Source organism: Collinsella sp. AF02-46-1 (assembly GCF_003465825.1).
Classification (GTDB): Bacteria; Actinomycetota; Coriobacteriia; order Coriobacteriales; family Coriobacteriaceae; genus Collinsella.
The window spans coordinates 115,343-165,420 of record NZ_QSBV01000002.1 but is presented as its reverse complement, the minus strand read 5'-3'; the positions used below and the strand labels follow the sequence as shown (position 1 = coordinate 165,420).

Sequence of the window (50,078 nt, the reverse complement as noted above, 5' to 3'; positions counted from 1 at the left end):
GATGAATGTGGGAGGTGTTCGGATAAAGTCGATAATCAAGGATATTTGGCCTTTTTTGACCACGGGTCCTCTTGTTGGTGCCACACAGCTGCTTCGTGCGGGTATCCTAGTCCCAACGTGTGCCTATCAGAGGAGAAACCATGCTGTTGTCCGGTATCATCGCTGCCCTTACGAGCCTTCTACTTCCCATCATCATCCTGTTGCTGCTGCTTCCCAACGCCTGCTATGTCGTTGAACAGCAGCATGCCGTGATCATCGAGCGCCTGGGCAAGTTCAATCGCATCGTCAATGCGGGCTTCCACATGAAGGTACCCGTGATCGACCGCAAGGCCGCCACGGTGAGTCTGCGCACCATGAAAAACGGTTTTGGCATCGACGTTAAGACCCAGGACAACGTGACTATCGGCCTTGAGGTCTCTGCTCAGTACCACGTGAGCTATGACATGGGCGCCGGCCCGGCAGATTCGGGTATCTACAAGAGCTACTACATGCTGCAGGAGCCCGTCGACCAGATGCGTGACTTCATCACCGACGCCCTGCGCTCTTCGATTCCCGTCTACACACTCGATGAGGTCTTTGCCAAGAAGGATGACATCGCCAAGGACGTTAATGCCACCGTGTCCGAGCAGATGGCCGCCTACGGCTTCACCCTCGTGTCGACGCTCATCACTAAAATCGCACTGCCGACCGAGGTCGAGAACTCCATGAACGACATCAACGCCGCCCAGCGCAAGCGCGCTGCGGCACAGGAGCTCGCTGAGGCAGACCGCATCAAGCGCGTCACCGAGGCGACCGCCGAGGCTGAGGCTATGGAAAAGGCGGGCGAGGGCATTGCCAACCAGCGCAAGGCCATCGCGCTGGGTATCAAAGATTCGCTCGAGATTATCCAGGAGACGGGTGTCGGCAACGACGAGGCCAACCAGCTGTTCATGTTTACGCAGTGGTCCGAGATGATGACGGAGTTTGCTCGCACGGGTAAAACCTCGACGGTCGTGCTGCCGAGCGATTTCTCGCAGTCGGCCTCGATGTTCGAGCAGATGCTGACCGCCGGCAAGGTTCAGAACGAGTCGAAGGAGTAGACGCGCGTGAAATACACCGTCGTTTGTGTTGGCAAGCTCAAAGAGCGCTTTTGGAAGGATGCCTGCGCTGAGTACACCAAGCGCCTAGGTGCCTATGCCAAGGTTGATATCCGCGAGGTGGCCGATATCGACCCGGCTAAGGCGGGCGGCGTGGATGCCGCGCGCGACAAGGAGGGGGCGGCGATTCTTGCTGCCTTGCCGTCTCGAGCGCATGTGATCCTGCTGGCCATTGAGGGCAAAGAGCGCTCGAGCGAGGAGTTTTCGGCGCGGATCGATGATCTTATGCTGCGTGGTAACAGCGACATCGCCTTTGTGATTGGCGGATCGGACGGCGTGAGCGATGACGTGCGCGCACGAGCCGACGAGATGCTCAGCTTTGGACGCATTACCTTGCCGCATAACTTGGCGCGCGTGGTGCTGCTAGAGCAGATTTACCGTGCCTGCAAGATCAGTCGTGGCGAGCCGTATCACAAATAGGTCGGCAATACGAAACAATGGCGTGGGACAATACCTTTCGTTTTGAAGAGCGTGTCTGAGAGGACTATGAGATATGAAGATTGGGTTTGTCGGTTTTGGCAATATGGCGAGCGCTATGGCTGATGGCTGGATCGCTGCCGGTGTAGCTGCGAGCGACATGTGCGCCTGTGCGGGTCGCTACGACGCACTGGTTGAGCGCTGTGAGGCGCGCGGGATGGCCGCTCGCCACGATGCCGCCGAGGTTGTCGCCGCATCCGATATCGTGGTCGCTGCGGTCAAACCGTACATGATCGAGAAGGTATTCGCCCCGCTCAAGGATGCTCTTGCCAAAAAGGTCGTTCTGTCGGTTGCCTGGACCTGGGACAGTGCCAAGTGGGAGCAGGTCCTGCCGGGCGTCGCGCATATCTCGACGGTGCCCAACACACCGGTTTCGGTGGGCGAGGGCGTCATCGCTTGCGAGAAGTCCTCTACGCTCAACGGCGAGCAGCGTGCTGTTGTGCTCGACCTGCTCGGTAAGCTTGGCGCTGTCGTCGAGCTCGATACGAGCCTGCTGTTTGTGGGCGGTACGGTGGGTGGTTGCGCTCCGGCATTTGTCGCTATGGCAATCGAGGCCCTGGGCGATGCGGCGGTCAAGCACGGTATCCCGCGTGCCGATGCCTATCGCATTGTGAGCCAGATGGTGCTGGGTACGGCAAAGCTGCAGCTTGCAACTGGCCAGCATCCTGCGGCGATGAAGGATGCCGTATGCTCGCCCGGTGGTGCCACCATCAAGGGCGTCGTTGCGCTCGAGGACGCCGGCATGCGCAGTGCCCTGGTCAAGGCAATCGACGCAACCCTCCAGTAAAACCTGCCATTTAGGGACAGGTTTATTTTGGCAGGTTTTTCCTGCTGTTTTGTCCTTTTAGCGAAAAGCGCCCCGCAACTGGCTCGATTCCAGTTGCGGGGCGCTTGCGTTTGCCCAGATAAAACCGACCGAAAAAACCTGTCCCTTTTTGGCAGATTAGTCCCAGAAGCTGTCTTCCTCATCCTCGGACTTGGGTCCGCGGTCGACGTACATCTTATGGGTGCGCTTCTCCATTACAAAGGCAAGAATCGCAAATAACAGGATGCCGCCGGCGAAAAGGATGGCAAAACCGGTGCGGGTGCCAAACAAAAAGGAAAAAACTGCGTCCATTGGGTGCCTTCTTGCGTAGTTGAGTTGGGTCGTAAACGCTCATAAGTATATACTTGCCCATACATGTACAAGGTTGCAACCTAAATGGAATGTATATCGCCGGAGGATCTAATGCTTGATATCAAGTTTGTTCGCGAGAACCCCGATGCCATCGATGTCGCCATGGCTAACCGTCAGACGTCTTGGGACCGCGAGAAGTTCTTTGAGCTCGACGACGAGCGCCGTGCCGTCATCACCGAGGTCGAGGAGCTCCAGGCCACACGCAACGCCGAGTCCAAGAAGATCGGCGCCCTGATGAAGGAGGGCAAGAAGGACGAGGCCGAGGCCGCCAAGGAGGCCGTGCGCGCCGTCAACGAGAAGATTGACGGTCTGGCCGAGCGCCGCACTGCTCTCGAGCAGGAGCAGTACGACTTCATGGCTCACCTGCCCAACATTCCTTGCGAGGCCACGCCGTACGGCAAGGACGAGGACGAGAACATCGAGCGCCGTCGTTGGGGTACCCCGCGCGAGTTCGACTTCGACTTTAAGCCGCACTGGGACCTGGGTACCGACCTCGACATTCTCGACTTTGAGCGCGGCAACAAGCTCTCCGGCAGCCGTTTCACCGTTCTCGGTGGCGCCGGCGCCCGCCTGGAGCGCGCCCTTATCAACTTCTTCCTCGATACTCACACCAGCCGTGGCTTTAAGGAGTGGTGGCCGCCTATCGTCGTCAAGCGTCAGACCATGTTCGGCACGGGCCAGCTGCCCAAGTTCGAGGACGACGCCTATCACGTCTCGGGCGACAACTTCCTGATTCCCACCGCCGAGGTCGTGCTCACCAACCTGCACGCCGGCGAAGTCCTCGATGCCGACACTCTGCCGCGCCGCTACACCGCCTTCACCCCCTGCTTCCGCGAGGAGGCCGGTTCCGCCGGTCGCGACACCCGCGGCATCATCCGTCAGCACGAGTTCGACAAGGTCGAGATGGTCAAGTTCGCTAAGCCGGAGGAGTCCGACGAGGAGCTCGAGAGCATGACCGCCGAGGCCGAGTACCTTCTGCAGCAGCTGGGCCTTCCGTATCGCGTGATTAGCCTATGCACCGGCGACTTGGGCTTCTCTGCCCGTCAGACCTACGACGTCGAGGTCTGGCTGCCGAGCTACAACGCCTACAAGGAGATCAGCTCCTGCTCCAACTGCGGTGACTTCCAGGCACGCCGCGCCAACATCAAGTATCGCGACCCCGAGATCTTCAAGGGTTCGCGCTACTTGCACACTCTCAACGGTTCCGGCCTGCCGGCCGGCCGCACCATGGCCGCCATTCTGGAGAACTACCAGAACGCCGACGGCACCATCACGATCCCCGAGGTCCTGCGTCCTTACATGGGCGGTCTCGAGAAGATCGAGCCGGTCGCGTAACTTGGCTGCATAGGGGATATACAAGGGCGCTCCCTCGGGGGCGCCCTATTTCGTGCGCAGGTCCATACCATGCCGTGCGGACAGCTCAATGGAAAATACACGAACAACTGTTCTGTATACAGCCATCTACCTGCTATGCTTTTGCTAAATAAGAGCGAGAGAAAGGGGACGCAATGGAGCTGTTTGATGATCGGGTGGTGTTGTTTGAGAGTGACGAGGGCGGGGAGTACCTGCTTGTAACGTGTGAGCCGTCTGACATGGGTGGCCTGGTGGTTCGGCAGACGAGTGAGGGTCCGTTGACCCAATGGTGCTTTGAGGAGTCGCCGCATGTGGTCGAGACCTTTGTGACGCACGAGGGGCTTGTGGCCCTGGAGCATTTCTATGGGGTCCGGACATCTAACCAGGTTGCTCGCATGTTGAGTATCTCGTTTGCCGATTATGATTGTGCCCAGCGGGTGAGATCGCTCCTGAGGGAACTTGATGCTAAGTTTGACGTGATCGAAAAACCAATCGATCGTACGGGGAACGGCGGTATATGCGGAGTAGCATGACAAAACTGCGTTCCACAAAAAAGTTTGAGATTGTGCTTGACTCCAATAAGCTAAAGTGGTTTTATATGTTATGCGCTGCGGCGTTACCTCAGCTGGATAGAGGGTCTGACTACGAATCAGAACGTCATAGGTTCGAATCCTATACGCCGCACCCATTGAACTTGAAGCCTCCGGCAACGGGGGCTTTTCTTTTATGCCGCCACCGCATAGATTCGAACCTCGGTCGAGGCGCGAGCGTCTTAATCATCACTTCGTAAAATTTTTCCAAATTGTCGCTTGACCCATCGAGGGGTCACGTGCATAATAATCCGTGCGTTGCGGCGTTACCTCAGCTGGATAGAGGGTCTGACTACGAATCAGAACGTCATAGGTTCGAATCCTATACGCCGCACCAATTGAACTTGAAGCCTCCGGCAACGGGGGCTTTTCTTTTATGGCAACACCGCATGGATTCGAACCTCGGTCGAGGCGCGGGCGTAAAGAAAACGCGGAGCGTTTTAGCCCGCGGGCGAGCGCGCCGGCAGGCGGGCGAAGCCGGTGCGGATCCGCGAAGCGGATGCGCGGAATCCTATACGCCGCACCAATTGAACTTGAAGCCTCCGGCAACGGGGGCTTTTCTTTTATGCCGCCACCGCATAGATTCGAACCTCGGTCGAGGCGCGAGCGTCTTAATCATCACTTCGTAAAATTTTTCCAAATTGTCGCTTGACCCATCGAGGGGTCACGTGCATAATAATCCGTGCGTTGCGGCGTTACCTCAGCTGGATAGAGGGTCTGACTACGAATCAGAACGTCATAGGTTCGAATCCTATACGCCGCACCAATTGACTTTAAAGCTCCCGGCAACGGAGGCTTTTCCTTTACGGGGACATTGCGGAGATTCGAACCTCGTTCGAGGCGCGAGCGTCAAGAAAACGCGGAGCGTTTTTAGCGAGCGGGCGAGTCCGCCGGCAGGCGGGCGAAGCCGGTGCGGATCCGCGCAGCGGATGCGCGGAATCCTATACGCCGCACCAATTGAGTTTTAAGCCTCCGGAAACGGGGGCTTTTCTTATATCGCGATGCGTCGAAGATCGCATCAAGGGGTCAAAATGAGTAAAAATCAAATTCAATAACTTTTTTTGAAAAAACGCTTGACCATTATTCAGTCGATGTGCATAATAATCAACAAGTCGCGGCGTTACCTCAGCTGGATAGAGGGTCTGACTACGAATCAGAACGTCATAGGTTCGAATCCTATACGCCGCACCATTTGAGATTAAAGCTCCCGGCAACGGGGGCTTTTCTTTTACGTAAACACCGCATGGATTCGAACCTCGGTCGAGGCGCGGGCGTAAAGAAAACGCGGAGCGTTTTTAGCCCGCGGGCGAGCACGCCGGCAGGCGGGCGAAGCCGGTGCGGATCCGCGCAGCGGATGCGCGGAATCCTATACGCCGCACCATTTGAGATTAAAGCTCCCGGCAACGGGGGCTTTTCTTTTACGTAAGCACTGCATGGATTCGAACCTCGGTCGAGGCGCGGGCGTAAAGCGGACTATTTCTTATCGACTCGTGTAAGATTCCGAGTAGGTGTCGCGGCCCATCCGCGACCGCTCCTTCTCTAGACGACCGATCAGGGTGATATTTCGTGGCAGAGCGTCCGACATACAAGCTCAGGTTTCTCGATCCCAAGAAGCGCTTTCCGGCGATGCCCGAGCAGCCTGCGGGACGCTCATATGGCGTGGTCTGGAAACTCTTTGGCGAGGATCAGCATGAATCTTGTTATGTCGTCGAGTTCGTTGGCAAAAGTCATGTGTCGCTTTTGGGCTACGTAAGCGTTTCGGGTGAGGTGTACAAGGTGGACCGCCCCGTCAGCGAGGCTCCGCTGCCCAACGATCCCGACATGGAACTGGTCCTTGACGAGTCGGATTCCAGTATTGGTGAGATTATGGTAAGGGAAGCCAACGGTGCAATGCGCGCGTGTGCGCAAACTGTCGGCTCTCCCGAAGGCCCCATGCGCGAGCAGTCCGACCACGAGACATGGAATTCAGCCCGCTCCCTTCCTTACGGCGAGTTCATGGCATCGATGTTCCTGCGCTACGTGATATTCGCTGACTCCGAAAATGCCATTGCGAGCACGGCGGACGCCGGCGGACTCGACGAGGATATGCAAAATGTTATCGACAAGATCAAGCTCGTAAAGTTGCCCGAGCCGGTCGAGGTGTTTTTGGGCTTTAACACGGCACCGCTCCCTGATGCTATCGAGACGCTGCTTTACCGCGTTGACCATGCCGAGAATCCGAGCGGTATCGAGCGCTATGCCGCTGCCCTTATGAGTGAAATTGACTTGCCCCGCCTGCGCACCATCGCTGCCAAGTCCGAGATGAGCCTGGCTCGCATTGATCGTTCAAAGCTTTTCTATCTCAATTTTGATCGTAGCCTGCTGGACCAGGACGAGATTGACATGCTGCTTGCCATCGAGTGCCGTCTTAACCGTCTCTCCGGCATCCTTGAGCGCATCGGGGCCGGATTGGTCCCTGCGGCATCCTCGCCGAGCCTTGAGGGCTGCGCGCTCTTTGATGCGTGGCATATCGCCAAGACGACCAACGATGTTCCCCGACTGCTCGATACGGCCTCAAGCGATAACCCGTGGGCCAAACCGGGAACGGTTTCGTGCCAGCCGGGCGGTGAGTGGGATGTGCGTACCCGCTTCGCGCGTATTGTAGAAGCGCTCAACGTGGTCACAAGGCTCGACTATACCTATCGAGTAAACGTTGTCGAGGGGATTATGCTCGTTCGGTTTGGGCAGTCTGTCGTTGATGCCATGCCGCAACGTGAATACGACGCTCAAGATGACGCCTGGCGCGAGCTGGACGAGGACACGCGCGCGATCTGGGCCGCGGAGCACGATGCGCGCGTGGCGCTCACACTTGCGGCGGCGTGTTTTGCCGCGGGCACCTGCATCACGCGCTGCTATGTGCAGATTGCTGCTCCCGACAGTGAGCAGGGCGAGCGCGTTGCCGCAACGTATTTCTTTGGGCGCGCGGCCTATCTGGCCGATTGCGTGCCTGTCGCCAAGGATCTTGAGAGCATGGACATGGACGATATGCCGTGCAAGCGTGTGCTTGAGGCGTATGAGTCAACTGCTCCGGAGACGATTGAACCTGCGGAGGTTCATGCCCGTCCGCGTGATGACCATCGCACGCTGCCGCCGGCGCTGCGCGATCTGCTGCTTGCCGATAAGGCTGACGAGTTGGAGGTCATGGAAGAGGACGATGACCCATACGTGGCCCGTGTTGTTGAATTGCGCGAGCAGGCAAAAGTCGACCGTACAGGTGCTTTTGAAGGTTTTTCCCGTCTTGTCGAGGAGTTGGAGGCTAAGTGCGCCGTCGCCGAGCTTTTGGCGACAGGTCCGGTTCAAACGCAGTTTTGCGATAACCAGCTGGTGCGCATGGTGCTTCCGGTGTTGGAAGAAGACCGCTCTGTGCGTATCCTTCGCGCTCCTGATGCGCTGTATTTTGCCCAGCACGAGATCTGCAGCTTTTACGCCGAACAAGAGGACTTTGAGCGTGCGCTGCCCGAGGTGCGCCATCTTTACGATTTGGCGCGCTCGTCCATGCAGTCTCACTTTGCCCTGATCAACGTGCTAGCACGCCTGGAGCGCTTTGACGAGATTATCGAGGTGGCGCGCCACGGCCTACGTATTGCCAGCGATCGTTCTGCAATCGGCTACCTGTTCTATCGCTTGGCGTTTGCCTATTGGAATTGCGATCAGCTCGACCTGGCGCTGGCTTGTTACCGTCTGGTGCCGCGCGGCGAGGAGTCGGGCAGCAGCGCGCTGGAAGAAATGCAGGGCCTTATGAACGAGATGGGCGTCAGCGAGCCTCCGACATTCGAGGAAGCGGTCGAGACCATCCGCAAGGCAGGTCTTGAGCTGCCGCCGGTGCCCGCCGTGACCAATCAACTCGCGGATGCCGCTGTGCAACTGGTCGACAACGGTTTCTTTTTCCTGGCACGCGGTTGCATCTTCCAAATGTGGCGCACCATGGGCAACGACGAGCTCGGCTCCCTCAACCGCTCGCTGGGGTAGGCGAAGCTTTCAAGGAGGAAAGGCTGCTAGGCAATTAGAAAATTTCCTCTTGCCCAACTTCGGCTGTTTGGTTACTATAGAACGGCTGTTACGGAGAGCTGACCGAGAGGCCGAAGGTGCTCGCCTGCTAAGCGAGTATGCCCCAAAAGGGCATCTGGGGTTCGAATCCCCAGCTCTCCGCCAGTACGAATTTGAAGAAGGGTCCCATTTGGGACCCTTTTTTGTGTGGAGAAAGGAGACTGGGGATTCGAACCCTCAAAAAAAGGAGGCATCCTTTCGGACACCTCCTTTCAGCGAGTGTATTGTTCTTCGACCTTACACCTCGGGCGCCTTGGCGACGGTCTCGCTTTCTGCCGTGAGTGGGCGGTTGTCGATGCGGCGGCCCAGGCGGTCGAGCTTCACGAGTAGCCACTCAATGGGATTCGGCCCCGAGCCTTCTTCGTCGGCAACCAAATCCATGACGGCGATCTTGGTGCCGTCCTGCTTGAGCGTAATGCTGCCCACCTTGTCGCCCACATGCACCGTGCCCGAAAGATCGTCGTAGCTAACCTTTTCGGTCACCTCGCCGGCAAGGGAAAACACGGTCGCTTGCGCCGTAGGATCGGCGAGTGTGGCGTCGATCGTCTTATCAGTCCAGTCGGTTTGACCAATGCGCGCCATAAGCGGGTTGCCGTTGGCGGTCTTTTCCTGCGTGTTGGCGATCGCGACCGTCACCTTGTGACCGTAGTACCAATTGGCAAGGGTTGCGGTATCGGTAAAGCGCTGGTCGGTGGTGGTGGAGTTCAAAACGACGGTGTAGATCTCGTTGCCATCGCGGTTGTAGGCACCCGTAAAGCAATAGCCTGCATCGTCGGTAGTGCCGGTCTTGCCACCGATGTTGCCATCTTGGCCCAGCAAATAGTTATGCGTGTCCATGGAATGCGAATGGTCGGTGCCGTCGGCGCCCGTGACCTCGATCCAGGAATCCTCGCTCGCTACGACCTCGCGGATCGTGTCGTTTTTCATGGCCTCCTGCATCATCAGCGCTACGTCGTGTGCGGTTGAGTGCATATCGCCAGCCCACTCATCAAAGTCCAGACCATGCGGGTTTTCAAAAAGCGTACCGGTGCAGCCGAGCTTCTTAGCGCGCTCGTTCATGGCCTTCACAAATGTGGCCTCGGCGTCTTTGGTCTTAGGGTCGATCTTCTTGCCCACATATTCGGCGAGCACGATGGCGGCGTCGTTGCCCGAGGGAATCATCAGGCCGCGCAGCGCCTGCTCCACGGTAAGCTCGTCGCCTTCGAGCAAGCCGGCGGTCGAATTACCCACGGTGGCTGCGGCGTTGCTCACCGTGACCTTCTCGTCCATCTTGCAATTCTCGACGGTTAGGATTGCGGTCATGACCTTGGTGATCGAGGCGATTTTGACCTGCTCATCGGCGTCGCGCCCATAGTAGACGGTGCCGTCTTTGCCCATGACGAGGGCATTGGTCGCATCGATATCGGGCAGGTTTTCGGCCGTGATGCCGCGCTCATCGGCGGTTTTGCCGCAGACATTGTCGGTCGTGAGCACTTGGGCGCCGGCGACGGTGGGCACGCCAGCGGTAAGGGCGATAGCGCAGACAAAGCCGGCGGCAAGCTGGGCTGAGCGCTTTGCAAAAGAGGTGAGGGACTTCACAGGTTTCGCTTTCGACGGGATGGTCTCTTCTGGAACTAGAGTATATCGTTTGCCGGCATCGGCGATCATCGCGTGCGTGCGTGGCCCACATCCGCGCCCGAACGGACACATTGGTCCTTAAGGTCGACTTAATCGCCCGCGCTTGTTGTGTGTGGCACGCGCCGCCTCGGGCATAATGGAGCGCGAGAGGAGCACGCATGAACGAGCGCATTTTGGTAGTTGATGACGAGAAAGCCATCGCCGACCTGGTTGGTATCTACCTTACAAAAGAGGGCTTTGATGTCCAGATTGCCTATAGCGGGGCCGATGCTGCCAAGGCAATCTTGGAGCAGGAGTTCGATCTGGCGCTGCTGGATGTCATGCTGCCCGATATCGATGGATTTGAGCTGCTGCGTACGATCCGTTCCAGCCATACCTATCCCGTGATCATGCTGACGGCACGCGATGCCCAGCAGGATAAGATCGAGGGGCTCTCGCTTGGCGCAGACGATTATGTGGTCAAGCCGTTCCGTCCGCTGGAGCTCATCGCGCGCGTGCACGCTCAGCTTCGCCGCTACACCAGCTACGGTAGCCGCTCGCAGGTGGCCGAGTCTCCGACCATCCAGCTCGACGGACTGGAGATCAACCGCGATGCTCGTTCCGTGACGGTGGACGGTGCGCCGGTGCGCCTTACGCCCATCGAGTATTCCATCTTGCTGTATCTGGTCGAGCATCGTGGTAGCGTGGTGCCCGTGGAGGACCTGTTCCGCGCGGTGTGGAACGAGGACTTTATGCCCGGCTCCAACAATACGGTTATGGTGCACATTCGCCATCTGCGCGAAAAGATCGGCGACGATGCCCAGAAGCCGCGCTTTATCAAAAACGTCTGGGGCGTCGGCTACATAATCGAATAACGCCTTTGATGGTGGGGGAGTAGATATGACAAAAGACGATAGGCGGGCATTCGAGGTACCCGATCGACTCTTTGAATACGTAAGGGCGGTCGTTGACAACCGTGCGTTAGCGACGGTGCTGCTCTTTTTGCTGAGTCTGCTGCTCATCGGCATTGACAATATCGTTGGCATCCTGGCAGTTCTACTCATTGGCTTTTTGCTGATTGATCGATTCGAAATCGTTCGCCGCTGTGTGGTGATCGGCGGCGCCGCGTGGACAATTACGTTGGCGATCGGGTCCATGGCGCTTGGCGGTATTGGCGAGCCCGTATTCTTTGACGCCGGCTTTGTGTTCAACATGCTTGGATTTGTGCTGGCGCTTGCCGTGTGCGTCCTGTTCTTCTGCGGACGCGCCCTGTACTACCAGGGTTACGAGCAGGGCGAGCTGCACGCCGACCGCGTGATTGCCGCCCGCATTCAGGACCGTCTGATCGATAACCCCGACACATGGGACAACATTGACGGCGACTTCCTCGAGGTCGAGGGCGCGCTCAACCGGGCGCGCGATTGCGAGCGTAGGGTTCAACAAGCCCTGCGTGACGAATCCCACCGCAAAGATGACCTGGTGACGTACCTGGCGCACGACCTGCGCACGCCGCTCGCCAGCGTGGTGGGCTACCTTTCGCTCTTGCAGGAGGCCCCCGATTTGCCGCTTGAGCAGCGCACACGTTTTACGGGCGTGGCACTCGACAAGGCCCACCGGCTCGATGCACTCATCGAGGAGTTCTTCGACATCACGCGCTTTGATTTCCACGATATCGTGCTCACCCGCAGCTACGTCGATTTGGGGCTCTTACTGGCACAGGTGGCCGACGAGTTCTATCCCATTCTCAACGAACAGCATAAAGAAGCCCAGGTTGATATCTGCGAGGATCTGACGGTGCTCGTGGACGGCGACAAGATGGCTCGCGTATTCAACAACATCATGAAAAACGCCGTTGCCTATAGCTATGAAGGCTCGATGATCACGATTGAGGCCAGACGTTTGGGTAACGGCGGCGTGCGCGTACGATTTATAAACCAGGGCGATCCGATCCCTGAGCCAAAGCTCAAGGTGATCTTTGAGAAGTTCTATCGCCTGGATGCGGCGCGTGCGACCAATCGCGGCGGCGCTGGGCTGGGTCTCGCCATCGCCAAGGAGATTGTATGCGCGCATGGCGGCACCATCGCGTGCGAATCGACGCCCGAGCATACCGTTTTTACCATCGAGCTGCCCGCCGCGTAGCGTAGGCGCCCTTACAAACACCTGACAATGCGCTCACGTGCGTATGAGCCGCGGTTTCTACTATCGATACTGCTGAATTGATATCGACGTGGAGGTATGCGGTATGACGGCTGGTGTGGCTATGGAGCCCACGGAGCTCGAGGAGCTAATGGAGGCGCGAGCCGAGGCTGCGCACGAGCGCGAAGTCGGAGACGCGACGCGCCCCACGGCGCAGGATCTTGCCGCCTCGCCGACGCGCATCGATGTCGAGGGCCTCGACCTGTTCTATGGCGACCATCATGCGCTCAAGGACGTGAATATCAAGATCCGCGACAAGCAGATCACCTCGTTCATCGGGCCTTCTGGCTGCGGAAAGTCCACGTTGCTGCGCTGCTTTAACCGCATGAACGACGGCATCAAGGACTGCCGCATCGAGGGCAAGATTGCGATCGATGGTCAAGATATCCTGGGCGATTACGACATCTGCCGCCTTCGCCAGCGCGTGGGCATGGTGTTCCAGCGCCCCAACCCGTTTCCCATGAGCATCTACGACAACGTCGCGTATGGTCCGCGCGGCATGGGCGTGCGCGATCGCGCCGTGCTGGATGAGCTGGTCGAGGATTCCCTTCGTCGAGCCGCTCTGTGGGATGAGGTCAAGGACAAGCTCAAGGAGTCGGGGCTGGGCCTTTCGGGCGGGCAGCAGCAGCGCCTGTGCATCGCCCGTGCACTTGCCGTGCAGCCCGACATTCTGCTGATGGACGAGCCCACGAGCGCCCTCGATCCCGTGTCGACGCTGGTGGTGGAGCAGCTTGCCTGCGAGCTCAAGGAGACCTGCACGTTGGTGGTCGTTACGCACAATATGCAGCAGGCGGCGCGCATCTCCGACTCGGTCGCGTTTTTCTTGCTGGGCGAGCTGGTGGAGCACGCGCCCACCGCTCAGCTCTTCAAAAAACCGACCGATTCGCGCACAGCGGATTATTTGACGGGACGTTTTGGCTGATACCATCTCGTAAAGGTACCTTTAGGGTTAAGATGCGGTCATGCCGGCCGCAAAGGGGTTCAACATGATCTACTACGTCGAGGACGATGACAACATCAGGGATTTGACGGTCTATGCGCTGCGCAAGCAGGGAATCGAGGCCGAGGGCTTTTCGTGCGACGGCGAGTTTAAGGCCGCCGTGGCGCGACGGGTACCCGATGCCGTCCTGCTCGACATCATGCTGCCCGACACCGATGGCTTGGCGATTATGCGCCGCCTGCGTGCCGATCGCCTGACGGCGACGGTGCCCATCATGATGCTTACCGCCAAGGACACCGAACTCGACAAGGTGATGGCGCTCGATGGCGGTGCCGACGATTACCTGACTAAGCCGTTTTCGCTCATGGAGCTTGCGAGCCGCTGCCGCGCACTGCTGCGTCGCGGCGGCATGGTCAAGCAGGCGAGCGATGTGCTCAGCGTGGGCGACATCGTGCTTTCGCCCAGCCATCGCGAGGTGACCGTTGCCGGCGAGCCGCTTAAGCTCACCCTGCGCGAGTTCGACCTGCTCGAGTACCTCATGCGCAAGCCCGGCGTGGTCTTTACCCGAGAGTCGTTGCTGCAGAGCGTGTGGGGCTGGGACTTCGACGGCGGTTCGCGCACCGTTGACGTGCACGTGCAGACGCTTCGCCAAAAACTGGGCGAGCATGCCAGCGCCATCGAGACCGTGCGCGGCGTGGGTTATCGCCTGGCCGAGCCTTCTGCCGGTGATGGTGCCGAAGGCGACGACACCGCGGCCACCGCATCGGAGGAGTAACCCGTGGTCTTCGCCCCCCAGGGAAAACATACGCTGTCGCACCGCGTTTTTGTGACGATCTTTGTCTGCGCCATGGCGGTTATCGTGGCGTTTACGGTGCTGGGTGCGTTCTTTGTGCAAAACACTTTGGCGGATGCCACGAGTGCCAATCTGGCGCAGGAAACTGAGCTCATTGCTGTCGCCCTCGACGAGCAGCAGGAGCCCATTCCGTTCTTGCGAAGCCTCGATCGCGAGGATCTTCGTATCACGCTGATCAATAAGGACGGATCTGTTGCCTACGACAACGAGGCGTCGCCTTCCACACTGCCCAACCATGGCGATCGCCCCGAGGTCATCGAGGCCTTTGAGAGTGGTTCGGGTTCCGCGGAGCGCGCAAGCTCTACACTCGACGAGATTATGCTGTATCGCGCCGTCACCCTTGATAACGGCCAGGTCGTTCGCTTGGCGCAGGCCCAGCCTGGCGTTGCGGCGATTTTGCTGTCGATGCTGGCGCCGATGCTGCTTATCGCAGCAGCGGGTGCAGTACTCTCGTTTTTTATGGCGCGCCGTGAGTCCCGTGCCATCATCGCGCCGTTGCAAGAGGTGGATTTGGATCACCCACGCCGTAGCTATGAGCACGCCTATGCCGAGATGGTTCCCATGCTTGAGCGCATCGAGTCGCAGCGCCAGGAACTCAAGCGCCAAATGGCGGTGCTAGCGGACAACGACCGTATGCGCCGCGAGTTCACGGCGAATATCACCCATGAGCTCAAGACGCCGCTTACGGCGATTTCGGGCTATGCCGAGCTCATCGCAAATGGCATGGTCGAGGGCGAGGACGACCTGCGCAACTTTGGCGGTCGCATCTATCGTGAGGCGGGCCGCTTGGCAGCGCTTGTCAACGACATCCTTACGCTGTCTAACTTGGACGAGGCCGAACGTGCAACTGAGGGCGAGGCGGTGCCCATTGGGTCCACGGAGCCTATTGAGCTCTCGCGTGCGATCTACGCGGTTGAACAGCGTCTTGAACAGGTCGCCCGTCAAGCGAATGTGACGATAAGTCATGAGACCAAGCCTGTGGTCATCGAAGGCGTGTCGCGCTTGGTCGACGAGCTCATCTATAATCTGGCAAGCAACGCCATCCGCTACAATCGGCCCGGCGGTACGGTTACGCTGCAGTGCGGCACCAACGACGAAGGCCATCCGTTCCTCGCTGTCGCCGACACGGGAATCGGTATCGCGCCTGAAGAACAGGGCAAGGTATTTGAGCGGTTCTATCGCGTGGACAAGAGTAGGTCCAAGGCACGCGGCGGAACCGGCCTGGGGCTTGCCATTGTCAAGCATGCGGCCCTGTATCATCACGCCACGCTCGATCTGTCGAGCGAGTTGGGCGTGGGAACCACCATTACGGTGACGTTTCCCATACAGCAGGACGAGCCATTCGCATAGCGATACAACATAGATATTGATGTAGACGCCGCATTTGACTTTCGGGTGCGGCGTTGTTGTGCAATTTTACGATTGCTTCCGACATTTTTACAGGAGAGCCTGTTTCTTATGTATAGAGTTTGGTCTCGGTAAAAAGATGCGATAACATACGGACAGTTTTGTCAATCCGAACTGGGGAAATGAAAGGCAAGCTGCATGACCCTTCTCGAACTGTTCCAGCTGCTGAAGAAGCACCTCAAGCTGGTCATCACCCTTCCGGTGGTCTGCGCGATCGCTATGGGCATCGTGTCCTTCGTTGCGATGGACAACACCTATACCGCGACGACGAGCATGTACATTCTCGCCAAGACCGACGATAGCGGTCAGATGAGCTACAACGATCTCTCGGCGAGCCAGATGCTTTCCAACGATATCGCCACGCTGCTGGATAGCGATAGCGTTAAGAGCGGCGCCGCCAAAGAACTGGGCCTTACCGATCTGGATGACTACAAGGTGTCTGTTTCCTCCGAGACCACCACGCGTGTCATTACGCTTTCGGTTACCGGCACCGATGCCAAGGAGACGGCTGAGGTCGCAAAGGCCATTGCCAGCTCGGTGAGTACGGTCGCTCAGAACGTCGGCGCTGCCCAGAGCATCAACGTTATCGACGAGGCTAAGACCCCCGAAGCCCCCAGCGGCCCCAAGCGCACGCTGTATATTGCCGTCGCGTTCCTCGCCGGTATCTTTATCGCAGTTGCCTATGTCGTTTTGGCAGACATGCTCAATACCCGCATCCGCGGTGCCGAAGAGGCAGAAGAGCTCCTGGGTATTCCCGTTGTTGGCCGAATTCCGGCTATGAAAGGTGGTAAATAGGCATGGCTAAGGCAAAGAACACCGATAAGCTCGTTGTGCAGAATGCCGCCAAGACCCTTCTGGCCAACATCCGCTTTGCGAGCGTGGACGACCCCATTCGCACCATCACCGTTACCTCCTCGATTCCCAACGAGGGCAAGTCTACGGTTTCCATTAATCTTGCTCAGGCAATCGCCACGAGCGGCAAGAGTGTCCTGCTGGTCGAGGCTGATATGCGTCGCAGGTCCCTTGCCGATATGCTCGGCGTCCGCTCCCGCGGCGGACTCTATGCAGTCCTGTCCGAGCAGGTTTCTATCGACCAGGCGATTGTCGAGACAGGTCAGAAGAATTTCTACTTCCTCGATGCCGAGCCGCATATTCCCAATCCTGCCGACATCATCGTCTCCCATCGCTTTGCCAAGCTGGTCAAGGCACTGTCTGCTAAGTTCCAGTACGTCATCTTCGATGCTCCTCCGGTCGGCACCTTCATCGATGCTGCCGAGATTGCCAGCCTGACCGACGGCGCGCTGTTCGTGGTGCGCGAGGACTTTACCAAGCGCGAAGAGGCGCTCAACGCTATCGCCCAGCTTAAGAAGTCCGAGAAGGTCAAGCTCATCGGTACCGTCATGAATTACTGTGAGACCGAGACCAGCGAGTACTACTATTCTTACTACACCAAGGACGGTAAGAAGGTTAAGAAGGGCTCCGACGATCAGGGCACTTCCAAAAAGGGCATCTTCACCAACCGAGCAAACGTTTAGTTGATTAAGGCTGACCTATGCGTGACATTCATTGCCATATCTTGCCGGGTGTAGACGACGGCGCCGCCGATCTCGAAGAGAGCTTGGCGATGCTCGAGGCTGCCAAGCGGGCCGGTGTAACCAGAATCGTTTGCACTCCTCACTGCCGTGATCCCTATTTTGATTACGACAAGATGTGGGATGCCTTTGAGCTGCTGCGCGATAACGCTGACGGTTTTCCGCTCCAGATGGGCTTCGAGGTCAACCATCGAAAGCTCGTTGAGCTTGGTATCGATGCCGCGGATCACTTGCATTTCGATGGGACCAACGAGTTTCTGCTCGAGCTTTCGACGCATGCCGATGCGTATGCGTTTAGAGAGTACGAGAACACGATTTACGATTTGCAGTGCCGTGGCTACCAGGTGATCATCGCTCATCCTGAGCGCTATCGTGCGGTTCAAAAGGATGTAAGCGTGGCGGAGCGCCTGGTCGATATGGGCTGCAAGCTGCAGGCTTCGGCGGACTTTATTGCCGGCGGTCGCTTTGGTCGCGAGAAAAAGCCGGCACAGCGCCTGTTCGATCAGAACCTGTACAGCTTCATCGCGAGCGATGCCCATAACGTGGGTCATTACGACTGCCTGGCGAAGGCTCGCGCGAAGTTTAGCGTGCGCGGAGCTCATTTTCGCTAAAATCTGTCCCTAACGTTCGCATTGAATGAAAGGGCAGCCATGGATATCCAACTTAAGACGGGATGCTTTGATGACGCGGCGTTGGTGCGCCGCGTCGTTTTTATGGACGAGCAGGGCTACGAGAACGAGTTTGACGCTATCGACGAGGATCCGAACTGCATTCATGTGACGCTCTATGTAGACGGCGAGCTTGCCGGTTGCTCGCGCGTGTTTCCCGAAGAGCTTGAGCGTGCGGCTGACGCGGAGGCTCCGGTGTCGCCGGCGTGCGACTTGGACGAAGGCGTCGCGGCGGGGGAGACCTACATTATGGGGCGCGTGGCTGTGCTGCCGAGCATGCGCCGTCGCGGTCTGGCGAGCAAGATTGTCGAGGCCAGTGATACGTGCGCGCGTGATGCCGGCGCCAAGCTCATTAAGCTGCATGCGCAGGAATACGTGCTGCCGCTCTATGCCAAGGCGGGCTACACGCAGATTGCCCCGGTGGACTACGAAGACGAGGGCCAGCCCCATGCTTGGATGGCCAAGCGCGTAGATGGCAGATAGGGACGTTCATTTCCTGCCGGCAGTCGGGGACACTCCTTGGCAATTGGCGTATCAGAGCGTTTGGACATACAGTTTTTCGATTCCGTATGTATATATGCGCGCTAATGGGTTATAAAATCTAAGTCTGGACATAGCAGGTCTGCGATGCGGCTCGGGCAACCGGGCCGTTTTTGCGGACGGGGGTAGCGCGAAAGGACTGCACATGCGTCAATTTAAGACCGAGAGCAAAAAACTGCTCGACCTCATGATCAACTCCATCTACACCAATAAGGAAATCTTCCTGCGCGAGCTTATCTCTAATGCGAGTGACGCCGTCGACAAGCTCAACTTTAAGAGCCTGCAGGACCCGAGTGTCAAGCTCGACCAGGGCGACCTGGCTATTCGCGTCTCTTTTGATAAAGACGCCCGCACCATTACCATCTCGGATAACGGCATTGGCATGACCGCCGAGGAGCTCGAGCGCAATCTGGGCACCATCGCCCATTCCGGCTCCGAGGAGTTTAAGACCGAGAACGCCGAGCAACAGGGCTCCGATGTCGACATCATCGGCCAGTTTGGCGTGGGCTTCTACTCCGCCTTTATGGTCGCCAGCCACGTGAAGGTCGTCAGCCGCGCTTATGGCGAGGACACCGCCCACGTTTGGGAGTCCGACGGTCTTGAGGGCTACACCATCGAGGATGGCGAGCGTGCTGAGCACGGTACCGATGTCATCCTGACGCTGCGCGAGAACGAGAAGCTCGACGCCGACGGCGAGGCCGAGACCTACGATCGCTTCCTGACCGAGTGGGGCCTCAAGAGCCTGATTCAGCAGTACAGCAACTATGTGCGCTACCCGATTCAGATGATGGTGAGCAAGAGCCGCCAGAAACCCAAGCCCGAGGACGCCGGCGACGACTACAAGCCCGAGTACGAGGACTACCAGGAGCTCGAGACCATCAACTCCATGACGCCGATTTGGAAAAAGCGCAGCTCCGACGTTGAGCAGAAGGATTACAACGAGTTCTACAAGTCCACGTTCCACGACTTTGACGATCCCGCGCGCACTATCAGCTTCCATGCCGAGGGTACGCTTGAGTACGATGCGCTGCTGTTTGTGCCGGGCCGCGCCCCGTTCGATCTGTACAGCAAGGACTACGAGAAGGGCCTGGCGCTCTACAGCTCCAACGTGCTGATTATGGAGAAGTGCGACGACCTGCTGCCCGACTACTACAACTTTGTCCGCGGCGTCGTGGATTCTGCCGACGTGTCGCTCAACATCTCGCGTGAGACGCTGCAGCAGAACCGTCAGCTCAAGGCCATCGCCAAGCGCGTGGAGAAGAAGATTACCGCCGATCTTGAGGATATGCGCGACAACGACCGCGAGGCCTACGAGAAGTTCTTTGAGAACTTTGGCCGCGGTCTTAAGTACGGCATCTACTCGAGCTATGGCATGAAGGCCGATGAGCTCGCCGACCTGCTACTGTTCTGGTCTGCCAAGGAGCAGAAGATGATTACCCTGGCCGAGTATGCCAAGGGCATGCCCGGGGATCAGAAGGCCATCTACTACGCCGCCGGCGACTCGCGTGAGCGCTTGGCCAAGATGCCCGTGGTAAAGGGTGTGCTCGACCGCGGCTATGACGTGCTGTTGCTGACGCAGGATGTGGATGAGTTCACGTTCCAGGCTATGCGTGAGTACGTTGCCGCCGATATGCCTAAGATCTACGAGGACGACGCCGCCCGCGAGGCTGCCGAGAAGGCCGTTGCCGACGGTGCCGAGCCCGAGGTCGAGGATCGTCACCTGGAGCTCAAGAACGTCGCGACTGGCGATCTTGATCTGGCGACCGAGGACGAGAAGAAGGAGGCCGAGGACGCCACCAAGGAAAACGAGGACCTCTTTAGCGCTATGAAGGAGGCGCTCGGTGACAAGGTCGAGAAAGTTGCCGTCTCCGCGCGCCTGACCGATGCCCCCGCTTGCATCACCACCGAGGGTCCGCTTTCGCTCGAGATGGAGAAGGTGCTCCAGAAGGGACCCGAGGGCGCGCCCGACGGCATGCCCAAGAGCCAGCGCGTGCTCGAGCTCAACGCCAAGCACCCGGTCTTTGACAAGCTTGTCGCTGCCCAGAAGGCAGGTGACGCCGACAAGATCAAGCAGTACTCCGGCCTGCTCTACGATCAGGCCCTGCTGGTCGAGGGCATCCTCCCGGAGGACCCCGTTGCCTTCGCGGCGGCCATTTGCGAACTAATGTAACTACTCGACGCTGCAAACGCCCCTAAGCGGCAATTTGACGTTCAATCGTCGGTCGCGTACCAAAGTACGCTTCCCTCCTCTTTCACGTCACCTTGCTCGCTTAGGGGCGTTTTCGCTGACTTATGCTCAACCTGCGACGCTTTCGTGGCCCTAAGTAGTCGTTGGGGACGTCCCCAATGACTAGTTGGGTTGCTAATTTGTGCGCGTTGTGGTTTTGTGACCTGCTGAAATTAAAGATACTGTACAACTGTACGTTAACTCATCTTCGTAGTATATTGCTACCCGCAAAACTCAACACCATTGTGCTTTGAGACGTTAAAGCGCCTACTACAATGGTTGTCGATAGTACGATTCGATTCAACGACAGGATGGATGGTCTAAGCGTGAGTCTCGGCAGCAAACTATCCAACGCAAAGGTATCCTTTGCGATCTTTAAGCGTGACATCAAGCGATTGCTCGTGAACCCCGTCGCCTTGGTGGTTACCCTCGGCGTGTGTGTTATTCCCTCGCTGTATGCCTGGTACAACATCGTGGCAAACTGGGATCCGTACGGAAACACCCAGGGCATCAAGATTGCTATCGCCAACAACGACCAGGGAACCCAAAACGACCTGGTGGGCGAGCTCAATGCGGGCGACAAGGTCGTCGATCAGCTCAAGGAAAACGATCGGCTGGGCTGGACCTTCGTCGACTCGGCTGCCGATGCCAAAGAGGGCGTCGAGAGCGGGGAATACTACGCGGCGATTGTAATCCCCAAGAACTTCTCCGACAATCTCGTCTCGATGCTCGATGGCAATTACCATCAGCCTAAGCTGACCTATTACGTCAACGAGAAAAAGAGCGCCATTGCGCCCAAGGTTACCGATACCGGTGCCAACACCATCGAGGAGCAGATCAACTCGGAGTTTGTCTCCACGGTGGGCGAGACCGTAGCGGGCATCGCCAAGGATGCCGGCATCGATTTAAAGGACAAGGCAACCCAGACTCAGGACTCGCTGACAAGTTCGGTGTCCGAGGCATCCGACACCTTGGGTGAGGTGCGCGATTCGATTGGCGATATGAATGCCGCCATCGATAAGACGAGTGGCGCTATCGCCTCGGCTGATGCGGCGCTTGCCGGCTTGCAAGGTCAGGCACCGTCGCTGACGCAGGCAATCTCCCAGGGCAACGACCTGCTGGGCGAGGCTCGCGCCACGGCGGGCAACTCTATCACCTCGCTCTCCAAGGCACTCTCGGAAGGTAGCCTTGCACTCACCAAGACGTCAGCCTCCGCGAACGCTGCGATTGGCAAGCTAACGGGTACGGTCACATCTACGACCACCCGCATCGACAACTCGCTCGAGTCTCTCCAGGCGACGATCGATCACAATAAGGCCGTTATCGGGCACTTGGAGATTCTCGTTAATGACACGTCGACAGGTTCCGAGGAAATTGACGCGCGCATTGTATCGACCATCGATTCGCTTCGCGAGCAAAACCAGAAGCTGCAGAGCATCAAGGATGGCCTTTCTGCACAGTCGAGCGCCATGGCAAACGACGCTACGGCAATCTCGAACGCGAGCAACGCACTCAACGCGGCAATTCAGACCGGTACGGCTAGCCTCGGTCAGGCTCAGACCGATCTGGGTCAGAACGCACTTCCGAAGGCTTCGAGCGCGCTTGACTCCTTTGCCGCCGTTTCGGGCGATTTGACCGGCATTGTGTCGGGTATGACCCCCACGATAGCGAGCGCGCGCGGCACGCTGGCGCAGCTCGACGCCACGCTCAAGCAGGCAAAGACCACGCTGTCCCAAACCGACGCCTCCCTTGCCAAGGTTCAGGACAAGCTCGCGACCGCCGCCAATGACATTGCGGCGCTGCAGACCTCTGAGTCTATGGGCGAGTTAGCCGACCTCATGGACGTCGACGTCAATGACGTGGCAGATTTCATGGCATCTCCGGTTGAGCTGACGTCCAAGTCAATCTATCCGGTCAAGAGCTTTGGCTCGGGCATCGCGCCCTTCTACACCAATCTGGCGCTGTGGGTAGGCGGCTATGTGCTCATCGCTATCTATAAACTCGAGGTCGACCGCGAGGGCATCGGTAGCTTTACGGCGCGTCAGGGCTACTTTGGCCGCTGGCTGCTGCTGGTGATCCTGGGCGCGTTCCAGGCCATTATCGTTACGGTGGGCGACCTGGTCATTGGCGTTCAGTGCGTCAATCCGCTGCTCTTTGTACTGGGCGGCATCGCTATTTCGTTCACCTACGTCAACATCATCTATGCGCTGTCCACCACGTTTAAGCATATCGGTAAAGCCATTGGCGTCATCCTCGTCATTGTGCAGATCCCCGGCTCGTCGGGCATGTATCCCATCGAGATGATGCCCGGCTTCTTCCAATGGCTGCATCCGCTGCTGCCCTTCACCTATGGCATCAACCTGCTGCGCGAGACCGTCGGTGGCATGTATTCGTTCAACTACCTGTTCAACCTGTGCATCCTGGGCGTGTTCCTTGCCATCGCACTCTTTATTGGCTTGCAGCTGCGTCCGCTGCTGCTCAACCTCAACCTGCTCTTTGACAAGCAGCTTTCCACGACGGGCCTCATGATCTGCGAGTCCAACGACCTGCCGCGCCAGCGCTATTCGCTGCGCACGGCCATGCGCGTCATGCTCGATTCGGATTCGTACCGTCGCGAGCTGCTCGATCATGCCGTGGCGTTTGAGCATCGCTACCCGTACTACATCAAGGGCGGTTTTGCCGCCGTGGTAGGCGTGCAGGTTCTGCTCTTTGTGCTTTCGACGGTGCTCGATATCGACAATAACGGCAAGATCATCCTGCTCGTTATCTGGATTATTTCGGTTATCGCCATCTGCGGCTGGCTCATCAACATCGAATACATCCGTGCGAGCCTCAATACCCAGATGCGTATCTCGGCGCTTTCGGACGAGGACCTTCGCCGCGAGATGCGCGAGCACACGGCTGCCATCCCTGCCGCCCGTCGCATGTTTGGTCTCAACGCCAGCGAGCGTGGCGCCAAGGGAGGCGAACAGCCTACGAGCCGTCTGTCGCATATCGGTGCGCATCGTAAGGCTCAAGATGCCGACGGCGCTGACAACGTAAACGGAAACGACGGGGACACCACCTCGCTTGGCAAGCACTCTAAAGGAGGTGAGGCATAAATGAAAAACATCCTGCACCTGTTTAAGCGCGATGTCCAAAACGTGTCTCGCTCCGTGATCGGCATGGTCGTCGTGATGGGCCTGATCATCGTGCCATGCCTCTATGCATGGTTTAACATCGCCGGAAGCTGGGATCCCTACGGCAATACCGGCAACCTTAAGATTGCAGTGGTCAACACCGATGAGGGTTACGAGAGCGATCTGATTCCCGTCGAGGTCAACGTGGGCGAAAACGTAACCGCCACCCTGCGCGGCAACGAGAACTTCGACTGGGTCGTCCTCAACGACCGTGATAAGGCGATTGAGGGCGTTAAGTCGGGCGCGTACTACGCTGCCGTCGTTATCCCTAAAACGTTTAGCGCCGACATGATGACGCTTTTCTCGACCGAGGTGAAGCACGCCGATATCGAGTTCTATGAGAATCAGAAGGCCAACGCCATCGCACAGATCGTGACTGAAAAGGGTTCGAGCGCCGTCCAGAGTCAGGTCAACGAGACCTTTACCAAGACCATCACGACCATCGGCCTTAAGACCGTGTCCAGCCTGCTCGACTATATGAGTACCGACCAGGTGAGCAGCTTTATCGCCAATCTGTCCTCGACGCTGGGCGATTCGGTCGAGGACCTGCAGGACGTTCAGGCGAGTGCGACGTCGCTCGCGGGCATTTTGAGCTCCACGTCCGATTCACTGACATCGGCGGGCGGCATGCTCAAGCAGACGGGCACCGTTGATGAGTCGACGAAGCAGCTGATGGAGCACGCCAAGAGTGGCATCAATGATTCCAAGGAAGCGCTCAAGGCCGCCAACGATGCCGTTGACGCGGCGATTGACGGAAGCGCGGGCTCGTTCGACAACGTGTCCGCCGAGCTTGCGAAGGCATTCGATGCCGCGAATCAGCATGTTTACCTTACGGTGTCTCAGCTCAACGAAGCCGCAGCGGCGCTCAATACGCGTGCTGACGATATCGATGCGATGACCGATCAGCTCCGTAACCTTGCCGACCAGGTAAGTGATGACAAGCTCAAAGACGGTCTCGAGTCCGCTGCGACGTCGCTGGGCAGAATTGCCGTGGAGTACCGCAACAATGCGAAGGACCTGACGGCGACCGCAAAGTCCCTTTCGGACGGCATGGCGGAGGTCAACAACTCGCGTGCCGAGGTCGACCAGGCCATCGCCGATGCCAAGGCGGGTATCTCGGGAGCCAAGTCCGACTACGATTCCACGTTCTCGGTTAAGGCCAAGGAGCTCAAGAAGACCATTTCGGGCGTTCTGGATTCCCTGAACGGTATCTCGGGTGACTTGGATAGCGCCGTGAGCGGTCTGACCGACGCCTCTGGCTCGCTCGCAAAGGGCCTCTCCAAGGCTGCGACGCTGGTCAACAAGGCTTCCGATCAGCTGGGTGAGGCATCGGACAAGATCAGCGCCTTTAAGGACGAGCTCGATGGCGCCCTGATGTCGGGTGACCTGGCCATGATTAAGACAATGATTGGCAACGACCCCGAGGGCCTCGCCGTGTCGCTTTCCGGCCCCGTCGCGCTCGACCGCAAACCGGTCTATCCGATCCGCAACTACGGTTCGGCCATGGCACCGTTCTACACGATTCTGTCGCTGTGGGTGGGCTCGATTGTACTGGCGGCCATGATGAAGGTCTCGGTTGACGATGAGCTCATCAACGAGCTGATCCCCGTGCGCCTGCACGAGATCTACCTGGGCCGCTACCTGTTCTTTGGAGGTCTGGCCCTGCTGCAGGCGACACTCGTGTGCGCGGGCGACATCCTGTTCTTTGGCATTCAGTGCGACAACCCGCTGCAATTTGTGCTGGCGGGTTGGGTCGCGAGTCTCGTGTTCTCCAATATCGTCTACACGCTTACGGTTTCGTTTGGCGATATCGGCAAGGCGCTCGCCGTCGTGCTGTTGGTTATGCAGGTCGGCGGTTCGGGCGGTACGTTCCCCATCGAGATGACCGGCCCTGTGTTCCAGGCGATCTATCCGTTCCTGCCGTTCACCCACGGCATCAACGCCATGCATGCCGCCATGGCTGGCGCCTACCATATGGAGTACTGGATTGAGCTAGGCATTCTGGCGAGCTATCTGATTCCGTCGCTGGCACTGGGCGTCGTCTTCCGCCGCCCGGTCATCAAAGCCAACGACTGGATCATCGAAAAGCTTGAAAGCACGAAGCTTATTTAGTGCAACAGCGTGACATTGACAAAACGTCGAGGTTCACTTTGCTGACGCTTTAGTGGGCTGGATTGCGGTGCAACGCTGGTTGTTGCTACAGTAGCGGGGCGTGCCGGGGGTCCGGTGCGCCCCGTTTTATTTGACCATGAGGCGGCACGCGGCCATGCACGTGCGGACACCACGCCCAGACTGAGCGCGAGGATGCCCTATGGCTCAGAATGCCGTTGATGAAATCGAAAACATGCCCGATAGCCCTGTAGCGCGCGAAGACCTGGGTGCCGGCGGCACCTCCCGCGGCGCCGGCGCGCGTTCTCCGTTCTTCTGGAAGGTCTTGCTGCTTTCGGTGGCGGTCATCTGGGGCTATTCCTTTACCACCATGAAAGATGCGCTCGATACCATTCCGGTGTTCGAGCTGGTCTACGTTCGCTTTCTCCCGGCATCACTGGTTATGTTTGCTATTTTCCATAAGCGCATCATCGCTCATTTCAATGCCCGCAACCTGATCGTCGGGCTGGGCATGGGTGCGCTCATGTGGGGAGCATACGGACTGCAAACGATTGGCCTGGCACAGACCACGGCAGGCAAGAGTGCATTTTTGACGGGCACGTACTGTATCCTTGTGCCGTTTGCCAGCTATGTCCTGAGCGGCGAAAAGCTCACCCGCTATAACCTGGGTGCGGCACTGCTGTGCCTGGCGGGCATTGGCCTGGTGGCACTCGATAGCGTCGAGTTCAATGCTGGAGATGTCATCACGCTGGGCGGCGCGGTCTTCTTTGCTATCCAGATGGCAGTGACCGGCAAGTATGGCCGCAAGATGGACATCAACGTCATCACGTTTTGGATGTTTGTGGGCAATGGCGTTTTGAGCTTAATCACGTCGCTGCTATTCGAGACTCAGGCGCCTCTGTCCGTGTGGACGCCGAGCTTTGTCGGCGTGGCGGCCTTTCTCTCGGTGGGCTGTACGTGCGTGGCACTGCTCGTCCAAAACGTTGGATTGGCGCACGTCCCGGCCTCGACGGGCTCGCTGCTCCTTTCGATGGAGTCCCCCTCGGGCGTGCTGTTCTCGGTGCTGCTGATGGGGGAGGCGCTCACCTCGCGCCTGCTTGCCGGCTTTGCGCTCATCTTTTTGTCGATTATCTTGAGCGAGACGCATTTCGATTTCTTGCGCCGAAAATCTCGCCCGCAATTGTAAACAACTTGTTGCGCCGCCCTCCTGGGGCGGCGTTTTTTATGCCTCGCCTTTAAAGTTGTACCTTGCACTTTACGCTATCAAAGTGCTTACTGCAAAAACGCTACTGGAGGGCATTTATGGCACCAGCTCAGTCCGATCTTCAACCGCAATCAGCGCCCAAGGCCACCGCAGCGGCGCAGGCCGCTATCGGTGACGGTCTCGTTGCAGAAGCTCAGGCTTTTGCAGACGAGCTCGCTGCGTGGCGACACGATTTACACCAGGTGCCCGAGCTGGGTAATAGCCTCCCACAGACCTCTGCGTATATTCAAGCGCGCCTGACCGAGATGGAAATCCCATTTGCCACGCTCGTCGATGGTTCCTGTGTCGTGGGCCTTGTCGGCGCCGGTGCCGCCGCGGCCCAGGGCAATGGCGTCTGCACGGACGAACAGGCCGGTACGGTCATCATGCTCCGTGGCGACATGGACGCCCTGCCCGTTGCCGAAGAGTCAGGCGAGCCTTTCGCCTCTACGAACGGCTGCATGCACGCATGTGGACACGATATGCACGCGACGGCGTTGCTTGGAGCGGCGCGCCTGCTCAAGGCCCGCGAGTCTGCGCTTGTCGACGCCAACGCCACGGTTAAGTTGCTGTTCCAGCCGGGCGAGGAAACCTTTGAGGGTGCCCGCGCCGCCATCGCCGATGGTCTGCTGCAGAACCCGCGCCCTCAGGTCGCCTTTGCCATGCATGTCAATAGCCAGTCGCCGCTTGGCCTGGTGCTCTACGGCAGCCCGGCGCTCTCGGGCGTGTACGGTTTTCGCATCACGCTTCAGGGCAAGGGCGGCCATGGCTCGAGCCCCGAGATCTGCATCGACCCCATCACGGCCGGCGTCCATGTGCATCTGGCGCTTCAGGAGCTCATCTCCCGCGAGGTGCCGGCGGCCAAGGAGGTCGCGCTTACCGTTGGCAAGTTCGCCGGCGGTCAGGCCGCAAATGTCATCCCCGACACTTGTGTGCTCGAGGGAACGCTGCGTGGCTTCGACGTCGAGCTCATGGAGCGCCTCAAGACCCGCATCGCGGAGGTCGTCAAAGGCGTTGCCACGACCTATCGTACGCCGGCGACTATCGAGACACTCTCGGATGTTCCCCCGCTCGTACTCGACGACGGCATGACGCAGGCGTCGCTTGGCTACGTGGGCGCGGTGCTGCCCAAGTCCGCCTTCCTGCCGCTGTTCCACGCCATGGCGAGCGAGGACTTCGCGTTGATCTCGAGCGAGATCCCGAGCGCGTACTTTACCGTGGGCGCTGCTGTGACTGATACGGACGAGCATTTTGCTCAGCATCATCCCAAGGCACGTTTTAGCGATGCCGAGCTTCCCCTTGGCGCCGCGGCTTATGCCGCCGTCGCTTTCGGATACATTGCGGACCACAAGGAGTAATCCATGTCCCAGCAAAGTAAATTTTTCCCCGGCTGGCTCGTGGTGGCCTCCGGCTTTGTCATCATGGCCACGTGCTACACCATTTTCGTTAACTGCATGACTATTCCTTCCGCACCAAGCCTTCCGAGATTGGCCTTAAGCCGCTCGGCGAGAACCCGGGCGATCCGTCCGTCTCGACGGCTGGCGACAAGGACGAGCACACGGCGCCCGAGGTTAGCGTCGGCTGGTCTCGTATCAAGAAGAGCCCGGCATTTTGGCTGCTCGTCGTCGCCTTCCTCTTTATGGGCTTGGTCAATGGCGCCATCCTGCCCAACCAGGTTACCAACATGACGAGTGTTACCGTCAACGGTGCCAAGATCGTCACGGGCGGCCACGACCCCATGTGGGCAGGCACCGTGCTTTCGGCCTACATGGTTACCGTCGTTATCGCCAAGATTTCGCTCGGTGCGATCTATGACCGCTTTGGCCTGCGCTTTGGCAATATCCTTGGCTCCGTTGCGTGCATTATCGCCTGCGTGGCGCTGTGTTTCCCGACGACGGACCTCGGTCCTATTGTCGCTGCTGTGAGCTTTGGTGTTGGAACGTGCATGGGCACCATCACGCCTACCATCGCCGCGTCCAAGCAGTTTGGCATGGCCGACCTCGGTAAGGTCACGGGCACCATTACCTCGCTCGAGATGGTCGGCGGCACCGTGGGCGCTATCGTCTCGGGCGTGCTGTTCGATGCCACGGGCTCCTTTGCGAGCACCTGGATCGTGTGCCTGGCGTGCTCCGTGGTCATGCTCGTGTTCCTGCTGGCATCCGAGCCCATCGCCGCCAAGCTGCGCGCAAGCGTGGCGGGGGAGTAGCGGGTCGCCGCCTATTCCTGTTTGTCTGTTCTGCCCGTGGCTGCCCTGGAAGCCGAATGGATGCTCGTACCGTCATTCGGTTTCCAGGGCAGCCACGGGCCTACGAAATGATCCCTTTTCCTCCGTCCCCAAGGGATCACGTGATCCGAAGGGGACGGAGGAAAAGGGATCACAAACCGCGGCGGCGCGTCTGGCCGAACGAGTCCCCATACCCTCGTTCGGTCAGACACGCCGCCGCGTTGCTGCTTTGTGCCGTATAATGTCCACTACCTATGACGCGATACAAAAGAAAGGTGTTTGCCCATGCAGGCACAGAAGGCGGAGGGAACCCGCGACCTTATCGGCGCCGAGATGCGCGCTTGGCAAAAGATGCAGCAGATCGCTGCCGGCGTGTTCGAGCCGTTTGGTTTTAAACCCATCGAGACGCCCGCGATCGAGCAGGTGGACGTCTTTGTCCACGGCATCGGCCAGTCGACCGACGTCGTGCGCAAGGAGATGTTCCGCGTCTTTAGCGGCGCCAACCTGGAGCGCGTCTTTACCGAGGGCACCGACACAAAACTCAAGCCCAAGCAGCGCCTGGCGCTTCGTCCCGAGGGCACGGCCGGTGTGGTGCGCGCAGTCGTGGAGAACAACCTGGTGCCCCAGGGCTCCACGCCGTTTAAGGCTTACTACGCCGAGGCCATGTTCCGCGGCGAGCGTCCCCAGAAGGGCCGCCTGCGTCAGTTCCACCAGGTGGGTATCGAGTGGCTCGGCGCTCCCGATCCGGCGGCAGACGCCGAGTGCATCATCATGCTCATGGAGTTCTACAAGCGCCTGGGCTTCGATCTTTCCAAGCTCCGTCTGCTCATTAACTCGATGGGCGACGCTCAGTGCCGTCCGGCTTACCGCGAGCAGGTCAAGCAGTTTATCCTCGATCACGCTGACGAGATGTGTGACGAGTGCCGCGAGCGCGCCGAGCTCAACCCGCTGCGTGCCTTCGACTGCAAGAACGACCACTGCCGCGAGATCATGGCCGACGCGCCGCTGATGGGCGACAACCTGTGCGACGAGTGCCGCGAGCACTACGAGCAGGTCAAGCGCTATCTGGATGCCGCCGGTATCGAGTATGTCGAGGATCCCACACTGGTGCGTGGTCTGGACTACTACACCCGTACCGTCTTTGAGGTCGAGGCTCCCGGCGCCGGTGTCGGCTCCATTGGTGGCGGCGGTCGCTATGACGGTCTGGTCGAGCTCGAGGGTGGCAAGCCCACGGCGGGCGTCGGCTTCGCTGTCGGTTTTGAGCGCGCCCTGCTGGCCCTGCAGGCCTTTGGTAACGACTTGGGTGCCGAGGAGGCCCCGTGCGTCTACGTCGCCAATGCCGGCAAGGAGCTGCGCCAGAACGTCTTTGCCATCACGCAGGAGCTTCGCGCCGCTGGCATCGTGACCGAGGCCGACTACCAGGGTCGTTCGCTCAAAGCTCAGTTTAAGCAGGCCGACAAGGTTGGCGCCAAGCTCATTTTGGTCCTGGGTGGCGACGAGCTTGCCGCCGGCAAGGTCAAGGTGCGCGACATGGAGAGCCATGAAGAGGTCCTTGCCGATCTGGCCAACGTCGTCGAGGCGGTTCGCGAGCGCCTGTAGCGCATCATTTTGAGCTGCGGGTCCGCTTGAGTGTCTCGTCCATTGCGAGCGATTGTTACGGGGGTGTTTCGCATTTATGCGGAATGCCCCCGTTTGTGTATGCCGTCCACCGAGAAATACGACCATTTAGAGCAAAAACCCTTGCAATGCAGAAAATACTTTTGTGTGGTAAAGCGCAATCAGTGTCGAAAGTATTTCGCAAGCGCCTATAATGAATACCGCATGTTACGTGCATAGAAGGAGGAATGGGAGGAAACGTGGCTGAGAACCTAAGCAACCAGTCTGTACCCGAAGCCGCGGCGCGCGTCGCTGCCGTGGTCAACCGCCTCGTTAACCGAATCGGCTCGAATGCCGAATCCAAGGAGCGTCTCGCTGAGATCGAGATCCCCGAGGAGCTGCTCGACAATCTGGCGCTGTTCTTGCGCCTGGAGCGCCGTGTGCTTAGCGAGTATGATCCCGAGATCGCGGACCTGTTCGACAAGATTTTGACAGCCGAGATTGTGGCCAACGCCGGAAACCCCGGCACCCGTGCTGCCGACGAGTCCGTCGACGAGCAGGGCGTGCCCACTGCCGACGAGCCCACCGCCGTGGCGTTTCGCGAGGTCGTTGATCTGATCGACAGTCTGCCGCTCGATAAGCAGCAGGTTATCGTCCGCGCCTTTACGAGCTTCTTCCATCTGGCAAACCTGTCGGAGGAGAACTACCGCGTGGCGCAGCTGCGCGAGCGCGAGGCCGGCGCATCGACCGATACCGAGGTCGATCCCGCCAACGAGCTCACCGTCGCCTATCACCAGTTGGTAAACGAGATGGGTGTCGAGGGCGCCAACGAGCTGCTCGACAAGCTGGAGTTCCACCCTGTCTTTACCGCACATCCCACCGAGGCCCGTCGTAAGGCCGTCGAGGGCAAGATTCGCCGTATTTCCAACCTGCTGGAGGAGCGTCCGCGCCTGGGCGGCTCCGACCTGGTGGAGAACGAGCGCCATATGCTGCAGGAAATCGACGCCCTGGTGCGTACGAGCCCCATCGCGCTCAAGAAGCCCACGCCGGTCGAGGAAGCCGATACCATCATCGACATCTTCGATAACACGCTGTTCGACGTCATCCCCGTTATCTATCGTCGTTTTGACGACTGGGTGCTGGGCGACAAGGCGGGTACCGTGCCGCCGCTGTGCCCGGCGTTCTTCCATCCCGGCAGCTGGATCGGTTCCGACCGCGACGGTAACCCCAACGTCACCGCCAAGGTGAGCCGCGAGGTCGCCGCCAAGTACTTCACCCACATGGTGCTCAAGCTCGAGGACAAGTGCCGCCGCATCGGCCGCAACCTCACGCTCGAGGCCACCTACAGCAAGCCGTCTGCCGAGCTCATCAACCTGTGGAACCATCAGGTCGAGATGAGCACCCAGTACACGGCTCGCGCCGAGCTGATTTCCGAGCACGAGCCGCATCGCGCCGTCATGCTCGTCATGGCCGACCGTCTGAACGCCACCGTGCGCCGTATCACCGACACCATGTACCACAGCGCCGATGAGTTCCTGGAGGACTTGCGCGTCGTCCAGCGCTCGCTGGCTGCCTGCGGTGCCGTCCGTGCTGCCTACGGCCCGGTCCAGACCATCATCTGGCAGGTTGAGTCCTTCGGCTTCCACATGGTCGAGATGGAGTTCCGTCAGCACTCCGTGGTGCACGCCCGCGCCCTCAAGGATATCCACGAGAACGGTATCCATGGCGATCTGCAGCCCATGACGCGCGAGGTCATCGACACCTTCCGCGCTATCGGCTCCATCCAGAAGCGCTACGGCAAGAAGATGGCGCATCGCTACATCATCTCGTTCACCAAGAGCGCCCAGCATGTGGCCGACGTCTTTGAGCTTGCCCACCTGTCCTTTGCACACGAGGAAGACGTTCCCGAGCTCGATGTGATCCCGCTGTTTGAGCAGCTCGAGGACCTCGAGGGCTGCGTCGACGTGCTCGACCAGATGCTTACGCTGCCCGTGGTGCAAAAGCGCCTTGCCCAGACCAACCGTCGCATGGAGGTCATGCTGGGCTATTCCGACTCCTCCAAGGATGCCGGTCCTACCACGGCCATGCTCGCGCTGCACTCCGCGCAGGAGCGCATTGCCAAGTGGGCCGAGAAGAACGATATCGACCTGGTGCTCATGCACGGTCGCGGCGGTGCCGTGGGCCGTGGCGGCGGTCCGGCCAACAAGGCCGTGCTGGCGCAGCCCAAGGGTTCGGTCAACTGCTTCTTTAAGCTCACCGAGCAGGGCGAGGTCATCTTTGCCCGTTACGGCAACCGCACGCTGGCTCAGCGTCATGTTGAGTCCGTTGCCGCCGCAACGCTTTTGCAGTCGGCCCCGAGTGTCGAGAAGACCAACACCGAGACCACGCAGAAGTTCTGGGATATGGCCGAGAAGCTCAACGCCGCAAGCCACGAGCGCTATCTGGACCTGCTGAACACCGAGGACTTTACACCGTGGTTCTCGACCGTGACGCCGCTGACCGAGGTCGGTCTGCTGCCGATTGGCTCGCGTCCCGCCAAGCGCGGCCTGGGCGCCAAGTCGCTTGATGACCTGCGTACCATTCCGTGGATCTTCAGCTGGAGCCAGGCGCGCATCAATCTGGCCGCTTGGTACGGCCTGGGCGCCGCTTGCGAGCAGCTGGGCGATCTGGACCAGCTTAAGGCTGCCTACCAGGAGTGGCCGTTCTTCCGCACGTTCATCGACAACATCGAGATGTCGATCGCCAAGACCGACCAGCGCATCGCCAAGATGTATCTGCACCTGGGCGATCGCCAGGATCTGTCCGAGAAGGTCTTCACCGAGATGCAGCTCACCCGTAAGTGGGTCCTTGCCATCGTCGGTGACGAGTGGCCGCTGCAGCGCCGCCGCGTGCTCGGCTGCGCCGTTCGCGTGCGCAATCCCTACGTCGACGCCCTGTCCATCGCCCAAGTCCGCGCCCTTCGCGAGGTGCGTATGAACCAGGACGAGATGGCGGAGGAGAAGAAGGCCGAGTATATGAGCCTGATTCTTTCGACTGTGACCGGCGTCTCGGCAGGATTGCAGAACACGGGGTAATCGATAGCCCTGTAGTCGCTGTCCGGGGCCGCCGTATGTTTACTTTCCGGCGCGTCCTCGGACATGCAAGAAGCCCTCGCTGCGCACTTCGTGCGGCGAGGGCTTCTTGCGTCCTGTGGAGTGCGCCGGAAAGTAAACATATGGCGGCCCCTGCGATGTCCGGTCTTCGGAGGATTACTGGCTGGGGAAAAGATGGCGCGCTTCGCGCACTTTGATGGGGCTTCGTGCTGCGGAATGCATTCAGAGGGAAACCCGTCGGGTCCCTTCGTCCTCGGTCTTCTGGGATTAAAGCTGAAGGGAATAAGGCGCGCTTCGCGCCTCGCGTCTTATCGATCGGGATTGAGATGCATGTGGCGCTTCTTGACTTACGACTGTAGCGGCCGCGGTCCCGTTTGGGATCGCGGTTGTTTTGTTGTGGGTCAAATATGAACGTTGTGTTAATGAGTCGGTGGACGGTGGTGTTTTTCGGTGAGCGGCGTATCCTTCCAACGGTTTATCTAGTGTGTCAGTTGAAAGGAAGAGGGCGCTCGTCATTGTTTGAATGTGAACTGCCGTTTGACCACAAGACGTTGCATCTGGAACTCGAGGATAAGAACTTCGCGGGTGTGATGGAAGGTCACCAAAACGAGTTTAAGACTACGAAATCGCAGGAAGAGCTGGTAGAGGAGTCGCTTGCCAACCCTTATGGCTCGCCTTCGCTCGAGGAGCTTTGTGCTGGCAAAAAGGACATCGTCATCATTAGCTCCGATCATACGCGTCCCGTTCCCTCGCGTGTGACGATGCCTATTCTGCTGCATCACATTCATGCCGCTGCGCCCGAGGCCCGTGTGCGTATTCTGGTTGCTACGGGCATGCACCGTCCGTCGACGCACGAGGAGCTCGTCAACAAGTATGGCGAGGAGATCGTTGCCAACGAGGAAATCGTCATGCACGTCGCAACTGACGACAGCATGATGAAAAAGATCGGCACCCTGCCTTCTGGTGGCGAGTGCATTATCAACAAGATCGCTGCCGATTGCGACCTGCTGCTTGCAGAGGGCTTCATTGAGCCGCACTTCTTTGCCGGTTTCTCTGGTAGCCGCAAGTCCGTCCTGCCTGGCATCGCCAGCTACAAGACCATCATGTACAACCACAACGGTCAGTTTGTGAACGATTCCCACTCGCGTGCCGGCAACCTGTGCCACAACCACGTGAGCGAGGATATGTTTGCCGCTGCCGAGATGGCTCACCTTGCCTTTGTGCTCAACGTGGTGCTCAACGGCAAGCACGAGGTCATTGGCTCCTTTGCCGGCGACATCCACAAGGCGCACGAGGCCGGCTGCGACTTCGTGAAGAGCCTTGCCGGCGTTGAGCCCGTCGAGTGCGAGATTGCCATCACTACCAACGGTGGTTACCCGCTCGACCAGAACATCTATCAGGCCGTGAAGGGCATGTGCGCTGCCGAGGCCACGCTTCCCGAGGGCGGTGTGATCATCGATGTCGCCGGTTGTGCCGACGGTCACGGTGGCGAGGGCTTCTATCACAACATCGCCGACAACGATCCGGCAGAGTTTGAGCGCGCCTGCATCGACCGTCCCAAGGACGAGACCCTGCCCGACCAGTGGACGAGCCAGATCTTTGCCCGCATCCTGGCGCATCACCCCGTGATCATGGTCACCGACCTGTGCGATCACCAGATGCTCAAGGATATGCACATGACGCCGGTCAACACTATCGAGGAGGCGCTCAAGCTCGCCTTTGAGATGAAGGGTGCCGATGCCAAGGTTGCCGTCATTCCCGATGGCCTGGGCGTTGTCGTCGCGCAGCACTAGTGCGTGGCCCAAACGAATCGTTTATAACCGACAAGAAAGATAAGGTTTTATGCTTACCAAACTCCTCTGCGAATTCGGCGCGACGGCCCTCATGATCGTCTTTGGCGTGGGCGTGCACTGCGATACCGTGCTCAAGGGCACCAAGTATCAGGGCTCTGGTCATATGTTTGCCATCACCACCTGGTCTTTTGGTATCTCGGCCTGCCTGTTTATCTTTGGCGGCGCCGTGTGCATGAACCCCGCCATGGTGCTTGCCCAGTGCATCGTCGGCCTGGTGCCGTGGGGCAACTGCATCCCCTTCATGCTTGCCGATATGCTCGGCGGCTTTGTGGGTGCCGTGATCGCTTGGTTTATGTATGCCGATGAGTTCAAGGCTTCCGAGGGCGTCGTCGACCCCATTGCCCAGCGCAACATCTTCTCGACCAACCCCACCACCGAGGGTACGAACTATGCCCGCAACTTCTTCTGCGAGGCCATCTGCACCTTCGTGTTCATTAGCGCCATCCTTGCTGCTGCTAGCCGTGCTGGCGAGAACGTTTTGATGCTCGCCATCTGCGTCGGCCTGATTGTCTGGGCCGTTGGCATGGGCATGGGCGGCATCACCGGCTTCGCCATGAACCAGGCACGCGACCTTGGTCCCCGCATGGCCTATCAGGTGCTACCGATCAAGAACAAGGCTGACAACAACTGGAAGTATGGTCTGCTTGTTCCTGGCATCGCGCCGTTTGTCGGTGCTATTGTGGCCGCGCTGTTTGTGCATGGTTTCTTGGGCATGTTCTAGTCTGAGGCTACATAGTTGTCCGCCGTCCGCATGGGGTAACTTCCCAGCGCGTCCTCGGACATGCAAAAAGGCTCGCTGCGCACTTCGTGCGGCGAGCCTTTTTGCGTCCTGCGGAATGCGCTGGGAAGTTACCCCATGCGGCCAGCTGCGGGATTTTAGTCGCGTTGGAACAAGCAACCCAACATATAAATCTGAATTTGGATGGGAGGGGCTTGTTGCTGATAGGGGCGCTGGGCTGTTGTTGACACTTTGGGATGCGTGGCGCCCTGGGTTGGGGTGATGCTTTGGGATGAGCTTCTTACTTAGTTGAAGAGGGGCTTAATGGCTGATAGGTAGTCTTTGGCTACGTCCTCTTTTGGGGCTTGGAAGTTGTGCCAGGCCCACCATTGGACCATTCCTACGAAGCTTGAGGCTATGTGGTGGAGGAGGAAGCTTCGGTCCATGGTGGCGGCGGGGCCGTTTGGGTCGGTGGGGACGGTTCCGGCTGCTCGTGACATGATGGTCTTGCGTAAGCAGTCGGCGAAGACGCGTGAACCGGCGCCGGCTACGAGGGCTCGTACGCCCTGGCGGCGTTCCCAGAGGTTGTTGAGGATATGCTCGACTTGTACGAGCGGATCATCGAGCGGTGTGCCATCGTCGTCGAGGGCGTGGGTGCAGATGTCGCTCACGAGTTCGGACAGTAGGTCATCTTTGCTCTTGAAGAGGCCGTAGAACGTGGCCCGACCCACATGGGCGCGAGCGATGATGTCGCCGACGGTGATCTTGCCGTAGTCCTCTTCGCGCAGCAGCTCGGAGAACGCCGCGACGATGGCGGCGCGGCTTTTTGCCTTGCGGGCATCCATAGCTATGCATCCACGTGAACAAGCAGGCAACGGAGCGTGCCAGAGCAGCCCTCGTAGGGGCGCTTGCCAGCGCCGTAGCCGACGGCCTCGATGCGGTAGCGGGCTGGCAGGTGCTCGGACGTGCGCAGTGCGGCGACGATGGCGGCACCCGTGGGCGTCACGAGCTCGCCGGCGACCGGTGCGGGCGTGAGGGCGATATTGCCCGCCTGGCACAGGTTGACGACAGCGGGGACGGGAATGGGCATGAGACCGTGGGCACAGCGGATGGTACCGTGACCCTCGGAGAGCGACTCGACCACGATGTCCTCAATACCAAGGTCATCGAGGCAGATGGCGACAGAGCAGACGTCGACGATGGAGTCGACGGCGCCCACCTCGTGGAACATGACGGTCTTGGGCGTTTTGCCGTGGGCCTTGGCCTCGGCGGCGGCGAGCGCGGTAAAGATGGCGATCGCGCGACGCTTGGCGCCATCGCTTAGCTGCGAGCCATCGATGATGGCGGTGACGTCCGCCAAAGAACGGTGGTGATGGCCGTGGGCGTGATGGTGACCCTCGTGGCCATGACCGTGGGCCTCATGGTCATGCTCGTGGCAGTGCTCGTGTTCATGCTCGCCATGATTATGATGGTAGTGCTCATGCTCATGTGTGTGCTCGGCAGCTGCTTCGTTACCGTAGAGCCAGGCCATGTCGTGGTCGTGGTTCTCGAGCTCCTCTGCCAGCTGAACGTCAAAGTCGCAGGTGTCGATGCCATGCTTGTTTGCGCGTGTAACGGCAATCTCAAAGCCGTCGACCGGCAGCGTGGCGAGCTGGTCGCGCAGATGCTCCTCGCTGGCGCCCAGGTCGAGCAGGGCCGCGACGGTCATGTCGCCGCTGATGCCCGAGGTGCCGTCGATGATAAGCGTGTGCTGATGGTTGGACATGAAATGCTCCTTAGCGGGCGCAGGACGTGCCGGCGCTCAGATGATTGATAAGACTTGCCTGATAGGCGGCGCCAAAGCCGTTGTCGATATTGACGACCGAAACGCCGCTGGCGCAGGAGTTGAGCATGGCGAGCAGTGCGGCCATGCCGCCAAAGTTCGCGCCATAGCCCACGCTGGTGGGGACGGCGATGACCGGACAGCTCACAAGGCCTCCGATGACGCTCGCCAGGGCGCCCTCCATGCCGGCGATGGCGATGACCACCTGCGCCTGGGCAAGTTCCTCAGCATGAGCGAGCAGGCGGTGCAGGCCGGCGACACCCACGTCGTAGAGGCGATCGACCTCGTTGCCGTAGAACTCGGCCGTCAACGCGGCTTCCTCGGCAACGGGCAGGTCGCTCGTGCCGGCGCAGGCGACGACGATGCGTCCGTTGCCGTTGGGGGAGGGCTTGCCACCCACCAGGGCGAGCTGGGCGTCCGGGACATATCCCAGGTCGATGCCGTTGCCGAGGAGCTCCGAGGTGCGGGCTGCCTTTTCGTCGTCCAGGCGCGTGACCAGGATGCGCTCCTGGCCGGCATCGAGTAATGCTTTGATAATGGCGGCAATTTGCTCGGCGGTTTTACCGGCGCCGTAGACAACTTCGCCGGCTCCCTGGCGCACCCCGCGCGAAAGGTCTAGCTGCGCAAAGCCCAAATCGGCGGTCGGAGCCGTCTGGATGCGCGTGAGGGCGTCGGCAGGGGTGACTGCTCCGCCGGCAACATCGCTCAGCAGCTGCTCTAGATCTCGCTTATCCATATATGTTCCCTTCGACGGCGCAAAGTTTAGCACTCAAAGGGTATGTTTCCGAACACTAAGACAGAATTGTTCGGAAACTATAGGACAGACTGATTCAATTGCTAGACGGATTGGCTAGTCGCGCAGGATGATGTCCATGGCGAGCATCAGATTGCGCTCGTCGATGGCAAACGGGGCGGCCTCGCGCGTCTTGGGCTTGGCACAAAACGCGATGCCCGTGCCCGCGGCCTGAATCATGGGGATGTCGTTGGCGCCGTCGCCGATCGCGACGGTATGGGCCATGTCGACACCGCACTCGACTGCCCAGTCCAGCAGCTGAACGAGCTTGGACTCCTTGGTCACAATGTCTGCCGCCAGCTTGCCGGTGAGCTTGCCGTCCACGACCTCCAGACGATTGGCCAGGCAAAAATCGATGCCCGCAGCGGCCACGATCTTGTCGGCGACCTCGTGGAAGCCGCCGCTCACCACGCCGACCTTCCAGCCCTTGCTGTGCGCCGAGCGCACAAGCTCCAACGCGCCGGAGGTAAATGACACGCGCTCAAAGGTGCGCTCGAACACGCTCTCGTCCAGGCCGGCGAGCAGCCCCACGCGCTCCTCGAGCGCCTGCTTAAAGTCAAGCTCGCCGCGCATGGCGCGTTCGGTGATCTGTGCCACCTGCTCGCCCACGCCGGCCTCTTCGCCCAACAGGTCGATGACCTCCTGGTTGATGAGCGTGGAGTCGATATCCATAACGATGAGGCGTGCAGTCATGGCGGGCCTTTCCGAGTGCTGTTTTATTGGGGCATATTGTCGCACGTGACGAGCGCGGGCGGGTGTCGCGGCGCGTCAATTGTTTCGTCTCCGTCAAGTCTTTGGGCAGGAGCCACTTTTTCGCGGCACATCGACGCGAGTGCGATAAGATAGAACGCCATGTCTGGCTGCGCGGTTTACGCAGGCTGGGCAAATCTGTACGACGCCGCCCGGAACGACACGGGGCGGCACAGATCCATAAAGGAGGATCACTGGTATGAGCCAGACCCGTCCCATCGATGAGCATTCCATGCACACCCGTACCTGCGGCGAGCTTCGCTTCGAGAACGTGGGCGAAGAGGTCACCCTCACCGGTTGGGTGAGCCGTCGCCGCGACCACGGCGGCCTTATCTTCTGCGACCTTCGCGACCGTGAGGGCATCACGCAGCTCACCTTCGACCCCGAGCACTCCGACGGCGACGCCTTTAAGATCGCCGAGACCATGCGTCCCGAGTGGCCCATCAAGATTCACGGCGTCGTGCGCGCCCGTGGCGAGGAGACCACCAACACCAAGCTCGCCACCGGCGAGATCGAGGTCCTGACCGACCACGCCGAGGTGCTCAACACGTCCGTCACCCCGCCGTTCCAGATCGAGGACGGCATCGAGACCAGCGAGGACACCCGCCTGCGCTATCGCTATCTGGACCTTCGTCGTCCCGAGATGATGGCCAACCTCAAGCTGCGCTCCGACTTTACCTTTGCCATTCGCGAGGCGCTGCACAACCGTGAGTTCATGGAGGTCGAGACGCCCTCCCTGTTCAAGTCCACGCCCGAGGGCGCCCGCGACTTCATCGTCCCCAGCCGCATCCAGCCGGGCAACTTCTACGCCCTGCCGCAGTCCCCGCAGCTCCTGAAGCAGCTGCTTATGGTCGGTGGCGTCGAGCGCTACTATCAGGTTGCCAAGTGCTTCCGCGACGAGGACTTGCGTGCCGACCGTCAGCCCGAGTTCACCCAGGTCGATATCGAGATGTCCTTCGTGGACCAGAACGACGTTATGAGCGCGCTCGAAGAGGTTCTTGCCGATGCCTTCGGCCGCATGGGTGTCGAGATGCCCACGCCGCTGCGTCGCATGAACTACTGGGAGGCCATGGACACCTATGGCTCCGACAAGCCCGATACCCGCTATGGCATGCACTTGGTCGACCTGACCGACATCTTCGCCAACTCCAAGTTCAAGGTCTTTGCGACTGCTGCAAACGAGGAGGGCTCTGTCGTCAAGGCCATCAACGCCAAGGGTGCCGGTGCCTGGGCTCGCGCCAAGATCGACAAGCTCGCCGGCGTGGCCTCCACGTTTGGCGCCAAGGGCCTTGCCTGGATCGCCTTCCGCGAGGACGGCTCCATCAACAGCCCCATCGTCAAGTTCTTCTCGGACGAGGAGATGGCTGCCCTGCGCGAGCGCATGGACGTCGAGCCCGGCGACCTTGTGATGTTCGCCGCCGGCCCGCGCCTGCTCTCCGACGAGATCCTGGGCGGCATGCGTTCCCACATGGCCAATGCGCTCGAGGTCAAGCGCGAGGGCCACGACTTCCTGTGGGTCGTCAACTTCCCGCTGTTCCACTGGGACGAGGATCGCAAGGCCTATGCTGCCGAGCACCAGCCCTTCACCCTGCCGACCGAGACCGACATCGCCAAGATCGAGGCCGACCCGCTGGCAGCCGGTTCCTGCACCTACGACTTTGTCATGGACGGCTTTGAGGCCGGCGGCGGCGGTATGCGTATCCACAACGCCGAAATGCAGATGTCCATGCTCAAGCTCCTAGGCTTTACCGAGGAGCGCGCCGAGTCGCAGTTCGGCTTCCTCATGGAGGCTCTCAAGTTTGGTGCGCCCCCGATGGGCGGCTTTGCCCTGGGCCTGGACCGCGTGTGCATGCTGCTCACCGGCTCCGACTCCATCCGCGACGTCATGGCGTTCCCCAAGACGGCCAGCGGCTCCGACCTCATGTCGGGCGCCCCGAGTGCCGTTTCCGGCGCCCAGCTCAAGGACGTCAGCCTGCGCTTGATGTAGGCAAGCGGCCACAAATTGCTTGCAACGAGGGAAGGACGTGTGCCTTCCCTCGTTTTTTATGCGCCGAGGTTGTGGGGGCATGGGATGGCCGGGCGTCGCGGAAAGTGCGTCCCGGAATCTGCGTCCAGAACGGGTCGCGCTTTCCCAAAGGGGGTCCTCTGGGAAAGCGCGACCCAGAATTCGGCAAAATAATGGGGCACAGTTTCCGGTTGAGCGGTCTAACGGAAACTGTGCCCCAGAATGAGCACTCAAAACGGGACAGGCTTTCCGCAACAACTGTCTGGCGGAAAGCCCGTCCCAGTTTCTTATAGCGAGTCTCTCTGAACGAGCTGCATGTGCATGACGGTGGTGGTTGGCTTGGCACCCTTGATCATGTCGAGCGCAATGTTGGCGGCCATGTGGCCTTCTTCGCGCAGGGGCTGGCGGACGGTCGTGAGCGCGGGGACGCAGCGCGTCGCAATCTCGTGATCGTCGAAGCCGACGACAGAAGCGTCCGCCGGAACGGATAGGCCTGTCTCGTTGAGCGCGGTGATGACGCCAGCCGCGATACGGTCCGATCCGCAGAGCACGCCATCGAAAGCAATCTCGCGCGCGAGGATCTGGTGCATGGCCTGATAGCCGTCTCCGCTGTTCCAGCCGGTATAGATAACGTTTGCGTCTGGGAGGTCTTCGCCCAAGGCGGCGCGGTAGCCGCGCAGGCGGTCGACAACAGCGGGGTTGTCTTGCGGTCCCAACACGGCGACGATATCTTTGCGCCCGCGCTCTTTCATAGCGAGCGCTGCAAAGCGTCCGCCCTCTTCGTCGTCAGAGTAGACTGTCGAGAACACATCGCGATAGGGGTGGCCCTCGAGCTGGCCGCACAACACGGTGGGTACACCCAGCTCGCGCAGCACCTCGAGCAGCTCGCTGCCCTTGTAGGGGGAGACGTCGATCACGGCGTCGAACGAGCGGCGCTCAAAGTGCTCGCGTGCGCGGTTGCGCTCATGCGTAGAAGACGCCTGCAAGATAACGGGCAGATAGGACGACTCCGACAGTTCCTCGGTAATGCCGCTCAAAAACTCGCTATAGGTGGGGTCGCTGAAGAGTTCACTCAGGGGCTCGGTCACGAGCACGGCGATGATTTCCGTGCGCCCGACAGCGAGCGCTCGGCCACGAGCGTTGGGGACAAAATTGACTTCCTTGGCCGCCGCGCGGACGCGCTTTTTGGTTTCCTCGCTAATGCGGGGCGAATCGTTGAGGGCGCGCGATGCCGTGGAGCGCGACACGCCGGCAGCTGCGGCAACCTCGGCAAGCGTAGGTGCGGTGCGAACTGGTTGGGTCATGGCGTCTCCTGGAAAATGCGGTCGAAGTTGGCACTGATATGGGCTGGTGCGGATACAGCTTACTATAGTGCGCCTGAACAGCGTTCATGATATCCGGCCACTGGTGGCATTTCACGTTCAAGCTGCTGTTGAACATGGCTTGCACGGGCGGGGCATAGATGGGCGCGGCCGTTGTCCGCCGCCTGGGAATGCTGTTTTGCGCTGAGTTTCGATACGCAGGGTGACATAAGTGTCGTGGTTGTACAACCGGTTGCACCGTTAACCCGACCAAATCGACCGTTCAGCGGACAACCGGTTGCACAGTTTTTTGCATCGCCCGTAAGATAAGGACAACCGGTTGCACAAGAATCACTACGATGACGAAGGAGCATCACCATGGACGCCATTAACGATTGGGAAAACCAAGCGCTCACCCACAGGAACCGCCTGGCACCCCATGCGTACTTTATGGGCTACGAGACCGCCGATCTCGCCGCTACGTACAGCCGCGAGCTGTCGCGCGGATTTGTCCAGCTGTCCGGCTCGTGGCAGTTCCGCCTCTTTGAGGGCCCAGCTGCCGTCTCCAACGAGGAGCTCTCCACGTACAAGCCCGAGTGGGATCACGTGGAGGTTCCGCACCTGTGGCAGGTGGACGGCTATGGCAACCTTGCCTACACCGACGAGGGTTTCCCGTTCCCGGTGGACCAGCCGTTCGTTCCCTCCGACGACCCCACGGGCGTTTACCAGCGCATCGTCAACCTTCCCGCCATCCCCGCCGGCGCTCGCGAGATCATTCGCTTCGACGGCATCGAGAGCTATGGCGAGCTGTACGTCAACGGCCAGTTTATCGGCATGACCAAGGGCTCGCGTCTGTCCGCCGAGTTCGACGTGACCGACGCGCTCGTCGAGGGCGACAACCTGTTTGCGGTCAAGGTCCTGCAGTACAGCGATGGCAGCTATATCGAGGACCAGGATATGTGGTGGGCTTCGGGCATCTTCCGCGATGTGTACCTTATGCAGCGTCCCGCCGCGCACCTGGTCGACTTTAGGTTCCGCACGCACCGCGAGGGCGATGCCGCTCTGATCACGCTCGATACGGTGGCCGAGGGCGCTACCCGCGTCGTGTTTACGCTCAGCGATGGCGAGAACGTGGTCGCTACGGGCGAGTGCGTCGACGGCCATGCCGAGTGCAGCGTTGCCGATGCCCACTTCTGGAACCCCGAGGACCCCTTCCTCTATGACCTTACGTTTGAGGTCTACGACGGTGACGAGGTCAGCGAGTACGTTCCGCATCGCCAGGGCCTTGCCGAGGTGACGGTCGAGGGCAATCATATCTACCTCAACGGCACCTACTTTAAGATGCATGGCGTCAACCGCCACGATCACGACGATCACAAGGGCCGCGCCGTGGGCCTCGATCGCATGCGCCGTGACCTGGAGCTCATGAAGCGACACAACATCAACGCGGTGCGCACCTCTCACTATGCCAATGACACGCGCTTCTACGAGCTGTGCGATGAGTATGGCATCATGCTGGTCGCCGAGACCGATATGGAGAGTCACGGCTTCGAGAATATCGGCAATATCGCCCTGGTCACCGACGACCCGGCATGGGAGCCGGCCTACGTCGACCGCATTGAGCGCCTGGTGATGCAGGAGCGCAACCACGCCTGCATCATTATGTGGTCGATGGGCAACGAGAGCGGCTATGGCTGCAACATCCGCGCGATGTACGCCAAGGCTCACGAGCTCGATGATCGTCCGGTCCATTACGAGGAGGACCGCAACGCCGATACCGTCGACGTCATTTCCACGATGTACTCCCGTGTGTCGCAGATGAACGACTTTGGTGAGCATCCGTTCCCCAAGCCGCGCATCAACTGCGAGTACGGCCACTCCATGGGCAATGGCCCCGGAGGCCTGTCCGAGTACCAGGAGGTCTTCGATCGCTGGGATTGCATCCAAGGCCAGTTTATCTGGGAATGGTGCGACCACGGTTTGGCTGCTGTGACCGAGGACGGCGTTGCTTACGATATGTATGGTGGCGACAACGGCGATTACCCCAACAACAGCAACTTCTGCATCGATGGCATGGTGTTCCCTTGGCAGCAGCCGAGCCCGGGCCTCACTGAGTATGGCCAGGTCATCTGCCCGGTTCGCATGGCTTATGACACCGAGGCGGGCGAGCTGACCGTCACGAACAAGCGCTGGTTTACTACCCTCGAGGATGTCTGCCTGTCGGCGGAGACCCTGGTAGACGGCGATGTAGTGTGCCGCAAGACGCTTATGCCCGGCGCGGTGGCTCCCGGCGAATCCGTCCAGCTGCCACTGGTGATTCGCGAGGCCGCGGTAGGCGAGACCCTGCTGACCGTGTGCGCCTACACCATGGCGGCTCACGCCTGGTGCGAGCCGATGTTCCAGCTGGGCGCAAGCCAGTTTGCCATCGCAAACCATCCGGCGCCGGCCATCGCCGCCCCCGCTCGTCCTGAGCTTACGGTCGAGGAGACCGAGCAGGAGATCCGCATTCACTCCCTCAACGGCGAGCTGACCTTCAGCAAAGTCAACGGTACCGTGAGCGAGTGGAAGGCATCCGGCCGCGACGTAATGGCCTCTGGTCCCCAGGTTGGTTTTTGGCATCCGCTCGTCGACAACCACGCTCAGGAGTATGACTCCCTGTGGAAGGACAACTTCATCGATGTGATGCAGACGTCTACCCGCAAGGTTTCTTGGAAGCAGGACGGCAATGCGGTCGTCGTTACCGTGAGCCAGCGTATCGCTCCTCCCGTCCGCGCGTTCGGCATGCGCGTCGAGCTCGTCTACACCGTGCTTCCGAGCGGTCGCGTCGACCTCAAGGTTTCCGGCGAGCCCTACGGCGATTACTCGGATATCATCCCGCGCATCGGCATCTCCTTCGAGGTCCCCGGTTGCAATCGTGCCGTCGAGTGGTATGGCCACGGCCCGGGCGAGAACTATCCGGACTCGCTGCGCGCCAACCCGGTCGGTCATTACCGCACTACGGTCGACGACATGTTCACGCCCTACGTTATGCCTCAGGACTGCGCCAACCGTGAGGGTACCCGCTGGGTTGCCCTGCGCTCCAGTCACGGTGACGGCGTGTTGGTGACTCGTCCGGCTGATGCCGCCTCCAACCCGTTCTCGTTCTCGGCATGGCCCTATAGCTGCGAGGCAATCGATAACGCCAAGCACGTCTACGACCTTGTCAAGGGCGATACGGTCACGGTCAACATCAACGACCAGCTGCTCGGCCTTGGCTCGAACTCTTGGGGTTCCGAGGTGCTCGATTCCTATCGCACCCGTTTTGAGAGCTTCAGCTTTGAGGTGTCCCTGCGACCGCTGACGTCTGCCGATCTGGCTCAGGCGCTGGCACCCATTAAGGAGGCATAAGCCATGCATGTCTTTAACTCGCGCGCCGATTTCGACGCTCAGATGAAGTCCGTCAAGAAGTGGATGCGCACCGGCCAGGCGCTCGATGGCGTTGCCGACCTACAGCACGACGTGGCTTACTCCATCGGCGACTCGTTGGTTTACTGGTGGGTCTATTCCCGCGAGGCCGCAACCGCCGACCTGGTCGGTCACCGTCGCTACCATGCCGTGCTCGCTCCGCTCGACGGCGGCCTGACCGTCGAGGTCGCCCCCAAGGCAGGCCTCACCTGCACCCGCGCTTACAGCGATATCGATGATCGCGAGCGCTTTGAGGGGGCGGGGGAGACCGTGACGATTCCCGCCGGCGGCGTTGCCGTCGTCGAAATTGACGAGGCCTACCGTGTCGTGGCCGATGCCGCGGATTCCCGCGTCGTGGTACTGCACGTGACGGTCGAAGGTTATTCCTTCCCCAACAAGTAGTATTCGTCCGTTTGGACGTTTGCTTTGCGCCGTTAAGGGGGATGGCTTTGTTGACTCCCTTTTCCCCATTCCCCTTAGCAGGTGCGCCGTCCGTGTTCGCACTTGCAGCTCGGACGGGTTTAGATGACATTTAATAGATGATTGGGAGGGCTTATGAGCTCTGAAAAACGAGGAACGATCGGTTCGTTCGCTCTGCTGGGCATGACGGTCGCCGCCGTGTTCGGTATCAAGAACATCATCAACAACAACGCGGCCATCGGCTTGGCAGCTGCGCCGTCGTTCTTCTTCGCCACGCTTTTGTACTTTGTCCCCTATACCCTGGTTACCGCCGAGTTCGTCGGCCTCAACAAGGACTCCGAGTCTGGCGTGTACGCATGGGTTAAGACCTCGATGGGTGGTCGCTGGGCGTTTCTGACGGCGTTTAGCTACTGGTTCGTCAACCTGTTCTACTTCGCGTCCGTCCTGCCCAATGTCATCATCTACGCGAGCTACGTGTTCTTTGGTGCCAATGCCGAGCTTTCGCAGCTGTGGATCACCATTATCGAGATCGTCGTCTTTGCTATCGCCACGTGGGTGTCGACTAAGGGCGCTAAGTGGATCGGCTCCATTTCGTCCTTTGGTTCGACTGCGGCTCTCGGCCTGACCGCTGTGTTCATCCTGCTGTCCCTGGCCGCTGCATTTGGCGGCGTCGAGTTCGCTACGGCTCCTACTCCGGCTAACATGGCTCCCGACACGAGCAGCTTCGCCACTACGTGGGGTTTCTTCGGCACGCTTGCCTGGATCATCCAGGGCGTGGGCGGTGCTGAGTCCGTCGGCGTGTTCCTTAACGACCTTAAGGGCGGCGTCAAGGCCTTCGTGCGTACCGTCGTTGTTGCAGGCCTCACCATCGGCCTTCTGTATGCAGGCGCTTCGCTGCTGGTTAACCTGTTCATCCCCGAGGGCAGCGTTGCCATCTCCACCGGTATCTTCGACGTATTCGCCGCTACGCTGGGCTCCCTCATGATGTGGACCTCCGCTCCCATCAAGGTGTTCTTCACCGAGATCCCCAAGGGCGTCTTTGGTAGTAAGATTGTCGAGCTTAACGAGCATGGCATTCCCGCCCGCGCCGCTTGGCTGCAGTTCGCCATCGTCGTCCCCATCCTGATCATCCCAGCCCTGGGCTCTGGCAACCTCGACGACCTGCTCATGATCGTCACCAACATGACGGCTGCCACCGCTCTGCTCCCGCCGCTGCTGATTCTGCTTGCCTACTTTATGCTGCGCAAGAACTTCGACGCTGCTCCCCGTGGCTTCCGCATGGGTTCGCGTCCCTTTGGCCTGGTCGTCGCTGCGTTCCTGCTCGTAGTCTTCTGCTTCGTGCTTATCTGCGGCACCATTCCGCTCGATCAGCCGCTGTGGCTGACGCTGGTTTACAACGTTGGCGGCGTGGTTGTCTTCCTGGGTCTTGCCGTGATCTGGTACAACCGCTACATCAACCGTCTGCGCGAGACCGATCCCGAGGCCGCCGAGAGCGAGCTGCGCCCCTCCGTCCTCGACATGATGGAGTAGCGGCTAGGATTAATCTACGGCTGTGGAATAAATCGATTCCCTTTCCTAAGGAGGGGCCTTACGAGGCTCCTCCTTTTGTGTTTTGGGGCACGGTTTTGGATCCTGTGGGCAAAAAATGCCAAATATGAGTACTGTTGCAAAATGAGTGCCATATCTATCGGCCGGTTTTGAGCAAAAATGGGCTCAAAATCAATTTATCTAACCCCCTTGAAGGGAGTTTGATGGCTTTCAGCCTCTTCGAATCGCTCAAAGTAGGCAATTTGCTCTCGATTTTGCTGCTACTAAATTGGTGACAGTACTCATATTTGCCACTTTTTGACCACGGGGTATCCGGAGGGGCTCTCGACAAGCATCTAACGGTACAATAACTACCACGTGGCTGGGTTTGCCAGCCGAATGAGCGATACCGCGGGAGGGGACATGGTCGAGTTTACAAAGACGATTAAAGATCCGTTGGGACTGCATGCCCGCCCGGTTGCGCTGCTCTACGACATCATTGCCAAACATCGTAGCGACGTGTCGGTCAGCATCGGCGACCGCCATACCGACGGTCGCGACGTGATGGGCCTCATGGCTCTCTACGGCGAGTGCGGCGAGGACATCATCTTCCGCGTTTCGGGCGTGGATGAGGCCTCCTGCGTCACGTCGATCAGAAACCTCTCCCTCTAAACGCAACAATGTGACAAAGGGGCTGTCCCCTTGTCACACCTGTTTCATATGGGAAACTTTTTCGAAAACTGAATAGGGACCCTTTCCAAAAAGTTAACCACGTGCTAGTTTACTGTAGCGAACATAGACGTGGTTAACTTTTGCTGCGTCGATGTTGAGGACGAACTGACGTTAGGAGCACACTCATGTCTTGCGGACCGCAGATGCCGGCCATGCCGCTTTCGATGGTGAAAGCGGGCGAAACCGTGCACGTGTCTCGTGTAAAGGGCAATGAGGACATGAAGCACCACCTCAAGGACCTCGGCTTTGTCGAGGGCAGTGAGGTTCACGTGGTGAGCTCGAGTGGCGCCAATATCATCGTCACCGTGCTGGGCGCACGCTTTGGTATCGATACCAAGGTCGCCATGCACATCATGACCGTCGGTTAGTCCGCAGCATTTCATTAAAACCGAAAGGGGGACAAGAGGATGAAGACGTTGGGTGACGTTAAGG

General features: G+C 59.4%; 39 protein-coding genes and 5 tRNA genes (1 of these 44 cut by a window edge). 37 read left to right on the top strand and 7 right to left on the bottom strand.

What is annotated here, in order from left to right:
- The first annotated feature begins 140 nt into the window (after window positions 1-140).
- The 3 genes from DWV20_RS01845 to proC all read left to right on the top strand — a co-directional run bounded on the left by DWV20_RS01845 (window position 141) and on the right by proC (window position 2,400).
- Window positions 141-1,079: an SPFH domain-containing protein gene (locus DWV20_RS01845; RefSeq protein ID WP_118256237.1), complete on the top strand. Its 939-nt coding sequence runs from the start codon at window positions 141-143 to the stop codon at window positions 1,077-1,079.
- A 6-nt stretch (window positions 1,080-1,085) separates the two neighbouring features.
- A complete protein-coding gene (gene rlmH, locus DWV20_RS01840; RefSeq protein ID WP_118256236.1) occupies window positions 1,086-1,556 on the top strand; it encodes a 23S rRNA (pseudouridine(1915)-N(3))-methyltransferase RlmH in 471 nt (156 codons plus the stop codon).
- 73 nt (window positions 1,557-1,629) lie between these two features.
- Complete coding sequence (proC, locus tag DWV20_RS01835; RefSeq protein ID WP_118256235.1) at window positions 1,630-2,400, top strand: pyrroline-5-carboxylate reductase; 771 nt, start codon at window positions 1,630-1,632, stop codon at window positions 2,398-2,400.
- A 156-nt stretch (window positions 2,401-2,556) separates the two neighbouring features.
- Here proC and DWV20_RS09970 read toward each other — a convergent pair whose 3' ends face one another.
- Window positions 2,557-2,730, bottom strand: coding sequence for a DUF6724 family protein (locus tag DWV20_RS09970; protein ID WP_006235069.1), 174 nt, complete (start codon window positions 2,728-2,730; stop codon window positions 2,557-2,559).
- A 111-nt stretch (window positions 2,731-2,841) separates the two neighbouring features.
- Between DWV20_RS09970 and serS the strand changes: the two genes are divergently transcribed.
- From serS to DWV20_RS01795, 8 genes are all read left to right on the top strand, one after another.
- Window positions 2,842-4,125, top strand: coding sequence for a serine--tRNA ligase (gene serS / locus DWV20_RS01830; protein WP_118256234.1), 1,284 nt, complete (start codon window positions 2,842-2,844; stop codon window positions 4,123-4,125).
- Between the two features lie 173 nt (window positions 4,126-4,298).
- The gene (locus DWV20_RS01825; RefSeq protein WP_118256233.1) at window positions 4,299-4,676 is read left to right on the top strand and encodes a hypothetical protein; all 378 of its coding nucleotides are present in this window, start codon (window positions 4,299-4,301) and stop codon (window positions 4,674-4,676) included.
- Window positions 4,677-4,753: 77 nt separating this feature from the next.
- A tRNA-Arg gene (locus DWV20_RS01820) sits at window positions 4,754-4,827 on the top strand.
- A 166-nt stretch (window positions 4,828-4,993) separates the two neighbouring features.
- A tRNA-Arg gene (locus DWV20_RS01815) sits at window positions 4,994-5,070 on the top strand.
- Between the two features lie 352 nt (window positions 5,071-5,422).
- Window positions 5,423-5,499, top strand: a tRNA-Arg gene (locus DWV20_RS01810).
- A gap of 348 nt (window positions 5,500-5,847) precedes the next feature.
- A tRNA-Arg gene (locus DWV20_RS01805) sits at window positions 5,848-5,924 on the top strand.
- 375 nt (window positions 5,925-6,299) lie between these two features.
- A complete protein-coding gene (locus tag DWV20_RS01800; protein WP_147346299.1) occupies window positions 6,300-8,741 on the top strand; it encodes a lipopolysaccharide assembly protein LapB in 2,442 nt (813 codons plus the stop codon).
- 92 nt (window positions 8,742-8,833) lie between these two features.
- Window positions 8,834-8,924, top strand: a tRNA-Ser gene (locus tag DWV20_RS01795).
- Window positions 8,925-9,056: 132 nt separating this feature from the next.
- Here DWV20_RS01795 and DWV20_RS01790 read toward each other — a convergent pair.
- Window positions 9,057-10,397, bottom strand: a complete 1,341-nt coding sequence (locus DWV20_RS01790) for a D-alanyl-D-alanine carboxypeptidase family protein (RefSeq protein WP_158566279.1) — start codon at window positions 10,395-10,397, stop codon at window positions 9,057-9,059.
- Between the two features lie 197 nt (window positions 10,398-10,594).
- On the opposite strand from DWV20_RS01790, the gene DWV20_RS01785 reads away from it, so the two are divergent.
- The 19 genes from DWV20_RS01785 (at window position 10,595) to larD (ending at window position 36,855) form a co-directional block, all read left to right on the top strand.
- Window positions 10,595-11,290 carry a response regulator transcription factor gene (locus DWV20_RS01785; RefSeq protein ID WP_118256230.1) on the top strand — a complete coding sequence of 232 codons (696 nt, stop codon included), beginning with the start codon at window positions 10,595-10,597 and terminating at the stop codon, window positions 11,288-11,290.
- 25 nt (window positions 11,291-11,315) lie between these two features.
- Complete coding sequence (locus DWV20_RS01780; protein ID WP_118256229.1) at window positions 11,316-12,554, top strand: sensor histidine kinase KdpD; 1,239 nt, start codon at window positions 11,316-11,318, stop codon at window positions 12,552-12,554.
- Between the two features lie 103 nt (window positions 12,555-12,657).
- Entirely contained in the window at window positions 12,658-13,533 is an 876-nt protein-coding gene (gene pstB, locus DWV20_RS01775; RefSeq protein WP_199581742.1) for a phosphate ABC transporter ATP-binding protein PstB, read from the top strand.
- 64 nt (window positions 13,534-13,597) lie between these two features.
- A complete protein-coding gene (locus DWV20_RS01770; protein ID WP_089572665.1) occupies window positions 13,598-14,326 on the top strand; it encodes a response regulator transcription factor in 729 nt (242 codons plus the stop codon).
- Window positions 14,327-14,329: 3 nt separating this feature from the next.
- Complete coding sequence (locus DWV20_RS01765) at window positions 14,330-15,754, top strand: cell wall metabolism sensor histidine kinase WalK (protein ID WP_118256228.1); 1,425 nt, start codon at window positions 14,330-14,332, stop codon at window positions 15,752-15,754.
- Window positions 15,755-15,949: 195 nt separating this feature from the next.
- On the top strand, window positions 15,950-16,606 hold the full coding sequence (locus tag DWV20_RS01760; protein WP_055250503.1) for a YveK family protein: 657 nt from the start codon (window positions 15,950-15,952) through the stop codon (window positions 16,604-16,606).
- Between the two features lie 2 nt (window positions 16,607-16,608).
- Window positions 16,609-17,346 (top strand): CpsD/CapB family tyrosine-protein kinase, encoded by a 738-nt coding sequence (locus DWV20_RS01755; protein ID WP_117736214.1) that lies wholly within the window; start codon window positions 16,609-16,611, stop codon window positions 17,344-17,346.
- Window positions 17,347-17,363: 17 nt separating this feature from the next.
- Window positions 17,364-18,014, top strand: coding sequence for a tyrosine-protein phosphatase (locus DWV20_RS01750; RefSeq protein ID WP_055250497.1), 651 nt, complete (start codon window positions 17,364-17,366; stop codon window positions 18,012-18,014).
- 39 nt (window positions 18,015-18,053) lie between these two features.
- Entirely contained in the window at window positions 18,054-18,554 is a 501-nt protein-coding gene (locus DWV20_RS01745; RefSeq protein ID WP_117637372.1) for a GNAT family N-acetyltransferase, read from the top strand.
- 202 nt (window positions 18,555-18,756) lie between these two features.
- On the top strand, window positions 18,757-20,781 hold the full coding sequence (gene htpG / locus DWV20_RS01740; RefSeq protein ID WP_118256227.1) for a molecular chaperone HtpG: 2,025 nt from the start codon (window positions 18,757-18,759) through the stop codon (window positions 20,779-20,781).
- Window positions 20,782-21,164: 383 nt separating this feature from the next.
- A complete protein-coding gene (locus tag DWV20_RS01735; RefSeq protein WP_233539749.1) occupies window positions 21,165-23,939 on the top strand; it encodes a YhgE/Pip domain-containing protein in 2,775 nt (924 codons plus the stop codon).
- Window positions 23,940-26,129, top strand: coding sequence for a YhgE/Pip domain-containing protein (locus DWV20_RS01730; RefSeq protein WP_117758239.1), 2,190 nt, complete (start codon window positions 23,940-23,942; stop codon window positions 26,127-26,129).
- Window positions 26,130-26,328: 199 nt separating this feature from the next.
- A complete protein-coding gene (locus DWV20_RS01725) occupies window positions 26,329-27,312 on the top strand; it encodes a DMT family transporter (protein WP_117758238.1) in 984 nt (327 codons plus the stop codon).
- 116 nt (window positions 27,313-27,428) lie between these two features.
- On the top strand, window positions 27,429-28,727 hold the full coding sequence (locus DWV20_RS01720) for a M20 family metallopeptidase (RefSeq protein ID WP_117758237.1): 1,299 nt from the start codon (window positions 27,429-27,431) through the stop codon (window positions 28,725-28,727).
- 92 nt (window positions 28,728-28,819) lie between these two features.
- Window positions 28,820-29,575, top strand: coding sequence for an MFS transporter (locus DWV20_RS01715; protein WP_117758236.1), 756 nt, complete (start codon window positions 28,820-28,822; stop codon window positions 29,573-29,575).
- Between the two features lie 303 nt (window positions 29,576-29,878).
- A complete protein-coding gene (hisS, locus tag DWV20_RS01710) occupies window positions 29,879-31,192 on the top strand; it encodes a histidine--tRNA ligase (RefSeq protein WP_117757833.1) in 1,314 nt (437 codons plus the stop codon).
- A 257-nt stretch (window positions 31,193-31,449) separates the two neighbouring features.
- Window positions 31,450-34,263, top strand: coding sequence for a phosphoenolpyruvate carboxylase (locus DWV20_RS01705; protein WP_370448150.1), 2,814 nt, complete (start codon window positions 31,450-31,452; stop codon window positions 34,261-34,263).
- 533 nt (window positions 34,264-34,796) lie between these two features.
- Window positions 34,797-36,074, top strand: coding sequence for a nickel-dependent lactate racemase (gene larA / locus DWV20_RS01700; protein WP_118066398.1), 1,278 nt, complete (start codon window positions 34,797-34,799; stop codon window positions 36,072-36,074).
- A gap of 49 nt (window positions 36,075-36,123) precedes the next feature.
- Window positions 36,124-36,855, top strand: a complete 732-nt coding sequence (gene larD, locus DWV20_RS01695; RefSeq protein ID WP_118238394.1) for a D/L-lactic acid transporter LarD — start codon at window positions 36,124-36,126, stop codon at window positions 36,853-36,855.
- 302 nt (window positions 36,856-37,157) lie between these two features.
- Here the strand turns inward: larD and DWV20_RS01690 are convergent, their stop codons facing one another.
- The 4 genes from DWV20_RS01690 to serB form a co-directional block, all read right to left on the bottom strand.
- Window positions 37,158-37,697: a TetR/AcrR family transcriptional regulator gene (locus DWV20_RS01690; protein WP_118256224.1), complete on the bottom strand. Its 540-nt coding sequence runs from the start codon at window positions 37,695-37,697 to the stop codon at window positions 37,158-37,160.
- A 2-nt stretch (window positions 37,698-37,699) separates the two neighbouring features.
- Complete coding sequence (locus DWV20_RS01685; protein WP_118256223.1) at window positions 37,700-38,617, bottom strand: LarC family nickel insertion protein; 918 nt, start codon at window positions 38,615-38,617, stop codon at window positions 37,700-37,702.
- A 10-nt stretch (window positions 38,618-38,627) separates the two neighbouring features.
- The gene (larB, locus tag DWV20_RS01680; protein WP_118227178.1) at window positions 38,628-39,410 is read right to left on the bottom strand and encodes a nickel pincer cofactor biosynthesis protein LarB; all 783 of its coding nucleotides are present in this window, start codon (window positions 39,408-39,410) and stop codon (window positions 38,628-38,630) included.
- A gap of 114 nt (window positions 39,411-39,524) precedes the next feature.
- A complete protein-coding gene (gene serB / locus DWV20_RS01675; RefSeq protein ID WP_117842805.1) occupies window positions 39,525-40,160 on the bottom strand; it encodes a phosphoserine phosphatase SerB in 636 nt (211 codons plus the stop codon).
- Window positions 40,161-40,416: 256 nt separating this feature from the next.
- On the opposite strand from serB, the gene aspS reads away from it, so the two are divergent.
- Window positions 40,417-42,204: an aspartate--tRNA ligase gene (aspS, locus tag DWV20_RS01670; RefSeq protein ID WP_118256222.1), complete on the top strand. Its 1,788-nt coding sequence runs from the start codon at window positions 40,417-40,419 to the stop codon at window positions 42,202-42,204.
- Window positions 42,205-42,509: 305 nt separating this feature from the next.
- Here the strand turns inward: aspS and DWV20_RS01665 are convergent, their stop codons facing one another.
- Window positions 42,510-43,526, bottom strand: a complete 1,017-nt coding sequence (locus DWV20_RS01665) for a LacI family DNA-binding transcriptional regulator (RefSeq protein WP_118256221.1) — start codon at window positions 43,524-43,526, stop codon at window positions 42,510-42,512.
- Window positions 43,527-43,901: 375 nt separating this feature from the next.
- On the opposite strand from DWV20_RS01665, the gene DWV20_RS01660 reads away from it, so the two are divergent.
- From DWV20_RS01660 to DWV20_RS01635, 6 genes are all read left to right on the top strand, one after another.
- The gene (locus DWV20_RS01660; RefSeq protein ID WP_118256220.1) at window positions 43,902-46,910 is read left to right on the top strand and encodes a glycoside hydrolase family 2 TIM barrel-domain containing protein; all 3,009 of its coding nucleotides are present in this window, start codon (window positions 43,902-43,904) and stop codon (window positions 46,908-46,910) included.
- A gap of 3 nt (window positions 46,911-46,913) precedes the next feature.
- A complete protein-coding gene (locus DWV20_RS01655; RefSeq protein ID WP_117758225.1) occupies window positions 46,914-47,369 on the top strand; it encodes a hypothetical protein in 456 nt (151 codons plus the stop codon).
- Between the two features lie 153 nt (window positions 47,370-47,522).
- Entirely contained in the window at window positions 47,523-48,917 is a 1,395-nt protein-coding gene (locus DWV20_RS01650) for an amino acid permease (protein WP_118256219.1), read from the top strand.
- 420 nt (window positions 48,918-49,337) lie between these two features.
- A complete protein-coding gene (locus DWV20_RS01645; protein ID WP_022094361.1) occupies window positions 49,338-49,586 on the top strand; it encodes an HPr family phosphocarrier protein in 249 nt (82 codons plus the stop codon).
- 185 nt (window positions 49,587-49,771) lie between these two features.
- Window positions 49,772-50,014 carry a FeoA family protein gene (locus DWV20_RS01640; RefSeq protein WP_231500839.1) on the top strand — a complete coding sequence of 81 codons (243 nt, stop codon included), beginning with the start codon at window positions 49,772-49,774 and terminating at the stop codon, window positions 50,012-50,014.
- A gap of 39 nt (window positions 50,015-50,053) precedes the next feature.
- Window positions 50,054-50,078: the 5' portion of a FeoA family protein gene (locus DWV20_RS01635; RefSeq protein ID WP_006234774.1), read on the top strand. Its footprint extends 197 nt past the window's final position; 25 of the gene's 222 nt are visible here — the first part of the coding sequence; it begins with the start codon at window positions 50,054-50,056; its stop codon lies off the right edge, out of view.

Bases quoted from the DNA above. Each gene is read 5' to 3' on its own strand.
- DWV20_RS01845 (WP_118256237.1), top strand. From the start codon at position 141: ATGCTGTTGTCCGGTATCATCGCTGCCCTTACGAGCCTTCTACTTCCC.
- proC (WP_118256235.1), top strand. From the start codon at position 1,630: ATGAAGATTGGGTTTGTCGGTTTTGGCAATATGGCGAGCGCTATGGCT.
- DWV20_RS09970 (WP_006235069.1), bottom strand. From the start codon at position 2,730: ATGGACGCAGTTTTTTCCTTTTTGTTTGGCACCCGCACCGGTTTTGCC.
- serS (WP_118256234.1), top strand. From the start codon at position 2,842: ATGCTTGATATCAAGTTTGTTCGCGAGAACCCCGATGCCATCGATGTC.
- DWV20_RS01825 (WP_118256233.1), top strand. From the start codon at position 4,299: ATGGAGCTGTTTGATGATCGGGTGGTGTTGTTTGAGAGTGACGAGGGC.
- DWV20_RS01785 (WP_118256230.1), top strand. From the start codon at position 10,595: ATGAACGAGCGCATTTTGGTAGTTGATGACGAGAAAGCCATCGCCGAC.
- DWV20_RS01780 (WP_118256229.1), top strand. From the start codon at position 11,316: ATGACAAAAGACGATAGGCGGGCATTCGAGGTACCCGATCGACTCTTT.
- pstB (WP_199581742.1), top strand. From the start codon at position 12,658: ATGACGGCTGGTGTGGCTATGGAGCCCACGGAGCTCGAGGAGCTAATG.
- DWV20_RS01770 (WP_089572665.1), top strand. From the start codon at position 13,598: ATGATCTACTACGTCGAGGACGATGACAACATCAGGGATTTGACGGTC.
- DWV20_RS01760 (WP_055250503.1), top strand. From the start codon at position 15,950: ATGACCCTTCTCGAACTGTTCCAGCTGCTGAAGAAGCACCTCAAGCTG.
- DWV20_RS01755 (WP_117736214.1), top strand. From the start codon at position 16,609: ATGGCTAAGGCAAAGAACACCGATAAGCTCGTTGTGCAGAATGCCGCC.
- DWV20_RS01750 (WP_055250497.1), top strand. From the start codon at position 17,364: ATGCGTGACATTCATTGCCATATCTTGCCGGGTGTAGACGACGGCGCC.
- DWV20_RS01745 (WP_117637372.1), top strand. From the start codon at position 18,054: ATGGATATCCAACTTAAGACGGGATGCTTTGATGACGCGGCGTTGGTG.
- htpG (WP_118256227.1), top strand. From the start codon at position 18,757: ATGCGTCAATTTAAGACCGAGAGCAAAAAACTGCTCGACCTCATGATC.
- DWV20_RS01730 (WP_117758239.1), top strand. From the start codon at position 23,940: ATGAAAAACATCCTGCACCTGTTTAAGCGCGATGTCCAAAACGTGTCT.
- DWV20_RS01725 (WP_117758238.1), top strand. From the start codon at position 26,329: ATGGCTCAGAATGCCGTTGATGAAATCGAAAACATGCCCGATAGCCCT.
- DWV20_RS01720 (WP_117758237.1), top strand. From the start codon at position 27,429: ATGGCACCAGCTCAGTCCGATCTTCAACCGCAATCAGCGCCCAAGGCC.
- hisS (WP_117757833.1), top strand. From the start codon at position 29,879: ATGCAGGCACAGAAGGCGGAGGGAACCCGCGACCTTATCGGCGCCGAG.
- larD (WP_118238394.1), top strand. From the start codon at position 36,124: ATGCTTACCAAACTCCTCTGCGAATTCGGCGCGACGGCCCTCATGATC.
- DWV20_RS01690 (WP_118256224.1), bottom strand. From the start codon at position 37,697: ATGGATGCCCGCAAGGCAAAAAGCCGCGCCGCCATCGTCGCGGCGTTC.
- DWV20_RS01685 (WP_118256223.1), bottom strand. From the start codon at position 38,617: ATGTCCAACCATCAGCACACGCTTATCATCGACGGCACCTCGGGCATC.
- larB (WP_118227178.1), bottom strand. From the start codon at position 39,410: ATGGATAAGCGAGATCTAGAGCAGCTGCTGAGCGATGTTGCCGGCGGA.
- serB (WP_117842805.1), bottom strand. From the start codon at position 40,160: ATGACTGCACGCCTCATCGTTATGGATATCGACTCCACGCTCATCAAC.
- aspS (WP_118256222.1), top strand. From the start codon at position 40,417: ATGAGCCAGACCCGTCCCATCGATGAGCATTCCATGCACACCCGTACC.
- DWV20_RS01665 (WP_118256221.1), bottom strand. From the start codon at position 43,526: ATGACCCAACCAGTTCGCACCGCACCTACGCTTGCCGAGGTTGCCGCA.
- DWV20_RS01660 (WP_118256220.1), top strand. From the start codon at position 43,902: ATGGACGCCATTAACGATTGGGAAAACCAAGCGCTCACCCACAGGAAC.
- DWV20_RS01655 (WP_117758225.1), top strand. From the start codon at position 46,914: ATGCATGTCTTTAACTCGCGCGCCGATTTCGACGCTCAGATGAAGTCC.
- DWV20_RS01650 (WP_118256219.1), top strand. From the start codon at position 47,523: ATGAGCTCTGAAAAACGAGGAACGATCGGTTCGTTCGCTCTGCTGGGC.
- DWV20_RS01645 (WP_022094361.1), top strand. From the start codon at position 49,338: ATGGTCGAGTTTACAAAGACGATTAAAGATCCGTTGGGACTGCATGCC.
- DWV20_RS01640 (WP_231500839.1), top strand. From the start codon at position 49,772: ATGTCTTGCGGACCGCAGATGCCGGCCATGCCGCTTTCGATGGTGAAA.